This is a genomic window from Vibrio ostreicida (genome assembly GCF_013074385.2).
Lineage (GTDB): Bacteria > Pseudomonadota > Gammaproteobacteria > Enterobacterales > Vibrionaceae > Vibrio > Vibrio ostreicida.
This window is the reverse complement of sequence record NZ_JABEYA020000009.1, coordinates 57,672-115,342: the sequence shown is the minus strand read 5'-3', so window position 1 is coordinate 115,342 and position 57,671 is coordinate 57,672. Positions and strand designations below refer to the sequence as shown.

At 45.3% G+C, this 57,671-nt stretch carries 42 protein-coding genes and 1 pseudogene (2 of these 43 cut by a window edge); 16 read left to right on the top strand and 27 right to left on the bottom strand.

Translation table 11 applies throughout. The features are described 5' to 3' along the window. The 7 genes from recA to HLM86_RS13590 all read right to left on the bottom strand — a co-directional run. Positions 1-465 carry the beginning of a recombinase RecA gene (gene recA / locus HLM86_RS13620; protein WP_076589537.1) on the bottom strand. 576 nt of this gene lie to the left of the window's left edge, so the window shows 465 of its 1,041 coding nt (coding positions 1-465); its start codon is at positions 463-465; the stop codon falls past the left edge of the window. Between the two features lie 182 nt (positions 466-647). Then, positions 648-1,133, bottom strand: a complete 486-nt coding sequence (locus tag HLM86_RS13615; protein ID WP_170883167.1) for a CinA family protein — start codon at positions 1,131-1,133, stop codon at positions 648-650. A 72-nt stretch (positions 1,134-1,205) separates the two neighbouring features. Then, positions 1,206-2,270, bottom strand: a complete 1,065-nt coding sequence (locus HLM86_RS13610) for a toxic anion resistance protein (protein ID WP_170883165.1) — start codon at positions 2,268-2,270, stop codon at positions 1,206-1,208. Between the two features lie 10 nt (positions 2,271-2,280). Beyond that, entirely contained in the window at positions 2,281-2,991 is a 711-nt protein-coding gene (locus tag HLM86_RS13605) for a phospholipase D-like domain-containing protein (RefSeq protein ID WP_076589508.1), read from the bottom strand. Then, positions 2,988-7,859 (bottom strand): DNA repair ATPase, encoded by a 4,872-nt coding sequence (locus HLM86_RS13600; RefSeq protein WP_170883163.1) that lies wholly within the window; start codon positions 7,857-7,859, stop codon positions 2,988-2,990. Before HLM86_RS13600 ends, HLM86_RS13605 begins: the two co-directional genes overlap by 4 nt. A 63-nt stretch (positions 7,860-7,922) precedes the next feature. Continuing rightward, complete coding sequence (locus HLM86_RS13595) at positions 7,923-10,010, bottom strand: peptidase (RefSeq protein WP_076589506.1); 2,088 nt, start codon at positions 10,008-10,010, stop codon at positions 7,923-7,925. 39 nt (positions 10,011-10,049) lie between these two features. Further along, positions 10,050-10,676 carry a DUF1449 domain-containing protein gene (locus HLM86_RS13590; RefSeq protein ID WP_170883161.1) on the bottom strand — a complete coding sequence of 209 codons (627 nt, stop codon included), beginning with the start codon at positions 10,674-10,676 and terminating at the stop codon, positions 10,050-10,052. A gap of 309 nt (positions 10,677-10,985) precedes the next feature. On the opposite strand from HLM86_RS13590, the gene mutS reads away from it, so the two are divergent. Next, entirely contained in the window at positions 10,986-13,544 is a 2,559-nt protein-coding gene (gene mutS / locus HLM86_RS13585; RefSeq protein ID WP_170883159.1) for a DNA mismatch repair protein MutS, read from the top strand. A 39-nt stretch (positions 13,545-13,583) separates the two neighbouring features. On the opposite strand, the gene lptG is transcribed toward mutS, so the two are convergent. Together lptG and lptF are read right to left on the bottom strand one after the other, a co-directional pair. Next, complete coding sequence (gene lptG, locus HLM86_RS13580; protein ID WP_170883157.1) at positions 13,584-14,654, bottom strand: LPS export ABC transporter permease LptG; 1,071 nt, start codon at positions 14,652-14,654, stop codon at positions 13,584-13,586. A gap of 3 nt (positions 14,655-14,657) precedes the next feature. After that, positions 14,658-15,761, bottom strand: a complete 1,104-nt coding sequence (lptF, locus tag HLM86_RS13575) for an LPS export ABC transporter permease LptF (RefSeq protein WP_170883156.1) — start codon at positions 15,759-15,761, stop codon at positions 14,658-14,660. 192 nt (positions 15,762-15,953) lie between these two features. Between lptF and pepA the strand changes: the two genes are divergently transcribed. The 3 genes from pepA (at position 15,954) to HLM86_RS13560 (ending at position 21,059) form a co-directional block, all read left to right on the top strand. Continuing rightward, positions 15,954-17,462, top strand: a complete 1,509-nt coding sequence (gene pepA, locus HLM86_RS13570) for a leucyl aminopeptidase (protein ID WP_076589501.1) — start codon at positions 15,954-15,956, stop codon at positions 17,460-17,462. Between the two features lie 65 nt (positions 17,463-17,527). Further along, positions 17,528-17,977 (top strand): DNA polymerase III subunit chi, encoded by a 450-nt coding sequence (locus HLM86_RS13565; protein ID WP_076589500.1) that lies wholly within the window; start codon positions 17,528-17,530, stop codon positions 17,975-17,977. Between the two features lie 208 nt (positions 17,978-18,185). Beyond that, positions 18,186-21,059 (top strand): valine--tRNA ligase, encoded by a 2,874-nt coding sequence (locus HLM86_RS13560; RefSeq protein WP_076589499.1) that lies wholly within the window; start codon positions 18,186-18,188, stop codon positions 21,057-21,059. Between the two features lie 49 nt (positions 21,060-21,108). Here HLM86_RS13560 and HLM86_RS13555 read toward each other — a convergent pair whose 3' ends face one another. Continuing rightward, positions 21,109-22,101 carry a M48 family metallopeptidase gene (locus HLM86_RS13555; protein WP_076589498.1) on the bottom strand — a complete coding sequence of 331 codons (993 nt, stop codon included), beginning with the start codon at positions 22,099-22,101 and terminating at the stop codon, positions 21,109-21,111. Beyond that, positions 22,101-23,276 carry a YjgN family protein gene (locus HLM86_RS13550; protein ID WP_170883154.1) on the bottom strand — a complete coding sequence of 392 codons (1,176 nt, stop codon included), beginning with the start codon at positions 23,274-23,276 and terminating at the stop codon, positions 22,101-22,103. The genes HLM86_RS13555 and HLM86_RS13550 overlap by 1 nt, the downstream gene beginning before the upstream one ends. Positions 23,277-23,610: 334 nt before the next feature. On the opposite strand from HLM86_RS13550, the gene HLM86_RS13545 reads away from it, so the two are divergent. Next, positions 23,611-24,291, top strand: coding sequence for a substrate-binding periplasmic protein (locus HLM86_RS13545; RefSeq protein WP_143678257.1), 681 nt, complete (start codon positions 23,611-23,613; stop codon positions 24,289-24,291). Between the two features lie 17 nt (positions 24,292-24,308). Here the strand turns inward: HLM86_RS13545 and HLM86_RS13540 are convergent, their stop codons facing one another. The 3 genes from HLM86_RS13540 to rapA are packed head-to-tail and all read right to left on the bottom strand — an operon-like array spanning position 24,309 to position 29,002. After that, positions 24,309-25,271, bottom strand: a complete 963-nt coding sequence (locus HLM86_RS13540) for a D-2-hydroxyacid dehydrogenase (protein ID WP_170883153.1) — start codon at positions 25,269-25,271, stop codon at positions 24,309-24,311. 27 nt (positions 25,272-25,298) lie between these two features. Further along, positions 25,299-26,036 carry a bifunctional tRNA pseudouridine(32) synthase/23S rRNA pseudouridine(746) synthase RluA gene (gene rluA / locus HLM86_RS13535; protein WP_170883151.1) on the bottom strand — a complete coding sequence of 246 codons (738 nt, stop codon included), beginning with the start codon at positions 26,034-26,036 and terminating at the stop codon, positions 25,299-25,301. Between the two features lie 56 nt (positions 26,037-26,092). Continuing rightward, a complete protein-coding gene (gene rapA, locus HLM86_RS13530; protein ID WP_170883148.1) occupies positions 26,093-29,002 on the bottom strand; it encodes an RNA polymerase-associated protein RapA in 2,910 nt (969 codons plus the stop codon). Between the two features lie 521 nt (positions 29,003-29,523). On the opposite strand from rapA, the gene HLM86_RS13525 reads away from it, so the two are divergent. The 5 genes from HLM86_RS13525 to HLM86_RS13505 all read left to right on the top strand — a co-directional run bounded on the left by HLM86_RS13525 (position 29,524) and on the right by HLM86_RS13505 (position 34,185). After that, positions 29,524-30,900, top strand: a complete 1,377-nt coding sequence (locus HLM86_RS13525) for a PhoH family protein (protein ID WP_076589492.1) — start codon at positions 29,524-29,526, stop codon at positions 30,898-30,900. Positions 30,901-31,015: 115 nt separating this feature from the next. Next, positions 31,016-32,020 carry an ornithine carbamoyltransferase gene (argF, locus tag HLM86_RS13520; RefSeq protein ID WP_076589536.1) on the top strand — a complete coding sequence of 335 codons (1,005 nt, stop codon included), beginning with the start codon at positions 31,016-31,018 and terminating at the stop codon, positions 32,018-32,020. A 247-nt stretch (positions 32,021-32,267) separates the two neighbouring features. Further along, positions 32,268-33,197 carry an aspartate carbamoyltransferase gene (gene pyrB, locus HLM86_RS13515; protein WP_170883147.1) on the top strand — a complete coding sequence of 310 codons (930 nt, stop codon included), beginning with the start codon at positions 32,268-32,270 and terminating at the stop codon, positions 33,195-33,197. Positions 33,198-33,212: 15 nt separating this feature from the next. Next, positions 33,213-33,674: an aspartate carbamoyltransferase regulatory subunit gene (gene pyrI / locus HLM86_RS13510; protein WP_170883145.1), complete on the top strand. Its 462-nt coding sequence runs from the start codon at positions 33,213-33,215 to the stop codon at positions 33,672-33,674. 121 nt (positions 33,675-33,795) lie between these two features. Then, positions 33,796-34,185, top strand: a complete 390-nt coding sequence (locus tag HLM86_RS13505) for a RidA family protein (RefSeq protein ID WP_170883143.1) — start codon at positions 33,796-33,798, stop codon at positions 34,183-34,185. Between the two features lie 42 nt (positions 34,186-34,227). On the opposite strand, the gene HLM86_RS13500 is transcribed toward HLM86_RS13505, so the two are convergent. Further along, the gene (locus HLM86_RS13500) at positions 34,228-34,419 is read right to left on the bottom strand and encodes a hypothetical protein (protein ID WP_076589488.1); all 192 of its coding nucleotides are present in this window, start codon (positions 34,417-34,419) and stop codon (positions 34,228-34,230) included. Between the two features lie 95 nt (positions 34,420-34,514). After that, positions 34,515-35,447 (bottom strand): malate dehydrogenase, encoded by a 933-nt coding sequence (gene mdh, locus HLM86_RS13495; RefSeq protein ID WP_076589487.1) that lies wholly within the window; start codon positions 35,445-35,447, stop codon positions 34,515-34,517. A 334-nt stretch (positions 35,448-35,781) separates the two neighbouring features. Here mdh and argR point away from each other — a divergent pair, with 334 nt between their 5' ends. The 5 genes from argR to HLM86_RS13470 all read left to right on the top strand — a co-directional run bounded on the left by argR (position 35,782) and on the right by HLM86_RS13470 (position 41,452). Continuing rightward, positions 35,782-36,252, top strand: a complete 471-nt coding sequence (argR, locus tag HLM86_RS13490; RefSeq protein ID WP_076589486.1) for a transcriptional regulator ArgR — start codon at positions 35,782-35,784, stop codon at positions 36,250-36,252. 334 nt (positions 36,253-36,586) lie between these two features. Next, a complete protein-coding gene (locus HLM86_RS13485) occupies positions 36,587-37,555 on the top strand; it encodes a TAXI family TRAP transporter solute-binding subunit (protein WP_076589485.1) in 969 nt (322 codons plus the stop codon). Between the two features lie 221 nt (positions 37,556-37,776). After that, positions 37,777-40,356 (top strand): TRAP transporter permease, encoded by a 2,580-nt coding sequence (locus HLM86_RS13480; RefSeq protein ID WP_170883142.1) that lies wholly within the window; start codon positions 37,777-37,779, stop codon positions 40,354-40,356. 129 nt (positions 40,357-40,485) lie between these two features. Continuing rightward, entirely contained in the window at positions 40,486-40,923 is a 438-nt protein-coding gene (locus HLM86_RS13475; protein ID WP_076589482.1) for a universal stress protein, read from the top strand. Positions 40,924-41,065: 142 nt separating this feature from the next. Beyond that, on the top strand, positions 41,066-41,452 hold the full coding sequence (locus tag HLM86_RS13470) for a DUF2061 domain-containing protein (protein WP_170883140.1): 387 nt from the start codon (positions 41,066-41,068) through the stop codon (positions 41,450-41,452). Positions 41,453-41,469: 17 nt separating this feature from the next. Here HLM86_RS13470 and HLM86_RS13465 read toward each other — a convergent pair. Both HLM86_RS13465 and rraB read right to left on the bottom strand, forming a co-directional pair. After that, positions 41,470-42,248, bottom strand: a pseudogene (locus tag HLM86_RS13465) (glycosyl hydrolase 2 galactose-binding domain-containing protein). A 104-nt stretch (positions 42,249-42,352) separates the two neighbouring features. Then, complete coding sequence (gene rraB / locus HLM86_RS13460) at positions 42,353-42,766, bottom strand: ribonuclease E inhibitor RraB (RefSeq protein ID WP_076589480.1); 414 nt, start codon at positions 42,764-42,766, stop codon at positions 42,353-42,355. 563 nt (positions 42,767-43,329) lie between these two features. On the opposite strand from rraB, the gene arcA reads away from it, so the two are divergent. Further along, positions 43,330-44,550: an arginine deiminase gene (gene arcA, locus HLM86_RS13455; protein WP_170883138.1), complete on the top strand. Its 1,221-nt coding sequence runs from the start codon at positions 43,330-43,332 to the stop codon at positions 44,548-44,550. A 71-nt stretch (positions 44,551-44,621) separates the two neighbouring features. On the opposite strand, the gene tldD is transcribed toward arcA, so the two are convergent. From tldD to HLM86_RS13410, 9 genes are all read right to left on the bottom strand, one after another. Further along, positions 44,622-46,067, bottom strand: a complete 1,446-nt coding sequence (gene tldD / locus HLM86_RS13450; RefSeq protein ID WP_170883136.1) for a metalloprotease TldD — start codon at positions 46,065-46,067, stop codon at positions 44,622-44,624. A gap of 10 nt (positions 46,068-46,077) precedes the next feature. Next, positions 46,078-46,896, bottom strand: a complete 819-nt coding sequence (locus HLM86_RS13445) for a carbon-nitrogen hydrolase family protein (RefSeq protein WP_076589477.1) — start codon at positions 46,894-46,896, stop codon at positions 46,078-46,080. 13 nt (positions 46,897-46,909) lie between these two features. After that, positions 46,910-50,782, bottom strand: a complete 3,873-nt coding sequence (locus tag HLM86_RS13440) for a YhdP family protein (protein WP_170883135.1) — start codon at positions 50,780-50,782, stop codon at positions 46,910-46,912. A gap of 8 nt (positions 50,783-50,790) precedes the next feature. Then, the gene (rng, locus tag HLM86_RS13435) at positions 50,791-52,260 is read right to left on the bottom strand and encodes a ribonuclease G (protein WP_170883133.1); all 1,470 of its coding nucleotides are present in this window, start codon (positions 52,258-52,260) and stop codon (positions 50,791-50,793) included. Positions 52,261-52,282: 22 nt separating this feature from the next. Continuing rightward, positions 52,283-52,843 (bottom strand): Maf family protein, encoded by a 561-nt coding sequence (locus tag HLM86_RS13430; protein WP_290312409.1) that lies wholly within the window; start codon positions 52,841-52,843, stop codon positions 52,283-52,285. 2 nt (positions 52,844-52,845) lie between these two features. Further along, positions 52,846-53,334: a rod shape-determining protein MreD gene (gene mreD, locus HLM86_RS13425; protein ID WP_076589473.1), complete on the bottom strand. Its 489-nt coding sequence runs from the start codon at positions 53,332-53,334 to the stop codon at positions 52,846-52,848. Further along, the gene (mreC, locus tag HLM86_RS13420) at positions 53,324-54,211 is read right to left on the bottom strand and encodes a rod shape-determining protein MreC (RefSeq protein WP_076589472.1); all 888 of its coding nucleotides are present in this window, start codon (positions 54,209-54,211) and stop codon (positions 53,324-53,326) included. Before mreC ends, mreD begins: the two co-directional genes overlap by 11 nt. A 58-nt stretch (positions 54,212-54,269) precedes the next feature. After that, on the bottom strand, positions 54,270-55,313 hold the full coding sequence (locus HLM86_RS13415; protein WP_004747218.1) for a rod shape-determining protein: 1,044 nt from the start codon (positions 55,311-55,313) through the stop codon (positions 54,270-54,272). 150 nt (positions 55,314-55,463) lie between these two features. Then, positions 55,464-57,671: the 3' portion of a DUF6701 domain-containing protein gene (locus HLM86_RS13410; RefSeq protein ID WP_290310308.1), read on the bottom strand. Its footprint extends 1,242 nt past the window's final position; 2,208 of the gene's 3,450 nt are visible here — the last part of the coding sequence; its start codon lies beyond the right edge, outside the window; it ends in the stop codon at positions 55,464-55,466.

The following is a 57,671-nucleotide window of genomic DNA, read 5'->3' as shown; positions in this document are numbered from 1 at the left end:
TTCAATTTCAGCTTTAGGAGTTAAAGCAGCAACAGAATCGACCACCATAACGTCTATGGCACCTGAACGAGCAAGCGCATCACAGATTTCAAGGGCTTGTTCGCCCGTATCCGGTTGCGAAACCAAAAGAGCATCAATATCAACACCCAGTTTCTTAGCGTAAACAGGGTCCAAAGCATGTTCTGCATCAATGAAGGCACACGTTTTTCCTACACGTTGCGCCGCTGCAATCAGCTCTAACGTTAGGGTCGTTTTACCCGATGATTCTGGGCCATAAACTTCAACAATACGCCCCATTGGCAAGCCGCCAGCGCCCAGTGCAATATCCAAAGAAAGTGAACCGGTAGAAATCGTTTCTACATCCATTGCGCGGTTATCGCCAAGGCGCATAATGGAACCTTTACCGAATTGCTTTTCAATCTGACCTAGCGCAGCGGCGAGCGCTTTTTGTTTGTTCTCGTCCATCACTTTCTCCGAATAATTCATCTGCTCATCGATGAAATTTGAATGCGTATCTTTGACCCAGAATGTTTTCGGGGCAATCAATGACAATCATTATACTGTTTATTCATACAGTTTCCATAGCTGTGTGAACTTTTTTTAAAATTAGACTTTATCTCTTTCATTGTTCAAAATTTTTAGTTTGCTTAGCAACGGGAGAGCAGTTCTGCATATAAGCCCTGCAGAGCGGCTTCGACCGCTTGCTGACGTATTTGAGCTCGATTACCTTTAAAGCGGTAACAACAGGTCTTCAACCACCCTTTTTCATCTGCCCAGGCTAAAAAAACCGTTCCGATCGGTTTTTCTTCGGTTCCTCCTCCCGGCCCAGCAATACCACTCACTGAAATACCGATGTTAGCCTTAGAGTTGTCCAAGGCCCCCTTCACCATTTCCTCAACAGTCTGCTCACTGACCGCACCATGACGAGTCAACGTTTCTGGGTTGACGCCCAACATGTCCATTTTCGCTTCATTACTGTAGGTGATAAATGCACGATCAAACCATGCAGAGCTTCCAGCGACCTCCGTGATTGCAGTAGAAACCCCGCCGCCAGTGCAAGATTCTGCTGTTGTTAACATTAATGCTTGGGATTGCATTAAGTTCCCCAACTGCTCATTCAATATCATGTGCATTTTTCCTACGTTACTTTACACGCTCTATCGCAGTGCAAAAACAGTGGCCATTTGGCCACTGCTCAATAAGTATTAACTTTGAAGCGACTGCTGCAAAGCAGATTTGAGCTCCAATTCTGCCTGCTCAAGCACCTGCTGGGTTTTCTCTCTTTGCTCCCTACCCTCCTTTACACGGGACAAGGTATTACTCAGGGTCTCGATTGTCAGTTGATTGACCGTTTGCAACGAATCAATATCAAGAATACCCCTTTGGTAATTTTCAGCGATTTGTTCTTCCAAGATCTTTAGCTTTTCAGCATTTTTTACGTATTGTTGGTTAGTGTAATCTTTTACCGCTCGGGTCACCTGCAAAGCCTGCTCTTTCTCATAATTCGAAATCGCAATTAAGAATTGGCGTTTCCACAGTGGGAAGGTGTTGTGTACGATGTCCTGAATATCTTCCATTAGCATCTTATTCCCTTCCTGAGACAGCCGAATTTGTGGCGCAGTCTGAATCGCGGCGAGTCGAGTTAACTCCAAATTATGAACTCGCTTTTCAAGTCTAGCGACCGCCTGTGTTGCATCTCGATACTCTTGCGCATCAAGTGCATCATTGCTCTGCTCAGATTTGGTCAATAAACTTGGTAAAACCTCTTCATTCATTTGCGCCAATTTATAGTGACCCGCTGCGATATATTGCTCAAGCCCTTTGAGTAATTCCAAGTTGTGTCGGTACAACGCATCGAGTTGATTGATATCGTGAGCCAATTTCACTTCCTGACCCTGTAACCGCTCCGCTAACGAATCCAGCTGAGTTTTCACTGAATGAAAGCTCTCTGCGAACGTTTTAAACGAATCAAATAACTCTCCAATCAAGGGTAAACGTGACAACACATTACGTTTACCCATCTGCTCAAATGGACGGCTGTCCATTGATGCCACCATTGCCTGAAGAATTGCGCCCGCTTCACCGCTGTCTCTCACTCGCACCTTTTCAAGCACTGAGTCAGAAAAAGCGGTAATGTCTTCCAAGGCTTCACGGCCGAAGGTGATCGTTGCAACGCTATCAAACGGGTTAAAGCCATCTGCTATCGCTACGATCTCGGGTGTTGTTACCATACTTGAGCTTTCTTTCTGTTTCGTCATGAGGTCCGTCATTATCGGTTCCTTATTTCAATACCGGATTGTGACAGGGAAATTGCTGCCATAATTTCTCAAACTGCATTGAGAACGATTGAAGAAATCGGACATCATCGGTCAAAGTAATGTCTTCTTGATTATATTTAGAAGCACTGCGCGTCCAATTAAAGCTACCGTTTATCATCCTCGTTTGATCAAAAATCGCAAACTTATGATGCATGTGATAAGGCGTGGTATCAATTTTAACGGGCACACCAGACTCTGCCAGATAATTAATATCACTCCCTCTATCATTTATTTTATTATTATCCGTAATAACCCGTACCTGAATACCTCTCTGATGGGCCATTAGAATCTGCTTGGTCAATTGATCATCTGAAATGGTAAAGACGCATATCTCTATCGAGGCTCTTGCTAGCTTTAGCTGTTCGATTATGCCCGTCGCACAACTCCTTCCCGGCGAAAACCAGCTTGTTGCTACCTCGCTAGTTTGAGCAATTCTGACATTATCCAGCACTTTGATAATGCGTTCGACCCAACGTAAAATGGCGATTGGGTCAGCGTGATGTGTCATTGCGTTCTTCGCTAATTTTAAACTTTGATTGCGCAGGAATGAACGGTCCTCATCTGACATCACGGCTTCCGCTAATTCAGATTGTAAGTATCGCCTTTCATCGTCGTCTAAGCGATGATCCCTGATTGACTCCTCAAGCCAACTCGCCCAATGTTGACGGTTCATATACTGCCTTCCTTAGTCTCAACTTGACCGAATCGAGCGACGTACTGATTCAGTCTCGCCAGTTGTTGTACCACCTGACCGGCTCTGTCTTCCGAGTCTCCCATTAATTGCTGGCGTTGATACCCTTCTTTAATCTCTTTCCACCGTTGAGCCTGAGTTTCTGTCATGTTTCCTCTCAACTCTGCCAGTTTCAGCAAGTTTTCTTCCGTTCCATTCGCTAAAGTTTGGGCTTCACCCTGATAGTGATCTTGAAGCAAGGTATCAAGTTCTTGATCAGTCATCACCGAAGATATTTTTTCCACCAGTTTATTCATATTTCGATAGGAGCCTTGCAGCTTAAATGCAGGTTCAACACGATATTGATCTGCTGTCGCAGCCGATTGGATGTATTGCTGATTAACCTTTAGGACAGTGTGTTGTACTTTTGACAATTTTTGGATAGTGGTGACGATTTCATTTGCTTCGGTCGCAGAGTACGCATCACTCATTTCACTTAAGGCAATGCTCTCACCCTCCGCCAGACGAACAAATCGATAAAGATCGTTAAGATCTCGCGTTGCCAAAGGCGCTAATACGGGATTAGAGGTCAATGAGTTTTCAATGAAACTCAGCTCAAATGCATGCTGTTGGTCGGATAGCATATCACCCAAGTTATAGATATCAGCCCGGTTAGCCAGCATATCTGGGATACGAAATGCTTCGCCGGTTTCTGTATAGGGATTACCCGCCATAACCACGGCAAACTTTTTACCGCGCATATCGTAAGTTTTGGTTTTCCCTTGCCAAGTACCCTCAATTCGTCTGGTCCCATCACACAAAGAAATAAATTTCTGTAACAGCTCAGGATGAGTGTGCTGAATATCATCCAAGTAGAGTAAGACGTTATTGCCCATTTCAAAGGCTAAATTGATTTTCTCAATCTCGCGAGCAGCATTTTGGTCAGGGGCATCTGCGGGATCAAGGGACGTAGTCTGATGACCGATAGAAGGACCATTGATTTTCATAAACACCAAACCTAACTTGTGCGCAACATATTCAATCAAGGTTGTTTTGCCGTAACCAGGCGGAGATATAAGCAGTAACATCCCCATCAAATCGGTCCGTTTGTTGTCCCCCAACGTCCCCATTTGCTTGGCGAAATTATCACCAATCAATGGCAGGTAACTTTCACTGATCAATTTATTACGCACAAATGACGTCAGTGGCCGTGGTTTGAATTCATTCAGTCTAAACGTGTCTTTTGCTTCAGTAAGCAAGGCGGTTCGCTGGCTCAAATACGCTTCATACATAGGAAGTAATTGACTTCGGTGCCATTCAGTACGTTGGATAAAATCATCCAAAACCAAAACCAATTCGCCTTTGTTCAACCGCCCATGCTCACCCAACAACTCCTTAACGGTGCACTGCAAAGAAAAATCGACGCTTCGCAGACTCAGCTCTGATCGTGTTTTACATACCGCAATCACCGCACTTTCAATCACAAACGCCTGTCCATAATTTTTCTTCAAGGCATAAGCCTTTAGCCACTGAACATGGTCGTTGTACTGTTCTTGTATATTCTGTGAGGCGGGAACCCAACCCAAGCTGCGTCGAAATTGAATATAGTCGTCACACACATTAAGTGCATCCTGACTGACGTCAATGTGCAACTCCTGTTGAGACAGGATATGGATAAGATAGCTCGCACTGTCTTGAGCCGTTTCGACGGGGAGTCGAGTTGAGAGTTCTTGCTGCAACTCTTGAAATGCATCAAAGGCATTAAGATGCTGACGAAGAAGGTCGGCGTTACTCGCTCTTTGTCGAAAGTCATCTATAGTGGCTTCATCCTGAGCCAACAACCAAAGTAAAGCATGGGCCCGAGCTAACTGACTAAAGCGCAGTAAGCCCGCTTTCTGGTGAATGGGTAAAAGCTGAGTCAGGATTTTCACCGCGTCAATATCGTGAATCCCTTTAACATAACCTTCTTTATAACGTGGGGCAGAGAAGCGTTGGACCAAGGCGGTCAATGTGTGATCGGCCACACTGGCATATAGTGTGTCCATATCAAAGTCGGCCGCCTCCTGTTCAGCAGAATGTAGCATTAAATACGCCAAATACTCCGCTCGGTATACGTCATCACTTTCCGAGGCTACATCCAAACGAGCGGCGCTCTGCGATTGCAAAAATACGGGGTCATCAATCGGCTGATAAAAATCTGTTCCCGAAATATGCGTGCATAAGGTTCCTTGCTGCTCGACCAAACTCAGATCTAACGCCTGTTGGTTGACGCTAAAACGGTGCCTGCCCAATCGAAGGACTTTGCCTCCTTGCTCGAAGATATCCTGATTATCACGCAATGCCCGTAATGACTGATCTTGAAGTGACTTTAGCTTCGCATCTAAACTGTCGGACTTCACACTATCACCTAACTGACGAATCGACTCTGATAGTTGCTGCAGTTTAAGTACCATAGCGTCAGTGGCAAAGTAACTATTTAACCCAGAGACATCATCAAATTTGGATAAGCGCTTTTCAATACTCGCCAACGTCACTTCTGCCGCTTGAAGCAGATTCTGAACACGTCGCTGCTGTGCGGAAACCAACTGTTGTTTGTGGTTGTCTAACGTTGACTGGATTTCGTCTCTCTTAGAATATATTTCTGCCAAAAACTGGTCAAAGTCAGCAAAACGAGATTCCAGCTTGTCTAATTGTGCAATCAATTTTGCTAACTGAGCATCACATTCATCAGGGGAATTTGCTTGCTCCATAGCACTACTGACCGATTGGCCCAAGAGTTTGAACTGAGCACTAAACTCGGCTTGAGACTCTTCACTTTGTAACCCTTTACTCTTGCTTCTTAGTTTTGCAGCAACACTATTTAATAAAGAAGATATTTCTGTCGTTAAATCTAAAATACGGGTAGATTGCGTTGGATCATCGGTCTCTATTTCCGTGACTTCTTCCGTCACCAGTTGAAGATCACTTCTGAGCGTCTCAACCTCTGACTGCAATTTTGCTAACTGCGACCTTTTATCGGTTTTCTCAAGCGTTGACTCGATCTTTTCAATCTGATGTTTAAAGGGCTGATAAGCCTTCTCATCCTGCAACAAAGTCAGCAACTGCTGGTTGAGCCCTTCGCGCTGCACTTGCAGAACCGTTAGAAGGTTATCAACGCTCTCAGCGTCAATGTAATGTTGTTGTCGCAACGCCATCGTTGCACCAACCTGAGCTTTCACTTCCGCCAATAACGCCAGTAAGGTGTTAGCCTGATCCTTAGGGGCAAGCTTGATCTTACCAACCAGATCATCAATCACTGTTTTTTGTTGGCTAAGGCTCTCAGAAGCAAAGCTTTGCAACTGCTGTACTTTAGCGAACTCATCAATAATCTTATCAGCGGTCGCCATCAAATCACCGATAGCCTCCCCCAGCCCCAATGCATAGCCATCGCTCAACCAATGGTAATGATCTAAGGTGCTTTGACATTGCTTTAAAAGCATTTCAAAAGCCGCTTGAGTCACTTCTTTTGTTTGAGCAAGCTGACTGACTGACAACACAGAAGAGAGTGCACGGACTAACTCGGCATTCCCGAGATTAAATAACGGGCTACTACCATCGGTTTGGGGGTTGAGATGTGCGTAATGTTCGGCAGTAGAAAAAGGCGTATCCCAAATCCGCAGTGGATGGATAGTTGAGGCTTCAGCATTCTCGGAAACTTGAAAGACCAGCATCCGTCCATCCGGATATAAACTAAACCCGTGACTGTCCATCGGTGCAGCAAACTGTTTCTCAATCATGTTGTAGGTGAACGAGACGTAATACCCTTCAAGTATGTTGAAGAAGAAATACAGAATATCTTCGCCATTAGGTGACACAACTTTCTGAAAAAACTGCAAATGGTGCCAAGGCATATCGAACTGTTTATGTTCCCCATTTGCCAGTACAAAACCATGAGAATAAAGTAAACCATGATCTTCGGGTAGTGCTTTAGCGCTCATACTAAGTGCATCAGCACGGACCACTTTTTGAGTCAAAGGGTTATAAACGAAATAGCGATCTTGACGCTCTCGATTTGGACGGACTTTGAGAACAATAAGCTCACCAACAAACGCATAATCTATCTGGGCATCAGACACACTTTGATGGGGGTCTTCAACGGCTTCACTATAAATGCCTTTGCCATCTTCTGTGTTGTCCTCGATCTTAATGGTAAGATCACCACCGATACATTCTACAAACAGTTTATCTTGGATCGAAACATGGGGATGGTTACCCAAAACATGATCATCTCTAGTCGTCGCTATCCAGTCAAAATCATGTTGGGCCGCACTGACCAAAGAGGTTTGGCCAACCGAGTCGATGTACTCGATTGAGTTAGCATTAATTTGGAAACGAAATACTTTGCGGTCTTCGGCACGCATTCCAATTTGGAAGGCAATATAAAGAATATTCTCCTTACGTGATATCTGCGACAACCGCGCATCCCGATAGTAAGTAAACAGCTCTGCAAATTCATGCATAAACCTTTGTTCTTTAAGAAAACTGTCTTCTAAACTAATAGGCTCAAGCCTAAATGTACCGTCATTTTCATGCAGTTGGTACAACCCGAACACATCCTGAAGAGCAGGAACCGCTTTCATCCCAACACTGACCTGATAGCCAAACAACAACTGTTGGTTTACCTGAGCCATATCTATCGGGATGCAACGTGCATCGGTCTGAACATTGGTTTTTCCGACAAGTTTAAGATCTTGTCCACCAAAAACTTGTTGGCGCTTCTGATTAAAAGATTGAGTGAGCGTTTTTAGTTGTAAGCCTTGTTGCGACAAACGAGCTTTGAGGACTTCGTAAGCACCACCTTCACTCACAGCTTTTTGAGTCGAATCGGACATAATAATACCTGCTAACCCCGCTTCTTAGGAAAGAAGCGGGATTCTGTGAGAAAGTTTTTGCGGTTAAGATTGGTTTTCAGAGGCTGCGCTGAGCGAGTTTTGAATTTTCTTCATCAGTTCTCCCGCACCACCTTGAGAACTTAACAAACTGGCTAAAGCAACATTGCTCAAGTCACTGCTTTTTAAGTCCGTATTTTCGAGAATATCTTTAATATCTTGCGGTAAACTGCGGTTACCTTCCATATAGTCAGACACCAAAGGATTAAGTACTTTCGATTCCTCAAACTTACTATCCAATGCAGATGCATCCAAAATGGTTTTACGAATCTGCTCGATACCTTCTCCACCGAACAGTTTGATATCTGCATCTGATAGAGCCTGTGCTATAGCTTGAGCATTGGCACTCACCACAGATTTCTGCGCATCAATGCGGGCCATCTCAAGATCTTTTTCCTGTTGCAGCTGCATAACCCATTTATCGTGCTCACGAGTATGTTCATCATACTGCTGAGCGGCTTCAAAGCGAGCAGACTGAGCTTCGGCTTCCGCTAACCCTTTCGCTCGCATGGCTTCTGCTTCCGCTTCACCAGCACTTTGCAAAGCAAACGCTTCGGCTGCACCAGTATCACGAATTGCCTGAGCACGCTCTCTCTCGACTTCTACCTCGGCCAAGCCTGTCGCGCTAATATGCTCTTTCTCGGCATGAGCCATACGCTCTTTCGCCGCAGCTTCTTTGTCTTTAGCAATAAACTCTGCTTCAGCACGTTTCACCGAAACAGCGTGATCGGCTTCGGCTTCACGTGATTTCACTGCAAATTCATTTTCAGCTTCACGGGTTTTGACTTTAAGTTCAGCTTCATTTTCAATCAGTAAACGTTCTGCCCTTTCTTTTGCGGCATCTTTTTCAGCACGAGCGCCAACCAAAAGTTCCAACTGAGCCGATTCCGCTAACGCTTCTGCTTCAACCATGGTAACGCGCTTTTTACGGTTGACTTTCTCGGTCACTCGCAGGTTTTCTGTTTCTTCTTCTTCTCGGGCAATTTTACGCTCGATTTCGACACGTTGTGAACGGGTTTCAGCCACAGACTTCATCGATTCTTCGATGGTGGTCTCTTTTTGCATTTCTTTTTCGACCACTTCCGTCGCAGTCCTCACTTTTTCCGTTTCAACAGAACGATTTAGCTCTTCTTGCTGAATAGCAACCTGACGCTGGTTGGCGATGCGGGTCATCTCCACTTCCATCTCAACACTCTCGCGCTTTTTAGACACTTCCTCTTCTGTTTCCAGTTTGGCTAACTGGGTGACTCGCTCATATTCTTCTCTCTTTTCAGCAGTCAACGCTTGTTCCTGAGCTTTAATGATCTCTACTTCACGCTGTATACGTGCAACACTTTCATGCTCTTGCTTGTCGAGTTGAAGACGATTTGCTTCTGCTTCAACATTTTTCTTTTTCATTGTGGTGCGTTCATCCTGACGGATGGCATTGGTCTCAGTATTCTTATTCGCCGTAATCGCCGAAATTTTTCGAATACCTTCAACATCTAGAATGTTGTTCGGGTTGTGAGCATCCAAGGCCGTCTGATCAATTTTATCAATCACCACATCGTAAATTTTGAAACCATCCATTTCACTGCCAATAACCTGAACCACCGCATCACGAAAAGCACGACGATTGGTCAAGAGTTCTTCAAATTCAAATTGTTTAACCGCGGTTTTCAACGCTTCTGAGAACTTGGGCTGAAAATGATCCTTTAATCGCTCAAGGTTAGACGCATCATGTGCAGTAAAAAGCTTAGCAACCCGAACGATATCCTCTTCTTCATGATTCACACCAATGTAAAAATCGACTTTCAAGTCAGCTCGGATATTATCGCGACAATGAAGCCCTTCATATTCTTCGCCTTCCTGATCCTTACGACCACTTCGCGTAACAGAGATCTTCTTACGTGTAATATCCATATACTCATGACGATTGAGCACAGGCCAAACAAAAGTACCAGTAAGTGACGCTCTTGTGCGATCAAGTCCATTAACAATCAATGCATCTCCTTCACCTCTCACTTTTTTATATCTAGAGGTAATAAAAATAAGGATAAGCAACCCAACACCAACTCCCGAACCGATAAAAATCATACTTGGGGAAATTATCATCAACCAACTCCTAATTTAAAATTTATATTATTTTTTCGTTTAAAGATTTGTATTATTTTTCATAACGACATATCGATTTAGCTCTTTTTCTCTTGAAACGATGACAACCTCATCGCCATAAGCAAGATCTTGCTCTTTTTCAATCACGGCATCGAGTAAATATTCGTTCCCATTTTGCATCACCATAACTTCTCCCATGAGCGCCGTCACTTTGCTGCTATGCACTCTTGCCGTCATACCCACAAATTCAACGGATGCAAAGGCTTTGGCCTTATCAAATAGCGGACTAAGAGGCTTTAACATCCATGCTGCAATAATTAACGCTAGGTAAGCGATAACAGGAATCGACAAAACGTTGGCAATATCCAGAGAATACCCAGTCAGCCATTCTTGAGTGTGATGAGACATGTAAAATGACAACACGGTCGCCACAAAAAAGCTTGTGCAAAGTGCAACCATTAACGGCACCTTAGATAAAACAGGTGGCAGTAACAAACCCGAACCGGGAATATTATCTAGATCGAAGAGTTCCATGTCAGCGGTTACGCTGTCCACAACGTTAAAAACCAAATCAATCAGCATGATCAACAAAAACAGACCAAATGGAAAAAAGAAAACACTGGTTGGCCAATTGGCTAATGCGTAGAAAAAATCATGTAAAGTCATATATCTGCTTAAGTTCCTAAGTGCCCATTTTACGACACGCAATTGATAGGATTGTTATTATTAATCGATAAAATCGACATAGAGTATATAATCAAAAAAGTGAATAGAAACTCTGTTTGTTAATATTCGATCAAGTTCAAAAAAAACTTTTTAGATCATGCATTTCACACCTTTTATCCGTTAGCGAAGGCGAAATAATGGCGGAATCCTTATTTCTCAAAGTTACAGGATAAAATGACGCCACCACTTTTCGCTGGGAAAAGATTCACGTATCCTAAACCACAGTAAAATCAAACAAAGAAGTAAACCGTGAAAGCTGAACAAAAACACACTCCCATGATGCAGCAGTACCTCAAGTTAAAATCTGAAAACCCAGATATTTTGTTGCTGTATAGAATGGGCGATTTCTACGAGCTGTTTTACGACGATGCTAAACGTGCTTCACAGTTGCTTGAGATATCTCTGACTAAACGCGGAGCCTCTGCTGGCGAGCCTATTCCGATGGCTGGCGTACCATTCCACTCAATAGAGGGTTACTTGGCCAAGCTTGTCCAGTTAGGTGAATCTGTCGCTATTTGTGAACAAATTGGCGACCCCGCGACCAGTAAAGGTCCAGTCGAACGAAAAGTCGTACGAATTGTCACACCAGGAACAGTGACCGATGAGGCCCTTCTTTCAGAGCGAGTGGATAACCTTATCGCCGCTATCTACCATAGTGGTGGCCGTTTTGGTTACGCCACTTTGGATATCACCTCTGGCCGTTTTCAACTCATGGAGCCCGAGACGGAAGAAGCGATGGCCGCGGAACTTCAGCGTACCGCACCACGTGAACTTCTATTTCCAGAAGATTTCGATCCTGTACATCTGATGTCAAACCGCAACGGTAATCGCCGCCGACCTATTTGGGAGTTTGAAATTGATACCGCAAAACAGCAATTGAATCAGCAATTCGGCACTCGAGATTTGGTGGGGTTTGGCGTTGATAATGCCACTCATGGACTCTGTGCTGCTGGATGCTTAATTCAATACGTCAAAGATACCCAAAGAACCGCTTTACCTCACATTCGGTCGCTGACGTTTGATCGTCAAGATCACTCTGTTATTCTGGATGCGGCAACCCGCCGTAATCTGGAAATTACATCCAACCTAACGGGCGGTACTGATAATACACTCGCAGAAGTGCTGGATCACACGGCGACCGCCATGGGAAGCCGGATGTTGAAACGTTGGTTACACCAACCAACACGAGATATCGACACCTTGAATCACCGACTTGACGCCATCACAGAGTTAAAAGCGCAATCGCTATTTACAGAGCTTCAACCTATTTTAAAACAAGTCGGTGATATTGAGCGCATCTTGGCAAGATTGGCCCTGCGCAGCGCACGACCAAGAGATATGGCTCGTCTGCGTTTCGCGCTTCAAGAACTGCCTGAATTGGCGCAAGTGATGGCCGCTCTCAAACATCCATACCTCACCAAGTTGGCAAAGATATCAGCCCCAATGGATGACATCTGCCAACTGCTCGAACGAGCCATTAAAGAAAACCCTCCTGTCGTTATTCGCGATGGCGGTGTAATTGCAGCAGGCTACGATGCAGAGCTAGACGAGTGGCGTAAACTGGCTGACGGTGCCACCGAATATCTGGAAAAGCTAGAGCAAGAGGAACGCGAGCAGCATGGGATTGACAGCCTAAAAGTCGGCTACAACAATGTACACGGTTTCTTCATTCAAGTCAGTCGAGGGCAAAGCCAGTTGGTACCGGCTCATTATATTCGTCGCCAGACCCTTAAGAACGCAGAAAGATACATCATTCCCGAATTGAAAGAACACGAAGATAAAGTACTAAACTCTAAATCCAAAGCGCTTGCTCTGGAAAAACAGTTGTGGGAAGCGTTATTTGATTTACTCTTGCCTTCTTTGGAGCCACTGCAAAATCTGGCTTCAGCGCTTTCTCAAATTGATGTGTTGCAAAACTTGGCTGAACGAGCTGAACACCTCGATTACTGTCGACCTAATTTGAGTCAAGAGCCCGGTATCGATATCCAAGCAGGGCGCCACCCTGTGGTAGAAAAGGTAATGGATGAACCTTTTATTGCCAATCCAATCAAACTGAATTCCCAACGCAAAATGCTGATCATTACCGGCCCAAACATGGGGGGAAAATCAACCTATATGCGACAAACAGCTTTGATTGCCCTAATGGCTCATATCGGAGCTTATGTCCCAGCTGAATCGGCTAACATAGGCTCGATCGATCGCATCTTTACTCGCATTGGTGCATCTGATGACCTAGCGTCTGGTCGCTCCACCTTTATGGTTGAAATGACAGAAACGGCCAACATTCTTCATAATGCCACCGAAAATAGTCTGGTTTTAATGGATGAAATAGGTCGGGGCACCAGTACTTATGATGGCCTCTCATTAGCATGGGCAAGTGCCGAATGGCTGGCAAAAGAACTAGGGTCAATGACACTCTTTGCAACCCACTACTTTGAGCTCACTGAATTACCGAACCTGATCCCTCGGCTGGCTAATGTTCACCTTGACGCCGTCGAGCACGGCGATACTGTCGCCTTTATGCATGCCGTGCAAGAAGGCGCCGCAAGTAAATCCTATGGTTTAGCGGTAGCAGGGCTCGCTGGTGTCCCTAAGAAGGTGATAAAAAATGCACGCGCTAAACTGACTCAGCTTGAGCAATTGGGTCAAGGGAACGAGCATGGCAGCCAATCACAAAACATCGTCAACCAACTCAGTCTCATTCCTGAACAGACCGAGTTAGAAGAAGCAATGTCAGCCGTTAACCCTGATGACTTAACACCACGTCAGGCACTCGACACCCTCTACCGACTGAAAAAATTGGTTTAATGGCAACAAAAACGGCAGCTCAACGCTGCCGTTTGGACCTCATAGCTTTCTTCTTAGTAAAACCAAAGCGACTGAAAGAAAGACCAAACTTGGCATGATGGCACCAAAAACCGGCGGAATACTGTAGACCAAACTCAGTGGGCCAAAAAACTCACTGGAAATATAGAAACTAAACCCTGCTACAACGCCGGACAAGATCCGCGCTCCCATGGTCACACTGCGTAAAGGACCAAAAATAAACGACAAGGCCATCAGCATCATCACAGCAATCGAGAATGGCTGGGTCACTTTACGCCATAAAGCCAACTCATAGCGCGATGCGTCCTGCTCAGAAGCTTTGAGGTAGGAGACATAATTATATAACCCTCCCAGTGACAGCTCTTCTGGTTTGACGGTGACAACCGCCAACTTATCCGGAGCCAAAGAGGTGGTCCATTCATATTCAGGTAAGCTGGTTTTGGAGATTTCTATGTCATCGGCCATATCCGTCAATTGAACATTTTTCATTCGCCAAGTATTGTCTGACAAATAGTCAACCTCAGAGGAGTACAGCACACTTTTCAACTTCTTATCGTCATTAAAGCGCCACATGTTTAAGCCGTAAAGCTTGTCATCTTCCACTTTTCCTATGAAGATAAAGTCATTAGCATCACGAGCCCAAACGCCAGTTCGCACCGATAAAAGCGCACCACCTGAAGTACTAAACGCACGCAGATCTCGCGCCATCTTCTGGGCCTGAGGTGCTCCCCATTGACCAAGCAAGGTGACGATAATCATCAAGGGGACGGCCGTTTTAAGCACCGACAAACCGATATCTAACTTAGAATAACCAGCCGCCTGCATCACCACTAACTCTGAACTGGATGCGAGCATCCCCAATCCAATCAATGCGCCCAATAAAGCAGCCATTGGGAAAAACATTTCGATATCCCGCGGAATGCTCAATGCAACGTACAATAACGCTTGCAGTAAATCATAGCTACCCTGCCCTACTTTGCGTAATTGCTCCACATATTTAATGATGGCGGATAAGCCTACAAACGTCGCCAGCACAAGTGATGTCGTTGCAATAATGGTTCTGCCAATATAAAGATCAAGAATTTTAAACACGACTTATACTGCCTTTTTTCTTTGTCTTAGTTTGTCTTTAAAACGTCGTACCGGAATGCTGTCCATCGAATTTATCCCTATCGCAGTCAGCAACAAAGCCGCATTGATTGGCCACATGCCAATAAAGGAAGCAATCGAACCGTCCTCTAAAGCCGATTTAGTGGCACTGATTGACAAGAAGTAGGCAAGGTAAATCAAGATAGCGGGGCCCATTTTAGCAAAACGTCCTTGGCGTGGATTCACGGCCGAAAGTGGCACAACCAGCATCGTCAACAACGGAATACAGACCACTAAAGAAATTCGCCATTGCAGTTCAGCCTGAGCACTCGAATCCGGATTTGACAGCAGGTCTAGAGTAGGGATTGCCTCCCAATCACGGCCTTTTCGTTTAACATCCCTCTGACCAATCAAACCTTCATATTGATCGAAATCGGTGATCATGTAATTCACCTGCGTCGGAACCCCTTCATAACGGGTACCGTCATACATTCGAATAACCTGACGACCATCACTGAGTTGTTTCACTTCACCGGATTGCGAAAAAGAGACGCTCGGCAAAATGGAATCACGTGGGCGCATTTGTGCGACGAAAACATGCTTCAGTTGTTTCCCTTCAATATCATCAATGAACACCACAGATGACCCATCTGGGGTTCCCTGAAATTGCCCCTTTTGCAACAGATCCACGCTGTTTTCTGATTCTACCTCTTCTTGTAATTGAATCAGCTTTTCCTGACTCATAGGAGCAAATACAAAAGCATTGGCTGCCGCGATGACACCTGTGATAACCGCCAGATACAAGGCGGCACGAATGAGAAACTTATTTCCAATTCCAGTTGCATTCATCACGGTTATTTCACTTTCCGCGTACAAACGACCAAAGGTGAGCAAAATACCGAGGAACAGGCTCAATGGCAGCATCAAAAGTCCCATTGACGGCATGCTTAACCCAACATAATGCATCACCAAACTCGCTGGGATATCACCATCTGATGCATCCGCTAACACTTTGATCAATTTTTGGCTCAAAAACACTAGAAATAGGATAAAAAATATCGCTAACTGGCTCTTGAGTGTCTCGCGGATCAAATATCTAACAATAATCACGCTGAAATTACCTATACAAAACTTGTTTTTTTAATTGAATCACTATAATTTCCCGTTGAACCTTTTATTTTTTTAAATTTCCAGCTAACTGTTAACGTGCTTATTTAAAAGTAGTTCCCATCAAGGAATCAACAAGTAAGACGCCATTATCTAACATTTAGTTCGATTTGTCTTCAGGATGTAGGAGTACGCATGGAGTTCAGTGTAAAGAGTGGTAGCCCAGAAAAGCAACGCAGTGCATGTATTGTTGTCGGTGTCTTTGAGCCACGTCGCCTTTCTCCGGTTGCTGAACAGCTCGATAAGATCAGCGACGGCTATATCAGTTCACTACTTCGCCGGGGTGATCTGGAAGGTAAACCAGGCCAGATGCTCCTGCTGCATCAAGTGCCCGGTGTGCTATCAGAACGCGTTTTACTTGTCGGTTGTGGCAAGGAAAGAGAGTTGGGTGAGCGTCAGTACAAGGAAATCATTCAAAAAACCATTAACACTCTCAACGAAACAGGCTCTATGGAAGCCGTTTGCTTCCTAACAGAACTGCACGTGAAGGGGCGTGATACCTACTGGAAGGTACGTCAAGCCGTCGAAGCAACCAAAGACGGGCTTTATATCTTCGATCAGTTCAAGAGTGTAAAGCCAGAAACACGCCGTCCACTGCGTAAATTGGTGTTTAACGTCCCAACTCGACGCGAGTTGAGCTTGGGTGAAAAAGCCATTTCTCATGGTTTGGCGATTTCTTCCGGCGTCAAGGCCTCGAAAAACCTTGGTAACATGCCACCCAATATCGCTAATCCTGCCTATCTTGCCTCACAAGCTCGTCGTCTTGCCGATGACTACGAGACCATTACCACTAAGATAATCGGTGAGCAGGAGATGGAAAAGCTAGGGATGACGTCTTATCTTGCCGTAGGCAGAGGTTCTAAAAATGAATCACTGATGTCCATTATGGAATATAAAGGTAGCCCAGATCCCGATGCAAAACCAATTGTACTCGTAGGTAAAGGACTGACGTTTGATTCCGGCGGTATCTCCCTCAAACCGGGAGAAGCCATGGACGAAATGAAGTATGACATGTGTGGCGCTGCTTCCGTTTTTGGAACCATGAAGTCTCTGGCAAAGCTCAACCTGCCGATTAATGTCATTGGTATTCTGGCTGGTTGTGAAAATATGCCTGGTAGCAATGCTTACCGCCCTGGTGACATTCTCACGACTATGTCTGGTCAAACGGTGGAAGTATTGAACACGGATGCCGAAGGCCGCTTGGTGTTGTGTGACGCCTTAACTTATGTGGAGCGCTTTGACCCTGAATGCGTCATTGATGTTGCAACCTTAACTGGTGCTTGTGTCATTGCCTTAGGCCACCATATCAGTGGCATACTCTCAAACCATAACCCCTTGTCCCATGAACTGGTAAACGCGTCAGAACAAGCCAGTGATCGTGCATGGCGTTTACCGATGGCAGACGAGTATCATGAACAATTGAAGAGCCCGTTTGCTGATATGGCAAACATAGGTGGTCGACCAGGTGGCACTATTACTGCTGGCTGCTTTTTGTCCAAGTTTGCTAAAAAGTACCACTGGGCACACCTTGATATTGCAGGGACTGCATGGAAATCTGGCGCAGCGAAAGGCTCAACAGGGCGTCCGGTCTCGATGCTTGTCCAGTTCTTGCTTAATCGAAGTGGCCTAGAGGCAGAGGAATAATCCTCGAAATCTAAAAAAGGGCCGAAAGGCCCTTTTTTGTCTCTCTTGATTTATTGAGTAAATTTATGCCAAAGGCAACGTTTTACATCGTCAACCCAGATTCTCCTCAAGACAACATAGAGGGGTTTGACCAATACATACTCTTTCTCGCACAACATTTTTCTCAGCAAGGTGCAAAGGTTTACATTAACTGCCACGATCAATCACATGCTGAGCGAATTGCCGAAGTTTTTTGGCAAGTCGCATCTCAACAATTTGTTGCCCATAACCTTGTTGGAGAGGGCCCGCGGTATGGCACCAATATCGAAATTGGACACCAAGGTGTGAAACCTTCTTGGAATCGACAATTGGTTATAAACTTGGCGAAAAATGAGACAACCTTTGCGAACAAGTTTACTGAGGTGGTAGACTTCGTATCTTGCGAAGAAAAAGCGAAGCAACTCGCAAGAGAAAGGTATAAAATCTATCGTCAAGCTGGTTACCAATTACAAACGTTAGAAATCAACCATCAATAACCGTCAATCCTTATAGTTAAACTCTCTTTCGAGAGAGTTCACTTATAACGATTGACAGACATTAACCTGAACACAATTCCCCCAAATAATTGGAGTTGTAGCAAGTTAGTAAGAGCAACATTTCTGAACAAAAACCAAAGTGTGATGAAATCGGCAATTGCAAACAACGACGCTACCGCCGCAATGATAATGGGAAAAAATGAGCACTATGGAAAAGACATACAACCCAACATCAATCGAACAAGCTTTGTACCAAGCTTGGGAAGAGAAAGGCTACTTTAAGCCACACGGTGACACATCAAAAGAAGCGTACAGCATCATGATTCCGCCACCAAATGTCACTGGTAGCCTGCACATGGGTCACGCCTTCCAAGACACCATCATGGATACGCTTATCCGTGCTGAGCGTATGAAAGGTAAAAACACGCTGTGGCAAGTCGGTACAGACCATGCGGGTATCGCCACTCAAATGGTTGTTGAGCGTAAGATTGCTGCAGAAGAAGGCAAAACAAAACACGACTACGGCCGTGAAGCTTTCATCGACAAGATCTGGGAATGGAAAGGCGAATCAGGTGGCACGATCACTCAGCAACTTCGTCGTCTTGGAGCCTCTGTCGATTGGGATCGTGAGCGATTCACTATGGATGACGGCCTATCGGCTGCGACTCAAGAAGTGTTTGTTCGTCTCTACGAAGAAGACCTAATCTACCGTGGTAAGCGTCTCGTCAACTGGGACCCTAAACTGCACACCGCAATCTCGGATCTTGAAGTTGAAAACAAAGACAAAAAAGGTTTCATGTGGCACTTCCGCTACCCGCTAGCGAACGGCGTTAAAACGGCTGATGGTAAAGACTACATCGTTGTTGCGACGACTCGTCCTGAAACCATGCTTGGTGATACTGGTGTTGCTGTTAACCCAGAAGATCCTCGTTACAAAGATCTTATCGGCAAAGAAATCCTACTTCCTGTTGTAAACCGTCTTATCCCTATCGTAGGCGATGAGCACGCAGACATGGAAAAAGGCACGGGTTGTGTGAAGATCACTCCAGCTCATGACTTTAACGATTACGAAGTGGGTAAGCGCAACAACCTACCGATGATCAACATCCTAACGTTCAACGCTGATATCCGTGATGCTGCTGAAGTCTTCACAACGAACGGCGAAGAAAGCGATGTTTACTCAACAGATATCCCTGCTAAGTACCAAGGCATGGAGCGTTTTGCTGCACGTAAAGCTATCGTTGCTGAATTCGATGAGCTTGGTCTTCTTGAAGAGATCAAAGATCACGACCTAACAGTCCCTTACGGCGACCGTGGTGGCGTGGTTATCGAACCAATGCTGACTGACCAATGGTACGTGCGCACAGCACCTCTTGCAGAGCCAGCAGTTAAAGCGGTTGAAGATGGTCAAATCCAATTCGTACCTAAGCAGTACGAAAACATGTACTTCGCGTGGATGCGTGACGTGCAAGACTGGTGTATCTCTCGTCAACTTTGGTGGGGCCACCGTATCCCAGCATGGTACGACAACGATGGTAAAGTTTACGTAGGTCGCACTGAAGAAGAAGTTCGTGAAAAGAACAACCTAGCGCCTGTTGTTGTGCTTAAGCAAGACGACGACGTACTGGATACTTGGTTCTCTTCTGCACTTTGGACGTTCGGCACACAAGGCTGGCCTGAAGATACTGACGCACTGAAAACATTCCACCCATCTGAAGTACTCGTATCTGGTTTTGATATTATCTTCTTCTGGGTTGCTCGTATGATCATGATGACCATGCACTTCGTGAAAGACGAAGATGGCAAGGCTCAAGTCCCTTTCAAAACCGTTTACATGACGGGTCTTATCCGTGATGAAAACGGCGACAAGATGTCTAAGTCGAAAGGTAACGTACTTGACCCAATCGACATGATTGACGGCATCGGCCTTGAGGAGCTAGTAGAGAAGCGTTGTGGCAACATGATGCAACCAAAATTGGCGGCCAAAATCGAGAAGAACACACGTAAAACGTTCGAAAACGGTATCGAACCCTACGGTACTGACGCACTGCGTTTCACTCTTGCTGCTATGGCTTCAACTGGCCGTGACATCAACTGGGACATGAAGCGTCTTGAGGGTTACCGTAACTTCTGTAACAAGCTATGGAACGCAAGTCGTTACGTACTGATGAACACAGAAGAGCACGACTGCGGCATGTCACTGTCTGTAGAAGACCGTGCAAACATGGAATTCTCTCTCGCAGACAAGTGGATTGAATCTCAGTTTGAAGTTGCAGCGAAAGAGTTTAACGCTCACCTAGACAACTACCGTCTAGACATGGCAGCCAACACGCTTTACGAATTCATCTGGAACCAATTCTGTGACTGGTACTTAGAGCTAACTAAACCTGTTCTTTGGAAGGGGTCTGAAGCTCAACAACAAGCGACTCGTTACACGCTTATCACGGTTCTTGAGAAGACTCTGCGTCTTGCTCACCCTGTTCTTCCTTACATCACGGAATCTATCTGGCAGAGCGTTAAGCCGCTAGTAGAGGGCGTTGAAGGTGAAACGATCATGACTCAAGCGCTTCCTCAGTTTAATGAAGCTAACTTCAATGCTGAGATCGTTGACGACATCGAATGGGTTAAGACTTTCATCACTGCTATCCGTAACCTACGTGCGGAATACGACATTGCACCAAGCCAAGGCTTAGAAGTAATGATCAAGGTTGCTGATGAGAAAGATGCCGCTCGTATCGAAGCAAACAAGATCGTTCTGACTTCTCTAGCTAAGCTAGACGATATTAAAGTTCTAGCTGATGGTGAAGAGACTCCTGCTTGTGCAACTAAACTGGTTGGCAAATCTGAGCTGATGATCCCAATGGCGGGCCTTATCGACAAAGATGCCGAGCTTGCTCGCCTAGACAAAGAAGTGAAGAAAACGCACGGCGAAATCAAGCGTATCGAAGGCAAGCTAAGTAACGAAGGTTTCGTTGCTAAAGCGCCAGAAGCGGTTATCGCGAAAGAGCGTGAAAAGCTTGAAGGCTATCAAGAAACCCTGATTAAACTGGAAGAACAGAAATCAACTATTTCAGCACTTTAACTATTTCACAATGAAAATAAAAGGCAGCGATTTCGCTGCCTTCTTCATTTTATGGTTCCCGTATGGTTCGAATACGCTGATCCAAATCTGGGTGCGTACTCAGCCACTCTGGCATGTTGATTGCGTCCATGTGCATTTTTTCAAACATTTCTACCATTGGCTCACTATGGCCATAAATAAGTACCATTGCCTTTTTTGCATAGTGATCGGCTTGTGTTTCTGCGTCTCTCGAGTGGCTGTTCGACGACAAGAAAACACCGACACTGGCAAGCGTGTCGACAATACCAGAACTTTCTCCAGTGAGTACCGCAACGCCAACCGACAACAAACTCGAATACACCAAGTTTTTCATCACGTGATTATGATGAATGTGCCCCAACTCGTGCAAAATAACACTGTCGAGTTGCTGCTCATTGCCCGCCAGTGCAACCAACTTGTCCAGCAACACAATTTTGCCTCCCGGCAACGCAAACGCATTAGCCCCCATCTTAGATGAGCGAAAAACAACAGTGATCGGATATGGGAATTCACCCAAGCTTTCCACATGCCCTTTTATCCGTTGACGAATTAGGTCTTGCCGCTCATGGCTTATTTTGCTTGGCTCCCAGCTATTGTCGAGATGTTCTAGGACCTTATCGCCAAGAATGACTGACACGCGGTGAGGAATCGCTTCAGCCAATCTATCACTCATCCAAGGGATGACATACAAATAGGTACCTATTATCAAAGCAACACACGCAACAGCAGAAAGTAACCATGCAAGACTGTTCGACTCGACCTTGTCCAGCACGCTTGCTTTACGTATTTTTTCCAAAAATTGGTCAACATGAGTATCCTTGTCGACGACAAATACCCAACCATTGGAGAATGTAAATCGTATTGGCAAGTTACCGACAGGGGCACTAATATTGGTCTGCTGCAAATCATAGTCCATGATTTGTCCATCGACGCAAAGACTTAATCTATTAGTCTGAGAGACATCGAGCACCGCATCATGTTTGACCGAACTGCGTGGCGGAAAAGCAATCCCATCCATTCTCATTAACCGATACCAATACCTAAGTCGAATGCTTGTGCCAATTCATCCGTCACCGCGGATTTAACGTTTGAGCCCTGATCAATCGCTTTCAGTTCACTCATGTCACCAATAACCGTCGTATTGTCAGCAATATAACGCATCGTACGAACCATTACCCATGCCCTTGCAAGACCAAGAGTCACTACCTGAAGAAGGAAATTAGAAATAATGAGCCATGCGTAGCCACTGACTGTCAACGTTGAAGCAAAGGTATAAGTTGGCAGATCTTTTTCGTTGAGCTTTGACTGAACCTGAGAGATCACGTAGTTATGGACACACGTTGCTGTATAGGCGGTTAAAACAATCATCACGACAAGGATAGCAATATAGGCAAGCACATAAGCAACGGTATTAGTCATATCCATCAATGACGAGAAATTACCATTTGTCATTTGGCTAACATCATTCTTGCCAAAGATCGTCAACAGCGTTGTCACACCAATAAGCGCAAAAACTAAGATCCCGAGCCCCATTGCTTTTAGATATGTTTTGACAAAAAAGCCCAACTCAATCTTTGCGCTGAATTGCCACTCACCGAATTTATAACCGTTCACGAAATATCGTAACATACCCGACATGATCCAAGCGTGAAGTGCTGCCATAAAAAATAACGATCCTACCCCCATGACAATCGCAGCCAAAAACGAAACTTGAAATAGGGACACGACGACAAAGGCATAGATTGAGAACAAGATGACAGCACCCAAACCACGTCCCATAAGCGCGATATAAGCGTCTTTCAGAGACGCATTAAATGAAAACCGCACATTGCGATAACTTGTCATCGCTGCATCAAAACGAGCATTACTCCAGAGCAGCCATGGGAGCGCACAATAAAAGACAAAGAGTAATAAGGAACTAAACACTGGCGAAAACGAACTCGAAACCACCCAGACAAAGAGCACTGCGACCGCAACGAGACGGCCCTTCAAAATTTGCATCGGCATCGCATGATAATCGAAGTTGTCACCAGCGATATAAGTATTACCATAAAAATAACGTTTGGTTCTTACTTTTGCCCAAGCAGAGTAAATACCAAGCGTTATAGCAGAAAGAAAAAAGTTGACAATCCAAATTCCAAAGAATTCACTGCCTTTCCCCTTAAATTCAATAGGGTTTATGTTTGTTTTCTGTTCCATTTCTTTTCAATGTCCTAAAAGTGTGTGTATAGAAGGTTAAGGCGGCTAATATCTTGCAATTTATTAAGTTAGTCCATGGTTGTTTTTTAAAAAATTCAACCAATTGAAGCTCATCACAATTAGAAATAATCTTTATAACAATATTTTTACACATTCAGGCATCACACGAAAATACAACGACGTGTCCGCCAAAATAAGACCCCTTTTCTAAGCCCGATATCTCGTTATAGGTTGGCTCCCGAGCAATTATACCCTAGCATTAATAAATATATTAACAGCAGTCGCTGGAGTGAACATGCCATCACACAAGTTTTGGGTGGGTATATTGACAACTATGCTTACCACGGCGGCTCTTTCCAATGAACAGCCCAAAGTCATTGAAATTGTCGCGGGCGAGTGGCCCCCTTTTATTGGCGAAGAATTAGAAGGTTTTGGGCAGGTCGGACAAACCATTAAAAACGTATTTTCTGTTCAGGGTTATCAAGTCGAGTTCCATTTTTTACCCTGGAAGCGCGCCTATAAAAAGGCGAGTGCTGGTGAATATGCCGCAACCGCAGTTTGGATGTTCACTCAAGAGCGAACCGAGCACTTTATGTATAGTGATCCCGTTGCACAAGAGCAATTTGTTTTTTTTCACCTCAAAGAGGAACCGTTCGAATGGCAGTCACTGGCTGACATTCAAGGAAAACATCTTGGTGGCGGTCTCGGCTATAGCTATGGAAATGAGCTCGACAATATGTTGTCCGGCAATCAAATCAGCATGAACAGAGTTGAAGGCCCAGAAAAAGCCTTTCAACTCCTCAAATACCGGAGAGTAGAACTTGTCCCCGAAGAGAAAAATATTGGCTTATTCACTCTAAATAGATTGCCCTTAGAAACTCAAGCGCTCATTACCTATCATCCTAAACCTTTTTTAATTAATAACAGTTACCTGATGTTTTCTAAAGCGCACCCAGATGGAAAGAAACTGTTGGAAATTTTTAATAAAGGACTTAAACGAATCAACAAACAGTAATGGCGGCTGAATGTTATTTAAACAATACGATTCTGTGCCCTCCCTTCGATAAAGGCGACGATATTGGCAATTAAAATATCCGCCAATTTTTTAATCGAAGAATCACTCCCCCAGGCCACATGAGGGGTCAGCAACAAATTGGGCAAATGCATATTGGCAATCAGGGCGTTAGATTGTTCAGCGGGTTCATCGGTAAACACATCAAAACCTGCACCACTAATGATGCCAAGATTGAGCGCGTTGACGAGCGCCTCTTCATTGACCAGCCCCCCTCGACCGGTATTGATAACAATGCTGCTGGTCTTCATTTGTGCCAATTCATGCGCACCAATTAACCCCTGAGTCTGTTCGTTTAAAGCACAATGAAGGGTCAGGACATCCGACATAGATAAGACTCTTTCGAACGGAAGAAATCCGTCTCGACACGTTGACGCACCTTTACGCTCCGCAAATAAGACATTCATTCCCAACGCCTTTGCTAGCGTCGCGGTAGCGCGCCCGAGCGTGCCACTTCCAATCACACCGAGTGTTGAACCCGCGACATCCGTGATAGCGTGAGTAAAAAAACAAAACTGCTGGTGACGTTGCCATTCTCCGTTAGCAATATCATTGTGATAACCTTTAAGATTACGTTTCAAGGCAAATATCATCGCAATAACATGTTCAGGTACTGACTGAGTGGCATAACCCTGAACGTTGGTCACGGCGATTCCTCGCTTAAGGCAAGAGTCAATATCAATATTGTTATAACCCGTTGCAGAAATGGCGATCATCTTAAGTAAAGGCAATTGACTCAGGCTGCTGTCATTAAGAACCACTTTGTTGGTAATCACAATTTGAGCCTCTTTCAAGCGTTCCACGACTTGAGCTGGTGAGGTATCGTCATATTCTATCCACTGATGATCAAAAGGCAGATGCGGTACTTCAATCTGCGGAGGGATGGTGGCTCGATCAAGAAAAACAACAATGGGCAGTGTCATGGTATCTCCTAGTCCTGCCCTTGCGAATTAAGGGGAAGGCAGTGTTTTATAATCCGGCAATTCTCGCACAGGATTAAAATAGTGAAAGAGCATCGATTCGGCTTCAGGATAGAAGTCACATGAAACGAAAAGATTCATAAGCCTTTGAGAGTTCGGGTGATAAAAACTGAGCTCGGCCGCATGAAGTGCTAAGCGATCAGAAAACTCAAACGCTTCCACATGAGCGTAAAACTCATCACCAACAATCGCATGCCCTAGCGCTTGCATATGGACTCTGAGTTGATGTGAGCGCCCAGTAATAGGCAGTAACCGGACTAAAGTCGTTTTGTCTTCTCGCTTTACCACGTTGAAAAGCGTCTTTGCCGCTTTACCATGTTCAAAACAAACCTTTTGCCTTGGCCGGTTCGGCCAATCACCCACCAACGGAAAATCCACTTCCCCTGCACTGACCTCAACCTCACCCCAAACACGTGCGTAGTAAACCTTATGGGTCAGTCTGTATTGAAACTGTTTCTTCAACGAACGCTCTGCGGTCTTCGTCTTTGCGAGCAACATTAACCCTGACGTATCCATATCAAGTCGGTGCACGACTTGAATATCAGGGTACGTTTCTGCGAGTCGAGACCACATGCTGTCGTGATGCTCTTTGAGACGCCCAGGTACCGACAATAAACCCGATGGTTTATTCACCGCTAATATATGGTCGTCTTCAAAGACGATATCAACCCAAGGCGCCTTCGGTGGGTTGTATTCTACCATTGCCATATTACTGTCCAATGTAAACCCAGTGGATCACTGGGTTTATTTTCGTTAATTATCGGCTAATTGTGGGAAACAACAATCATTCTAAGCGAATCCAACTGATACTGAGCTTGACGAATGTAACCTGTCAGCTCTTTTATTTGATCCTCAATGGCCGCAATTTCTTCATCACGAATGTTTGGGTTGACCGCTTTTAACGCCAACAATCGTTCCAACTCTGAATTCAAGCTCACCTGCATATCTTGCTGTGCTTGATCACGAACAGCCTCTACTTTATTCAGAATCAAAGCTTCGCCGGTTGCCACTAACTGATGCACTTGCGATTGCACTGATGCCACAAGCTTAGTTGCAATATGGCGGCCCACTGGACTCAATTGACGATTGAAACTTTCAAATTCAACCTGATCAGATAAATCATTCCCTTTGCCATCTAACATCATCCGAATAGGAGTGGTCGGCAAGAAACGACTAATACCACTGCGTTTGGGTGCCTGCGCATCGACCTTGAAGATGAGTTCAAGAAGCAAAGTCCCAACAGGTAGCGCTTTATTTTTGAGTAGGGATACTGCACTGGTGCCCACGCCCTCGCTCATCAATAAATCGATCCCTCCTTGTATCATCGGGTGCTCCCAACTCATGAAATTCATGTCTTCACGAGATAACGCCGTTTCGCGGTCAAATGTAATAGTGGCGCCTTCATAGGGAAGCCCCGGATAGCTGGGGACTAACATGTGTTCCGATGGCGTAACCACCAATGCATTCTCACCCTTATCGTCTTGATCCAATCCAATCGTATCAAACAAGCTTAGGGCAAACGTGACTAAGTTTGTATCGCCGTCCGTTGCAGCAATCGTTTCAACGATAGATTGTGCTTTTTCCCCGCCATTAGAATGTATTTCAAGTAACCGATCACGTCCTTGCTCAAGCTGTGCTTTCAGTTCTTTATTGAGCAATGCAGATTCAGAAATTACCTCATCCAGTTCCGTCATGTCTCCCGATGCCAACATTTCAACTAACTGGTCAGCGTATTTATCATAGACAGTGCGACCTGTCGGGCACGTCTCTGCAAATGCATCAAGGCCTTCATCAAACCAACGAGCCAGAATGGCTTGTGATGTCCCCATTAGATAAGGCACATGAATATCAATGTCACGGTTTTGGCCAATCCGGTCAAGGCGGCCAATACGCTGCTCTAGGAGGTCTGGATTAAACGGCAAGTCAAACATGACCAATTGGTTAGAGAATTGGAAATTACGCCCTTCTGACCCAATTTCACTACAGATAAGAACCTGGGCCCCTCCTTCTTCTTGAGCAAAGTAGGCGGCGGCCTTATCTCGTTCGAGGATTGACATACCCTCGTGAAAAACAGTGGCACGAATACCCTCTCGCTCCCGAAGTGCTTGCTCGAGCTGCAAAGCCGTGCTGGAACGTGATGCAATAACCAATATTTTTTCGCTACGCTTATCTTTTATTTTATCAATGAGCCAATTCACACGACTATCGAACTGCCACCAACTGGCATCATCCCCTTCAAATTCTTGAAAAATTTCTTCGGGGTAAAGGTTCTTCATCGCCCGAGCTTCGACATTAAGCTTGCCGCCAATCATGCCTGAGACACGCATCGATGTGGTGTACTGTTGAGGTATTGGCATGGGTAAAAGGTTCACATTTCTCTTAGGAAAACCTTTAATGGCAGCACGAGTGTTGCGGAATAAGACGCGCCCAGTACCGTGACGATCCATCAAATTCTCGATCAATTCTTGCCGCGTGACGGCTTTTAAATCATCACTACTATCACTTTCAATAATTCGAAATAATGGCTCAACGTCCTGTTCTGATAACAGCTCAGCGATCTGGTTTTTCGCGTGATTCTCTAACATTTCGCCAGACAGCAAGGCGCTGACCGCATCCGCCACTGGCGCGTATTGTTCTTCTTCTTTAACAAATTCTTGATAATCGAAGAAACGGTCTGGATCGAGCAAACGCAGTCGCGCAAAATGACTTTCGCGGCCAAGCTGCTCGGGTGTTGCGGTGAGCAATAATACACCCGGCGTACGCTCTGCCAACCCTTCTACTACTTGATATTCACGACTTGGCTGTGTTTGACTCCATTCAAGATGATGCGCTTCATCAACCACCAGCAGATCCCAATCAGCTTCAAGCGCTTGCTCAAAACGTTTACGGCTTTTGCGTAAAAAATCTAAAGAGCACAAGACGTATTGCTGAGTATCGAATGGATTGTCAGAATCAGCAAAAGCTTCGATGCACCGCTCTTCATCAAAAATAGAGAAATGAAGGTTAAAGCGACGCATCATTTCAACAAGCCACTGATGTTGAAGAGTCTCTGGAACGACAATGAGAATTCGCTCTGCACGACCAGCCAACACTTGCTGATGAATGATCATCCCAGCCTCAATGGTTTTACCCAACCCAACTTCATCGGCGAGTAAAACGCGTGGCGCATGGCGGCGCCCAACTTCATGCGCAATAAATAACTGATGGGGAATCAAACCTGCACGCATACCACATAGGCCTCTCATCGGGCTCTTGTGCTGTTCATATTGGTTAATCAACGCTCGATAACGCAACACAAAGTTATCCATACGATCAATTTGACCCGCATAGAGTTTATCTTGCGGTTTGTTAAAACGGATCTGGTTACTCAACATGATCTCGCGGAGCATTATCCCTTGCTCACCAGTATCTTCTCGCATACCGATATAGCTTAATAGGTCTTGGTCTTCGACCACTTGTTCTATGCTCAGTGACCATCCTTCCTGACTGTCGACCCTATCGCCAACATTAAAGGTGACTCGGGTGACGGGCGCATCATTACGGGCGTAGACTCGGTTTTCTTCACAAGCAGCAAACATTAATGTGACCGTACGAGCATCTAATGCTACCACCGTCCCTAAACCAAGATCGCTTTCCGTATCGCTAATCCAGCGCTGGCCTAAAGCAAATGTCATGAATCGACTACCTCACCTGTTAAATTCAAAAAATAGATCTAGTTATTCTAGAGGTTGTTGGCCTGCGGCGACAAAATTTTGTTCATTCGCCCCGCGCCCACGTATTTGATAATCACGTAACTAAAAAGCAACTGACACATCATCTAACACGTCAGTCATCACGGACAAAAAGGTCGCCCATATTACTCGAACCTGTGATGTTGGTCACGTACAAACCCTCAAAAAATCAACAATTTTTTCTTCATCTTTTGCATGACATCAAAGTGTAAGAAAAGAGTGGCAATTCTAAAAAGGACAAGTTCGAATCTGACTTATACTCACAGAGGATAACGTAACTCTTTGTGTCAATTTTACGACTGGCACAAGAGATGCATTGTTTCAGATGACGATCAACACGGGCTTGCAACATTGTAGCTAACCGACAGCGATCTCTGAGCGACATGCTGCAAGCAACCGCAAGTAGGCCACATCACAAACTCTTGTGAATGGCAAACAAGCCGCATCGCGGCAAGGAGACGCTTATGGGTGACACGGATCGGAAATTTTTTGTCCTAGACACCAACATCCTTCTTCATGAACCTTCAGCCATCTATTCATTTCAAGAACACGACGTGGTCATCCCAATGACTGTCCTCGAAGAACTTGATCGAATCAAAGACAGTAAACGCGATGTTGCGCGCGATGCACGCGTTGCGATCAGAGCCATGGAAGCCATGTTCAAAGACGCGACACCTGATGAAATTTCTGAAGGCATCGCGATTAACCGAGATAAAGAGAATACGGGCCATATCTCCATTCTTGCCGATTTTGAACTTCAGGAGACGATCAAAGCATTTGCGGACAAAGCAGGTGACAATCGAATCCTTAATGCCGTTCTTTACCTACAAAACAAGCGCGCGCCTCGTGAAGTGGTTCTGATCACGAAAGACATCAATATGCGTTTGCGAGCGAAAGGAGCTGGTGTCCGCTTTGTTGAAGACTACCGCACTGACCAGTTGATTGACGACGTTCAGTACTTAACTAAAGGCTTCCAACAAGTTGAGGGCAACTTTTGGACCAATGTGGACGAGGTAGAAAGTAAAAATCGTTGCGGTCACACTTATCACACCCTGAACCGCGAACCTTTCGAACCCACTTACCTAAATCAGTATGTCATTGACGAAGAAAGTGACTTCGCTGGCCGAGTAGAAAACATTGGTTCTGAAAAGATCATACTCAGAGATCTGAGCAGAGAGCGTATGCTGCATCGCCGAGCTTGGGATATCACGCCTAAAAACATTTATCAGGGCATGGCCCTTGATGCCCTTCTCGACCCGGATATCGATTTGGTCATCTTAACCGGTGCAGCTGGTAGCGGTAAGACACTGCTTGCCCTCGCTTCTGCATTAGAACAAACCATAGAGCACGGTATGTTCGATAAGATCATAGTGACTCGCAATACACCAGATATTGGAGAATCCATTGGTTTCCTACCCGGTAGTGAAGAAGAAAAGATGCTACCTTGGCTCGCTGCTGTCACCGATACACTTGAAGCCTTGCATAAACATGATCACTGCACAGAAGGCTCGATGAAATACATTTGTGATAAAGCCAATATTCAGTTCAAATCCATCAACTTTATGCGCGGGCGTTCCATTCAGAACGCATTTGTCTTGCTGGATGAATGCCAAAACCTCACCGCTTCGCAAATCAAAACCATCATTACCCGCTGCGGCGAAGGAACAAAAATCGTTTGCTCTGGTAATCTGGCCCAAATTGATTCGCACTTCTTAACCCCGGTCAATTCCGGATTAACGTATATGGTTGAGCGTTTCAAAAACTTCGAGGGCAGTGCGAACATTCACCTCAACGGTGTCGTTCGAAGCCGTCTGGCGGAGTTTGCCGAAGAGAATTTATAATCAAAAATGCCGAAATATAATTCATATTTCGGCATTTTAAACAAATAATAATTCACAAACACACCTAGATTATGTTTGAATGGTCAACAAGCTGAACGATTTGTTGGACAGAAATATGGCCTTTAACTTACGGAATCGAAATTTTCTTAAACTTCTCGACTTTACTGCAAACGAGATTGATTTCTTGCTTGATTTATCCGTTACTCTCAAAAAAGCGAAATATGCTGGCGGTGAGCAAAAAAAATTGCAGGGTAAAAACATCGCTCTCATCTTTGAAAAAGCCTCCACACGCACTCGTTGTGCCTTTGAAGTTGCAGCCTTTGATCAGGGGGCTCAGGTCTCTTACATTGGGCCATCAGGTTCACAAATTGGCGACAAAGAGTCGATGAAAGACACGGCTAGGGTCTTGGGGCGGATGTATGACGGAATTGAATATCGTGGCTTTGGTCAGGACATTGTTGAACAACTGGGCAAATATGCCGGTGTGCCCGTTTGGAATGGTCTAACCGATGAATTTCATCCCACTCAGGTTCTGGCCGATTTCATGACCATGCAAGAGCATGGACGCGGTAAACCATTAAACGAAACCACCTTTGCTTACCTTGGCGATGCTCGCAATAATATGGGTAACTCGCTATTGGTTGGTGCCGCAAAAATGGGAATGAACCTTCGTCTTGTTGCACCAAAAATCTTCTGGCCTGAAGAAGCATTGATTGCAACTTGCCAAACAATCGCCCAGCACACTGGTGCCAACATAATACTCACCGAAAATGTAGAACAAGGCGTCAAAGGCTGTGATTACCTTTACACTGATGTGTGGGTCTCTATGGGCGAAGATCCTAACACTTGGGATGAACGTGTCGCTTTATTAGCGCCTTATCAGATCAATGCCGATGTCATCGCCATGACATCAAACCCGCACGTCAAATTTATGCATTGTTTACCTGCTTTTCATAATGATCAAACCGAGATAGGCAAAAGAGTGTCGGATAAATATGGCATGAGCGGGCTTGAAGTCACAGAAGACGTATTTGAATCTAAATACTCAATTGTCTTTGATCAGGCGGAGAACCGAATGCACACGATCAAAGCTGTGATGGTAGCCACACTTGGGGCATAAAATCTACACTGCTTACACGGAAAATACGAATTAGCATCGCTTGTGTTCACTCATGTTCAGCGTATAATGCTCGGCAATTTATCCGAAGGTAGTGAGTGATATGCCGCGTAAATGGGACTTTCAGAAACGATTTACACTAAGTAAGTTAAAAAGCTTACTGGCCGCTTTTTTTACTATTTTCAACGATTTTTGAAGCCTCCCTTATGGGGGGTTTTTTATTACCTAAATTTCAGGTGGGAAGATAATTATGACTAACACGCTTTATAACAAGCACATTATCTCAATTGCTGAGCTTTCTCGTGAGGAGCTTGAACTGATTGTCAACACCGCAGGTCAACTGAAAGCCCATCCAAAACCAGAATTGATCAATAACAAAGTCATTGCCAGTTGCTTCTTTGAACCTTCAACTCGTACCCGACTCTCTTTTGAAACGGCCATTCAACGCATTGGTGGCAACGCTATCGGTTTTGACAACGGCAGTAACACGTCATTGGTAAAAAAAGGCGAGACGCTTGCTGATTCAGTGCAAGTGATCTCGTCCTATGTTGATGCGTTTATAATGCGACACCCACAAGAAGGGGCTGCGCGCTTGGCAAGTGAGTTTTCAAACGGCGTACCGGTTATCAATGCTGGCGATGGCGCGAACCAGCACCCCACACAAACTTTGCTTGATCTATTCTCCATTGCTGAAACCCAAGGTCGTTTGGACAATCTCAACATTGCCTTTGTTGGAGACTTAAAATATGGCCGAACCGTTCACTCTCTGACACAAGCTTTAGCGAAATTTAAACAAGTTAATTTCTACTTTATTGCTCCAGATGCACTGGCAATGCCTGACTACATCTGTGAGGAACTGGACGATCTCGACATTAAATACAGCCTGCATACCGATATGGAGGCCGTGATACCCGACCTCGATATACTATATATGACTCGGGTACAAAAAGAGCGGTTCGATGAATCCGAATATGCTCATATCAAATCAGCCTACGTACTCACCGCAGAACTTCTCAAGGAGGCACGTGATAACCTAAAAGTCCTCCATCCACTCCCACGCGTTGACGAAATTACTGTCGATGTGGATAAAACACGCCATGCCTACTACTTCCAGCAGGCTGAAAATGGCGTTTATGCGCGCGAAGCACTTCTTGCACTTGTCCTCAATCAAGCACTGTAATCGGAAAAACTTATTATGACTAAAGACTCTCAATTACAGGTTGAAGCGATCAAAAATGGTACTGTTATTGATCACATACCTGCGCAAATTGGTATTAAAGTACTTAAACTGTTCTCAATGGACAAATCAGCCCAACGTGTAACCGTTGGACTCAACCTTCCTTCTTCTGCATTGGGTCATAAAGACTTACTCAAAATAGAAAATGTGTTCATCAGCAAAGAACAAGCCAGTAAGTTGGCGCTCTACGCACCCCATGCCACCGTTAATCAGATTGAAAACTATGAAGTTGTTAAGAAGCTAGCCCTCGATCTGCCAGAACAAATTACCAGCGTCTTTGAATGCCCAAACAGCAACTGTATTACCCATGATGAACCGGTAGAGAGCAGTTTCCAGATATCTGAAAAAAACAATGACATTCGGCTCCGGTGTAAATACTGTGAGAAGGTCTTCTCTCGTGAAATCGTTACCGAACGTTAACCAAGAAATTATGATAAATTATCTATCCATACCTCACGTCTCAAGGGATTTTTCTTTACGATTTATCGCTTTCACGGCAAACTGAATCCCCTTAGTAACATTAAACAGATGGAATAAAAAAATGACTAAAGTGCTTCATACAACATCAGCTCCAGCGGCTATCGGCCCTTACGTTCAAGGCGTTGATCTAGGGAATATGGTACTAACGTCTGGTCAGATCCCGGTCAATCCAGCCAATGGCGAAGTCTCATCAGACATCGCAGAACAGGCTCGTCAATCTTTGGAAAATGTGAAAGCCGTTGTGGCCGCGTCTGGCTTGACCGTAGCCGACATCGTGAAGCTCACTGTCTTTGTTAAAGATTTAAATGATTTTGGCACCGTTAATGAGGTTTACGGCAAGTTTTTCGACGAGCATGACGTCGAGAACTACCCTGCTCGTTCATGCGTAGAAGTTGCTCGTCTACCAAAGGATGTAGGCATCGAAATCGAAGCCATCGCCGTTAGACAGTAAAATCAAAAAAGCGAGCCTGAGCTCGCTTTTTCTTTCTAAAACTTAGTAATATTTATCGCAGCCTATATGCAGTTGTGGATCGTCGACTAATTCACTAACCTCAGCCGCAAATTGTCGTTGCGACTCTCGTTCTTCGATTAGGACAGAGTTCGTCTTTGCATCAACCACCAACACGTGCCCTACACCGGACTGACACTCGACCAACATACCTTTTTCAATTTCGTTAATATCCATGACGATCTCCTATTTTAAACTTACTTACGTAGTTCTCAATGGAAGGATCAAAAAAGCCGACTCGAAAGCCGGCAGCATTTTTGGATATCTTTTACTTACTTAACGAAATCAACGCCGATCTGGATGTCTCCATTTAGCGTGTCCAACATACCATTCAATGCATTATTTTCGAAGTCACTCAATTCACCGTAACTTAACACAGCTTCAACACCCTCTTTGCATAGCTTAACTGGCTGTGCGAAAAATGGGGCATGCTCTCCGTTGCCTTCTACATAAGCGTAATCAATCACTTCTTCACCTTGAAGTGCCTTGACCAGTGACAAACCAAAACGACATGCGGCTTGACCCATTGATAACGTGGCGCTACCTCCACCAGCTTTTGCTTCAACGACTTCAGTACCCGCATTTTGAATGCGCTTCGTCAATGCTTCCACTTCTTCAGGACTGAAGTCAACACCTTCAACCTGCGATAATAGTGGTAGAATCGTTACGCCAGAATGTCCACCAATCACAGGGACTTTGATGTTGCTCGGATCTTTCCCTTTCAGGTCTGCAACAAAAGTCTCAGAGCGGATTACGTCTAGTGTTGTCACACCAAACAAACGACGTTTATCATACACACCCGCTTTCTTTAATACTTCCGCCGCGATAGGAACCGTGGTATTGACTGGGTTTGTAATAATACCCACTAGCGCTTTGGGACAAACCGTTGCGATTTTTTCAGCCAACGATTTGACAATACCTGCATTGACATTAAACAGGTCAGCACGATCCATGCCTGGCTTACGGGCAACACCCGCAGAAATAAGAACGACATCGGCTCCTTCCATCGCCGGCGTTGGGTCTTCACCAGCATAGCCTTTTATCGAAACAGGCGTAGGGATATGACTCAGGTCCGCAGCCACGCCGGGCGTTACTGGTGCAATATCATACAGGGCTAAATCTGACCCAGCAGGAAGGTGGTTTTTCAGTAGAAGGGCAAGAGCTTGACCGATGCCTCCAGCGGCACCAATAACGGCTACTTTCATCGTAGTTCTCCTTGAGATGGATCTCTTTATAAATATTTGGGTGATGTTATGTCATCAACGCTGTCCAAAACTATAGTAATCACATCTTGATTACAATCAATTAACCTCAGCTTTGCGACCTTGCGCAACTCAGTAAAAACGAGGCCTAAGGCAACATTTGTTCTATTGGATATTAGCGATATTCACTGCGCATTTAACCGCAAAAATGATGACAATAATCGGTGAGTTTACAGTGACACATAAGACAGATTTTAGGTATAACGTTGGCACTGCTTGCATAGCTATGCGAGAATATTCACTTGTATTTTATCTAAACTTGAGTTGAAAGAGAACCATGCGTCATTCAGAAAAGCAAGATCACCTCATCCGCGCTTTTAAAGCCCTACTCAAAGAGGAACGATTTGGCTCTCAGGGCGATATTGTTGATGCTCTGAAAAATGAAGGCTTTGAAAACATCAACCAATCAAAAGTTTCCAGAATGCTTACCAAATTTGGGGCGGTGCGGACTCGCAACGCAAAAATGGAAATGGTCTATTGCCTCCCTGCAGAGCTGGGAGTCCCAACGGTCTCAAGTTCACTGCGTGAACTGGTTCTAGATGTCGATCACAACAATGCGTTGGTCGTCATCCATACAGGCCCAGGAGCGGCTCAGCTTATCGCTCGCCTTCTCGATTCATTAGGCAAATCTGAAGGTATTCTGGGCGTTGTTGCTGGAGACGATACCATTTTTATCACTCCGACAATGAGTATCACCACAGAACAACTCTTTGATTCGGTATGTGAGTTGTTTGAGTATACTGGCTAGATTTGAAATATATTCTTTATTTATAGTGGTCACACCGACCTATAGTCTGTGTGACTCAAATCACATCTTAAAAAATATCCCCCACTGCATAATAGTTAGCATAAGACATTGATTTTAATGAATTTAAACCAAAAACCATCCATTAACAAAATAAACAAAAACCCTCAATAATAGCTACATCCATTAACAATCGTATAATCCTGTGCCCATTTTTTGGTATGATTCAGCCACTTTTCCAACACACGGATTGAAAAAGTGCCGTTTCCAGCATGGGGAAACGCCTGTGGCCAGCCAATGGCTGCAGGACAAATAATGATTAAAGGAAGGGAAATTCATGGCATTGAACAAACTGATCAAAGTGGGTGCAATTGCAGCCGCTGTCATGGGCGCTGGTGCTGTCAACGCTCAAGAATTCATTACTATTGGTACCGGTTCTGTTACTGGTGTTTACTACCCAACAGGTGGTGCCATCTGTAAGCTAGTCAACAAAGGCCGTAAAGACCACAATATTCGTTGTTCTGTCGAGTCAACGGGGGGGTCAATCTATAACGTCAACACTATCCGCGCTGGCGAATTGGATTTCGGTATCGTTCAGTCTGACTGGCAATACCACGGTTACAACGGCACCAGTAAATTCGCAGAACAAGGCCCGTATAAAAAACTGCGCGCCGTCTTCTCTCTGCATACCGAACCATTTAACATTATTGCGCGCTCTGACTCTGGTATCGAAGGCGTAGCTGACCTTAAAGGCAAACGTGTCAATATCGGCAACCCTGGTTCAGGTGACAGAGCAACCATGGGTGTGGTCATGGAGTCAATGGGGTGGACGAATGACAGCTTTAAGCTAACGTCCGAACTCAAAGGTTCAGAACGCTCTCAAGCTCTGTGTGATAACAAAATTGATGCCTTTGTCTACGTAGTTGGTCATCCAAATGGTTCAATAAAAGAAGCAACAACCTCTTGTGATGCCAAACTTATCCCCGCAACCGGTCCGCAAATCGACAAAATTGTCGCTGACAACCCGTACTATGCTTTTAGCACAGTTCCAGCGGGTATGTACCGTGGTACAGACAAAGATATCAATAGCTTTGGTGTTGCAGCGACTATGGTCACAACCACAGACGTATCGAATGAGGTTGCGTACAATGTAGCCAAATCGGTGTTTGAAAATTTCGATACATTTAAACGTCTTCACCCAGCATTTGCTAACCTTAAAAAGGAAGACATGGTAAAAGCTGGCCTTTCTATTCCTCTACATCCAGGGGCAGAGAAATATTACAAAGAAGTGGGTTTAATTAAGTAACGCTTCTTCACTTGCCAAGGCACCTGTTTGCCTTGGCAAGGCGTAAGCCAAAAATAAAATAATAATATTCTTGAGTTTCAGCGCATTTGAAACTCTTCTTCGTTTTACCTCTTATAAATTTATAACTCTGAGCAATATTTAATCTTTTTAAAATAGAAAAGAGACAAAATAGGTGCTGATAACGATAAAAATACAGGCCGTTTATAATAAGGATTAAGAACATGTCGAAGACAAGCACTCCGTCTCAAGATGTGCAAGAAATGGTAGCTCAAGCCGACACTGGAGCTCGCTCCCCTTCTGGACTCGCAGGCAGATTGTTATGGTTTGTGCCACTTTGTTGGTCACTATTCCAACTTTGGTACGCATCACCCTTGCCGTTCATTTTCAACTTTGGCGTGCTCAACGATACTGAGGCTCGTTCTATACACTTAATGTTCGCCATTTTTCTCGCATTTACTGCTTACCCTGCTCTGAAAAGTTCGCCCCGTAACTCGATACCCGCATTGGATTGGTTATTGGCGCTCGCAGGTAGCTTTTCTGCCGCCTATATTTATTTGTTTTATACCGAGCTCGCTGATCGTTCAGGCGCTCCGACCACAGCAGATATTGTTGTTGCCGTAACGGGTATGATCCTACTGCTTGAAGCCACACGTCGTGCTTTAGGCCCTCCTCTTATGGTCGTCGCAGCTGTTTTTCTCCTGTACACCTTTGGCGGTCCATACATGCCCGATGTGATTGCCCACAAAGGCGCTAGCTTAAACAAAGCAATGTCGCATCTTTGGCTTACTACGGAAGGGGTATTTGGTGTCGCTCTGGGTGTTTCCACCTCATTCGTATTTTTGTTTGTTCTTTTTGGGGCAATGTTAGAAAGAGCGGGGGCAGGCGCGTACTTCATTAAAGTCGCTTTTTCGTTACTGGGCCACATGAAAGGCGGCCCTGCAAAAGCCGCTGTCGTAGCCTCAGGGCTGTCTGGTCTCGTTTCAGGCTCTTCTATTGCAAACGTTGTCACCACCGGAACCTTTACCATTCCTTTGATGAAGCGGGTTGGATTCCCTGGCACCAAGGCAGGCGCCGTCGAGGTCGCTGCCTCAACCAATGGACAATTAACACCACCTATCATGGGCGCGGCTGCCTTTTTGATGGTTGAGTACGTAGGCATCTCTTACGTCGAAGTAATCAAAGCGGCGATTTTACCTGCTCTAATTTCGTATATTGCTCTCATCTACATTGTTCACCTAGAAGCGTGTAAAGCCGGTATGACGGGCCTTCCTCGTCGCCACACACCAACGGTAGTTCAAAGTCTACTTTCCTTTACAGGTACAATCCTAGGCCTTTGTGTGATCAGTGCACTGGTCTATTACGGTGTAGGTTGGACTAAAGACGTGTTTGGTGACGCCGCAACACCGATCGTAACGATAGCACTGCTGGTTGCTTATGTCGCGTTGGTCAATATCTCCGCCAAATACGCAGGCGAAGGTGCGATTGAGATCGATGCAGAGTTGACAGAAGTGCCAGACCCAGGCCCAACCATCAAGTCTGGATTGCATTTTTTACTGCCCATCGTTGTTCTCGTCTGGTGTTTAACGGTTGAGCGGTTCTCCCCTGGCCTATCGGCATTTTGGGCCACCGTCTTTATGATCTTCATTTTAATTACTCAACGTCCATTAATGGTGCTTCTGTCCAGACAAGGTTCCATTTATGATCAGACCAAAGAAGGCTTTGTTGATCTTGCGGAAAGCCTCGTATCCGGCGCGCGAAATATGATTGGCATCGGTGTAGCAACCGCAGCCGCGGGAACCGTCGTTGGCGTGGTTACCCTGACGGGTATCGGTCTCGTGATGACTGATTTCGTTGAATTCATTTCGGGTGGCAACATCATTTTAATGTTGTTGTTTACCGCGGTCATTAGTTTGATTCTGGGAATGGGCCTGCCAACAACCGCCAACTATATTGTTGTTTCAACTCTAATGGCGCCAGTGATTGTCACGCTTGGTGCTCAGAGTGGATTGATTATCCCATTGATTGCCGTTCACCTGTTTGTGTTCTATTTCGGAATTCTGGCTGATGATACACCTCCCGTCGGCCTCGCCGCCTTTGCCGCTGCCGCCATTGCCAAATCCGATCCGATACGCACTGGTATCCAAGGCTTCACTTACGATATTCGAACAGCCATCTTACCCTTTATGTTCATTTTCAATACTCAGTTATTGCTCATGGGTATTGATACTTGGTGGCACTTGGCACTGACGATCCTATCTTCCGTTATTGCCATGTTGATATTCTCAGCAGCCACACAAGGGTGGTGGTTAACCAAAAACAAGTGGTGGGAAACAGTTCTTCTGCTAATTTTAACTTTTACCTTCTTTAGACCGGGTTTCTGGTGGGATCAAATTTACTCTGCAAAGGTTTTCTATCCGGGGACCGATATTTCCGAAATTGCAGCGGCGCTTCCCGTTGGACAAGATATTGAACTGAAGATTTCAGGTGAAAATTTTGAAGGTGATCTGATCTCCAAAACCGTTCGACTGCCTTTTGAGGAGCAAGCAGTCTCTGCCGATGCACGCATCGCTTCAATGGGTCTCATGCTTAAAAATATCGATGGGCGTATGGTCGTTGATATGGTCGAATTTGGCAGTCCTGCTGAAGCCGCTGGCGTTGACTTTGACTGGGAAATCAGTTCAGTGGTGGTCGATGCTGATAGGCCGATGAAAGAATGGGTATTTGTCCCTGCACTGCTGCTTCTTTTTGCTATTGGGCTGAACCAGAGAAGACGAGCTCGTAATGATGAGTTAAGTGCCTGATAAAATGAGGCCCCATGGAGTATCAAAGAATGGGGCTATCCTTATAGTATTCGGCATTGATCAGATTCTTCTCTGATCTCTGCCCTTTATTATAGCGATCACACCGATTCAATTTGAAGAGAGTCATTGATGTATAAACAAATTCTTGTTCCTGTCGATCTCAACGATCAGGGCTTTTCTGACAAAGCATTGGCGCTGGCAGTATGGCATGCAAAACACTCAGATGCACAGATACACCTACTTAACGTTTTGCCTGGTATCCACATGTCCATGGTTGCGAGCTACTTCCCGAAAGATGCAGCCGCACAAATGAAACGTGATGTCGAACAGCAGTTGAAGGATTTTGCCATAAAGCACATCCCAGAAGCGGTGTCTCATCAGGTTCACGTTGCGGAAGGGAAAGCCTATGCCACCATTCTCGACTATGCGAAGAAGGTACATGCCGATCTTATTGTCATGCCCAGCCACAAACGTTCGAAATTGGACAAAGTAATACTTGGCTCAGTCGCCAGTAAAGTGGTTCAGAATTCCCCTGTTAATGTTTTGGTCGTAAAACCAAACAACTGAGCCCCTATAAACACGGTTCGGCGCATGAAATGTGCGCCTTATTGATAGTTTTTATCAATCGAAAGTATAGATTCAATTGTCTTTAACTTACTCCATTCGTCGTCAATAATGGTCTTAGCACACAATAAACCGAGACGATGCTATGAAGAAAACTCTGACTTTTGCCGCGATTCATTTCTCAATCGCCTTCACCGTCGCATACTTACTGACTGGTGATATTCTTATTGGCGGCCTAATTGCAATGATTGAACCTATGGTGAATACCGTTGCCTTCTATTTTCATGAGCGTGTTTGGCTTCACCTCCCACAATTGCGCAAATTAGCACGTTCAGCGGCGGTCAAAACAACAAGCTTTGCTGTCGTTCACTATAGTGTTGCATTCGGGGTGGCATACGTTCTCACCGGGAGTTGGTGGGTAGGTGGAATCATGGCTGCTATCGAACCCAGTATTAACACCGTTGCTTACTACGTCCATGAACGTATTTGGCAGATGAAACAACAAGGAGCGTGCCTTTTCGCTAAAGTGTAATCCAGACAATATGTGGTTCAAAGATCAGTACACAAGCTGACGTCGTAGGTTCGAACCTGACCGTCCAGCCTCACTTCAAGTTGTTAAAAATCAGGCTGATGCGAGTTAATCGACTCAGGGTAAGTCAGCTCTTCGACTGGAAATAAAACGTTGACGTGGTCATTTCTTACATCAAGTGGTAAACAATAAGTCATGCCATTCAATGTGACCGATGCGGAAATTAATCCTGAAGCATAGGTTTGATAGAAAACCGTGACACGAAGCGCACAGCCACCAGCACAGTGGCTGATTTTTTTATCGACACCGATTGAAGACGGACATGGCGAATGATCTGAAGGCAAGGCACTTCCCAGATCCCCATTTTCAGAGCCGATTTTGCTTGAATTCGCCGATAAAGTTGACACTTCTCCGACGAGATTTCTTGCTAAAGTAGCGCTTCTGATTCGTGAATGAAGAGAATTTCAAATCGATTGCGGCCGAGTTGCAAAAAGGGTCGAATATCCTTCTGGTCGCCACTGTTTGTCCCATCACAATCAAATAAAGCAAAACCGTTGAGCCTTATTTCGGCGTAATGAGCCATACCCACCAAGATTAAACCTATCGCTGGAGCCGCCAACAGGCAATGATCCACATTGATTTCATGCAGTAGATGCCATTCTTGAGCGGCAATCTATTGTTCGGAAAGCGCCTCGGGTAACCCCGCACTTAATGATCCAGGGAAAGTAACATCATTCTGAGGAACAGAAAGATCCGTTAGTGGAGAGATTTGCCAGAGTCCTGCCAGTGATAACTTCATATTTCCTTACATAAAGTCGCACGAATGAGAAGTGTTGTCCCAACGGCCACACCGCGACAATAAAAAACAGCCTTTCGGCTGTTGTTTATATCAAGCGATGTATTTTACTCATCATCGTTTTCTTCTTCTGTATAGAGTGCGTCTTCGCCTTCATAATACGTCCCCCATCCATCATAGATGACATCATACTTCTCAGCGAGATGAATCAGCTTCTCCACCTGTGCATCAATGGCTGATGCATCTAAAGCAGACTCCATTGTCGCATCACAACAAAGCAACTTTTTGCCGTCTTCATCTTCGGTTTCTTCGGCTTCTAGCACTTCGAAACCCATTTTAAACGCTTCCACAACCGCTTTCTCCAGCGTCGCAAAATCTTCAGCAAACAAATGGTGCTCAATCTCATACAGTGAATCTGGATCACTACCATCCTCAAGCAAAGCCTGAATAATATCGCGAGTCTCTTCTTTTTGAATTTCGATTAACTCTTCAACTGATAAATATTCTTCTTGATGAGACATAAGTCGGCTCCAGGTAGTAACATAAATGAACGTGATTAACCGCGACGAAATATCGCATGGTTCCAGATAAATTGCTAGCCACAATCTGATCAGATTCCGACCTTTATTGCGCTGTTCAATCGACTTCCAGAAACTTCACACTCTAAAAGCGATAAAATTAACATTTTTTTATCATCCATATGATTCAGAATTATCTGCCGTTCCTTTAGTGATGTTATCCTACCTTAGACTGCGTTTTTATTTTTCTTCTCTGCATATATCTAGAAACTGACAAATGAATAGAAATATGTCTTGCCCACCAGATGTCGATTGGGGGTGCATAGCTATGCTGAATTCAATTTCTTTCTGTCATCTACCTTAAGCTGATTGGACGAATAGAGACGCATTAATACCAGCCTCAAGCACTCTATACAAATCAGTTTAAAATAATAAAAAACAAATTTTAAATAAAATAAAAGCCCAAAAAATAAAGAAAAACCAGTTTTTGACCCCATAATTACGACTTGCATATTACTCTGAACCTTGTCATAAATAGACGCTTACTATCATTGTAAGGATGCAAAATGAGTAAGTTGTATGTCGGCTCAGAAGTGGGGCAGTTAAGACGTGTCTTATTAGCCCGTCCAGAAAGAGCGTTAACCCATCTGACCCCTTCAAACTGCCATGAGCTACTGTTTGATGATGTTCTGGCTGTCGAAGCGGCCGGTGAAGAGCATGATCAGTTTGCCAAAACACTTAAAAACCAAGGTGTTGAAGTTCTGCTCTTACACGATCTCTTGGTTGAAACTCTTGCTATCAAAGATGCGAAAGAATGGCTATTAGACACGCAAATCTCTGACTTTCGCTACGGGCCGACCTTTGCTCGGGATCTTCGGCACTATCTGTCTGATATGGACAACGAACATTTAGCAACCATCCTTCTGGGTGGGCTCGCTTACTCCGAATTGCCCATTCAATCTTCGTCGATGCTTCCGAAAATGCACCGCCCGTTAGATTTTGTCATCGAGCCTCTCCCTAACCACTTATTTACTCGCGATACTTCATGTTGGGCGTATGGTGGCGTTTCTCTGAACCCGATGATGAAACCCGCTCGTCAACGAGAAACCAATCACTTGAGAGCCATTTATCGTTGGCACCCTGTCTTTGCAGGCCAAGATTTTATTAAATATTTTGGAGACGAGGATCTTCATTACGATAACGCGAATATCGAAGGCGGTGACGTCTTAATCATTGGTAAAGGCGCGGTTTTAGTTGGTATGTCAGAGCGCACCACAGCACAAGGTGTAGAAAATCTAGCGGCCAACTTATTTAAACACGGACAAGCAAAAGAAGTGATTGCCATTGATTTACCCAAGCATCGCTCCTGTATGCACCTTGATACCGTAATGACACATATGGATATTGACACTTTTTCAGTCTATCCAGAAATTATGCGCAAAGATCTGGATACTTGGAGCCTAACCCCAAAAGGGGATGGTGAAATGAAGGTTGAACAAGTACCAAGTTACACGCAAGCGATTGAACGCGCGTTACACGTTGATCAACTTAAAATCATTACCACGGGAGGCGATAATTATGAAGCTGAACGGGAACAATGGAACGATGCCAACAACGTTTTGACTGTAAAACCGGGAGTGGTTATTGGTTATGAACGGAACGTATACACAAACGAAAAATACGATAAAGCGGGTATCGAAGTCCTCACTATTCCAGGTAATGAACTCGGACGCGGACGCGGCGGGGCTCGCTGTATGAGCTGCCCAATTGAGAGAGATGATATTTAGTGATAATTGGGTTGGCATCAAATGCCAACCCGTATTTTAATCAACGCTGTGGCGCTCAAAGCCACTCGTTTTTACTCTGTTCCACCAACGGTCAATGAATCCAGTTTTAACGTTGGTTGGCCGACGCCAACGGGCACACTTTGACCCGCTTTACCACATACGCCAACCCCGCGGTCAAGGCTCAAATCGTTCCCCACCATAGACACTTGCTGCATTGCTTCAATACCAGAGCCAATCAGTGTTGCACCTTTGACAGGACGCGTGATTTTTCCATTTTCGATCAGATAGGCTTCAGAAGCAGAAAAAACAAATTTACCAGAAGTAATATCGACTTGACCCCCACCAAAATTGGGGGCGTATAGCCCTTTTTTAACTGATGAAATGATCGCTTCTGGTGAATGCTGTCCAGGAAGCATATAAGTATTGGTCATACGAGGCATAGGCAGATGCGCATAGGATTCTCGGCGACCGTTGCCCGTTGGCGCGACCCCCATCAAACCTGCATTGAGTTTATCTTGCATATAGCCTTTCAAGACACCGTTTTCAATCAAAGTGTTGTATTGCCCCGGAACGCCTTCATCATCGATGTTCAGTGAACCTCTTAGGTCTTTTAGAGTGCCATCATCGACAATAGTACACAATTCGGAGGTCACTTTTTCACCCACTTTACCGCTAAAAACCGATGACTCTTTGCGGTTAAAGTCGCCTTCAAGGCCGTGACCTACAGCTTCATGCAGTAGGACTCCTGGCCAACCTGAGCCAAGCACAACAGGCATAGCACCTGCGGGCGCCGCATCCGCTTCTAGGTTGACGAGAGCCATACGAATTGCCTCATCGGCAAACTGGTAAGCCGCTTTAATACCTTGCTGCTCTGATAGCAAGACATCATACCCAAATCGACCACCGCCACCAGCACTGCCTCTTTCTCTGCGCTCACCACGCTGGGCTAGGACGCTAATAGACAGCCGCACCAGAGGTCGAATGTCTCCCGCATAAGTCCCATCGGTTGCCGCAACCAAAATTTGTTCATGAACCCCGCTCAAACTCACCGACACCTCTTTAATGAGTGGTTCCTTCGTTCGGATATAGACATCCAATTCCTTAAGCAACTGGGTTTTTTGCTCTTTTTCCCAGCTTTCAAGCGGATTGACAGGGGCATAATTACTCTGATTACCACTTCGTCTAAAGGCCTGAACTTGAGCGCTTTTTCCTTGTTGAGCTATCCCTCTGGCCGCTAAAGCACTTTGCTTAAGACCTTCGAGCTGAATTTGATCTGAATAAGCAAAACCGGTTTTTTCTCCCGCCACCGCTCTTACACCCAAACCACAGTCAATATTGAATGACCCATCTTTGATGATGCTGTCTTCAAGAACGAGAGACTCATGCCAGCTCGACTGAAAATAAATATCTGCATAGTCTATCTGACGTGTGGCAATACTCGACAAAGTCTGTGCAATGTCCTGCTCTGTGAGACCTGATGAGTTTAGCAATGTCTCTTCTACTTGATTTATTGTCATAACTTCACTCTTAAACATGTAGTTGGTTGGTGAACCGGTTGTGGTTGAGAACAGGCATTGCCTTCCTCAATTGTTTTACTCTTTCAGGGTCGATATCGACCACCAAGTTCTGAGGTTGTGAGTTCAAACTCGCGATAATCTCACCCCATGGGGAAACGACCATAGAGTGTCCCCACGTCTCTCGGCCACATTGGTGTGTGCCAGTTTGATTAACCGCAATAACCCAGCTTTGTGTTTCAATAGCTCTCGCTCTCAATAATGGTTCCCAATGCGCTTGTCCCGTTACCTTGGTAAAGGCAGCAGGCACCAAAATGACATTCGCTCCAAGCTGGGCCAGTTCATTATAGAGTTGAGGGAATCGAACATCATAACAGATTGTCATACCAAGGTGAGCGACAGGGGTATCGACGGTTACAATTTTTTGACCCGGTTGAAAGACTTCTGACTCACGATAGCGCTGGTGATTATCAGCGACATCAACATCAAACATATGCAGTTTGTCATAACACGCCAGTAATTCGCCACAAGGGTCAATCAGGAGAGATGTCGTGCTCACTGCCTTGTCGCGCCGAATCGGCATACTGCCTACGGCCAAAAAAACACCTGAATCACTCGCTATCTGCGCTAGATGATGCTGAATTGGCCCCGTACCGAGCGGTTCTGCATACTGGTGGTAGTCCGCTTTTTGGCCAAAGACCACACAGTTTTCCGGAGTAACCACAAGCTTTACGCCCTCTTGAGCCAACAAGTTAACTTGTTGTTCGAGATAGGCCAGATTTCTGTGCGGTTCTGGCCCTGAGGTCATCTGGATTAAACCCACTCGTTTCATGAGCTTGCCCTCTTTAGTGAAGTTTACCGCGTAGGGTTTCAGGCAATTGAAATTCGCCCCGACTACGAGATAGTTCTTTAACGACAGGCGCATCAAGTGGCCCTTTTACTTCATAGTTAACCTGAGTAAACACTTCGACAACCGGAGAAATGACGGTAGTAATAGCTAACACATAAAGTGCGGTTTGAGGTGTCACAGCAAACGCTGTCAGTACTGGGATTCCAGACGTAATATCGGGAACAAAATTGACTTCAGCATCAACCAAACGGGAGTTAAGGTTGGCTAAACCTTTGATTGTCATGTCGCCTGCAATCGCATCCATTTTGATATCGTTGGTGAGAAAAATACCATTTTTAATTTCCCCACTGCCCGTAATCGAGTTAAAGGCCATCCCTTTGTCAAACACATCACTGAAATCGAGCTGCATTTTTCGTATAATCGAGTCGAGGCTGAATAGACCGAGTAAACGTGCCGCTCCGCTAACGTCAGAAATCTGCCCTTTTCCTAGCTTAGTCGATACCTGACCTTGCAAGGTATTCACTCTCATCGACCAAGGCCCACCGTCCCACTCAACGTTAGCATCCAACTCAAATGGTGCTTGTTGAATACCGGAAGTAATACCAAAACGCTCCATAACATCACTGTTGTTCTCACCGGACATCACTACCTTAAAGTTAGTGTGGCTTTGCTTATCATCCAACAACCAAGAGCCATTCATATCTACCTTATTTGAACCACTTTGAAAAGAAAGTTTAGTCCAGTCGAGTCTATTGCCTTTTCGTTGTAAGTCGAGGTGTGTCTTTCCTACTTTATAACCTTGAAGCCAAAAATCATCGATAGTCAATGTGATATTAGGCACGATCTTATGGAAGGTGCGTTCAAAATCACTAATGACTTCGGTGTGATCCTGATCAGCATCAAACAGTGTCTTGTCTTTGTATTCATTCTCTAGTGCGGGAACATAAACGTGCAGCCGCTCCAGTGCCACCGATAAATCATAAGGCTCCAAATAGCTCGCTTCGCCGACCACTTCCTGGCTTTCCAAGTTCATGAGCCAGCCTAAGTCTTTACGTTTAGCGGAGAAATCAACGTCGTTCCATGCAATGTCAGCCAACGTCAATTCTTCGACGACCAAATCAACACGTTCCGGCATTGGCCACTGTGGTGTATCCATGGTTTGTAGCACCGATTCGTCTTGTTGTGAGGGCTGAGTAAGCAGGGCTATCCATTCATCAAGATTCAGTTTGTCCGTGCGAATATGAGCTTGATGGCCGACGATAGGGCTGATCTTAAAGCTGCCATTCCCCAATACCATATTTGTGGCTTTAAGTTCAGGAATTTCCGGCCGAATATCAATCTCCGTTTGATATTTGAATCCCGGTAACTGGAGGCGTGCCGTAATACTTTCTTGGTTACCTGATGCCTGCATCCGTGCCTTACCCGATTGCTGCATTGTCTTATTAAGTGGGTATGGATAGGCACTGCTAACCATTTTAAGATCTACATTGCTGTCTATTTGGTAAGTAAACCCAACATCATTTAATTGCAGATCAATATCCATGTTCCAGCTCGCATGCCCGCCTAAGCGATCCATCCAACGTTTACCGACATATAACGATAGCGGCTGCACATCCCAGTCACCAATCACATCAACATTGACCGAATAACCCTGACCGACATTCTCACCAGAGAAATCAATCGCTACAGGTTGATCAAGCAACTTAGCCGATAAGCCAGCAGCGTTAACAACATCGTTATCAAATTTAACCCTGCCGGAGACGGTGTTGAGTGTCATGGAAGGGGTGTCAATTTGTACTGTATTCTCAACCAAGTCCGCATAGCCCCAAGCGCGAACGTCTTCGTCTGAGCTAAATGGGACATTAAGATTAAACTTGGAGGTCACTTGACCATCAATTTGCACAGCCGTCAAAGCGGCTCCAACAGAATCAACTAAAGGTGAAGCCGTCATATAATTTCTCACCGCATGACCTTGAGCAACAGCACTGGCTTCAATCTCGATATGACCACCTTCTGCCAGTCTGGGGATCCTCCCCGTAATTCTCTTTGCCTGAACATCCATTAATGTCGCACTTTTTGAGTCTAGGTACATAGCGTCATTTTGAAACAATAGATCGAGTTGTAAATTCGTGATCGCAGGCCATGCCGTTTCGAAGCTAAATTGAGCATCTTCTAACCCAACCCAAGCTTGAAATATACCGTTACTGTCTTTGTACGGAAACTCATCCAATCTGCCGTACCAGAGTAACTTAGCGGTCGAGACCTTACCGGCCTGAATCGCTGTAGAAAGATAATCGGTCAAATCTCGACCGAGCGCTAAGGTAGGCAAATAGCGCCAGACTTCACCAGCCTTGTATAAGTCCGCTTCAGCATAGAAGGAAAGTAATGGACTTTTCTTTTCTGGAACATCAAGACGAAAAGCGCCCAGAACCTGTAAATCTGGGGTGGCGACGGTGACTTTATCAGCCCACAAACTCCAACCATCGGGTTGGTTCTGCCAAATCACATCGACCTGACCCTGACGGATATTTAATGGTGCTTGGAACACGTCACCATAAGGCAATACATCATCAATCAGAGTGACGTGCGCTTTGATCTGGTTGGGGTTGCCCGATATACGGGCTTTAAGATGATGGACCTCTGGAAGTAACTCCCACTGCTTCATGGTGCCGCTAGATAAGGACGCTGAATATTGCAGTGAATTTACCTCTTCAGGGCTCATGGTGACACGAAGATCTTCGAGAAGGCCACCGGGAGACAGTTGATCCAGAAGGTCTGACACCTGTTTAGAGTCAGGCGCCAGTTTCGCAAGCGGCGTAATCGACTCAATGTCTAATTGGGAAACATTTAAAAGCCATTGTTGTGGCTGCCAATTGAATGCAGCATCCAGCTCTGGCCATAGCTCCCCATCGGTTTGAAGTGTGATGGCGTGTGCATTAATTTGCCAACCTTCGTTTTTCGGTTCAAGCTGGAGCACGCCCGACTCGATTTGCAGTTCATGTTGTTGGCCCTCTTTCCAAATGAGTTCCGAAGGCTCTAATTCAACGTAAGCGCTGATCGGTTTATTGCGTTCAAGAGTCACCCAGCTATTAAAGCTAACCTGACCTTTCTCTATTCCCGTTTCTAGCTTGAGATATTGCGTGAGCCATGGCGTAACGAGCACGTTGTCCACCGCTAAATAGAACTCACCACTGACTTGGGCAAGCGAACCATGATCAACAAAGTTTGCCTTTACTTTAGCGGAGTTCAAATTACTGTCTGCGATGCTCACTTCACCATCAGCAAAATGCCGATTGCCTTGGTTTTTCCAAAACAGCTTAGCAATGTCAAGTTCTCGTATGACACCATCGACGCCTTGGAGCCGTATTTTGGAGTCCTGCAATGAGAAGCGGTCTAGCTGACGCAGAAGTAGCTGATCAAGTTGTTCGACAACACTCTTCTGTGCGCCTTGCGGTTGCAGGGTCGTCGTTTGTCCTGACTGACTCCACGCAATGGTACTCATATCCAATTTAAGCTGGTGAATATTTAAATCCGCAACCACGGGTTCCCATTGTATCAGCGATTGAATTAAATCAAATTCCACTTCAACCGTTTGCGCTGAGAAATGGATACCACTGATTTCTGGCGTATTTGCTTTGACATTTTTCAATGAAATTGATGGGTGCGTATTGCGCCAAAATCCGCTGATTTGAGCTATTTCGAAATCCAGATCCGAGCCTTTGTTGACCCAACTCTGTATTTCACTCTGAAAATGATTAAGTTTTGGCAAGGCAATTCTTAGAGTCGTAACGGTACAGGCCAATATGACCAGCGCGACCACCACAACCCAAAGCAAACACCGAGAAGCCCGTAAAGCAAGTGAGTTCACATCCAGCCCTACATCATAACGACATCAAATTGTTCTTGAATATAAAGAGGTTCAGCATGAATTTTTACCTGCTTGCCAATGAAAATCTCTAGCTCAGCCAATGCATGGGATTCTTCCCCCTGTAAGGCACCAGCAACCGAAGGACAAGCATAAACCACGAATTTATCCGCATCATAAGCTCGGTTCACACGAGTAATTTCACGCAAAATCTCGTAACATACAGACTCCACCGTTTTCACGCTGCCTCGTCCCTCACAAGTTGGACAGGTCGAACAAAGAATATGTTCAATACTTTCTCGTGTCCGTTTCCGCGTCATTTCGACTAAGCCAAGTTGGGTAAAACCATTAATGTTCGTTTTGACTCTATCTTTATCGAGAGCAAGTTCTAAAGAGGTGAGAACGCGATGGCGATGTTCTTCCGAAATCATATCGATGAAATCAATAATAATGATGCCACCAAGATTACGTAGTCGAAGTTGACGGGCTATGGCCTGAGTCGCTTCAACGTTGGTATTAAAAATAGTTTCTTCTAGATTGCGGCGACCAACAAACGCGCCAGTATTGATATCCACCGTCGTCATCGCTTCAGTTTGGTCAATAATCAGGTACCCACCCGATTTGAGCTCAACTTTGCGATCGAGAGAACGCTGGATTTCATTCTCGGTGTCATACATATCAAAAATCGGTTTATCACCTTCATACAGCTCTAGCTTACTGGTCAGCTCCGGCACATACTCAGAGGTAAACTCTTTAAGGTTTTCATACTCCTGACGAGAATCGACCAAAATCTTATTGAGTTCTGTTCCAACAAAGTCGCGTAAAATACGTTGAGAAAGACCCAACTCGCCGTATAAGGTCGAACGTGTTTTGTATTTACTTCGCCGATCATTGACCTTAGACCAGAGGCGTTTGAGAAACGCAGCATCCTGAGAAAGCTCTTTATCCAATGCCCCTTCGGCCGCGGTTCTTATAATAAACCCACCGTCTTCATCACAATAATGGCCCACCACTTTTTTTAATCGGTGGCGTTCTTGTTCACTCTCAATACGTTGTGAAACACCCACATGACTCGATCCTGGCATAAAAACGAGGTAGCGTGAGGGCAATGTAATATCGGTCGTTAGTCGTGCACCTTTTGTTCCTAAAGGATCTTTAACTACCTGAACAACAATATCCTGCCCCTGACGAACCAATTCTGAGATGTCCCTAACCTGGAACTGTTGCTTCTCATTTTCCGCAACACATTCGGTATGCGGCACGATATCGGAGGCATGTAGAAAAGCCGCTTTGTCCAATCCAATGTCAACAAACGCGGCCTGCATGCCCGGCAAAACTCGGCTTACTTTACCTTTGTATATGTTACCGACGATTCCGCGCTTAGCTTCTCGTTCAACGTGGATTTCCTGTAGGGTCCCCCCTTCAATCATGGCCACACGAGTTTCACTCGGCGTCACATTGATTAGCAACTCAGCACTCATAGGCGCACCTCAACATTTTAAATTATAGAAATTTGCGCAAGAGCTGGTCTGTTTCAAATAATGGGAGCCCCACGACAGCATGATAACTACCTTCAATACGCGTGACGAACTTACCGCCAATACCTTGGATACCATAGCTACCCGCTTTATCACATGGCTCGCCCGTGTTCCAATATTGTTCTATTTCCGTTTCTGAGAGGGCTTTAAACCATACGGACGTACTCACCACTATCGTTTCTTGTCGTTGCTGCGTGGCAACGGTCACCGCCGTCAGTACTTTATGTTCCCGATCAGAGAGCGCAAGCAACATCGCTTTTGAATGCGCCAGATTGACTGGTTTTTCCATCACGGCTTCGTCACATACCACCACGGTATCTGAGCCTATTACCACGCTATCGGGCTCACGTTCTAACCCTGCTTGCGCTTTGTCTTGTGATAAGCGTGAGACATACTGCAAAGCACTTTCATGCTCAAACTGGATTTCCTCTACTTCTGTGCAAATCACACCAAAACCCAAGCCCAATTGTGATAACAACTGTTTACGCCTTGGAGAACCTGATGCTAAAACTAGCTGTTTTTCCACACTCACCTCACATGCCAGTGTCGTCTGACACGACGCATTAGCAGAAACAGCCATGGCCACAAAATACTGTTGATCAGGCCACTCCAGAGCGACAAGAGATTGAACGTCACATCCTGTATCAGATATTCACCCGCAAATATCAACACATCGAGAAACATCGACAACAAACCGATCAACAACGCCTGCTGCCAAAGGGCCATATTCCTTAATACTAGGAAATTAAGTCCAATAACATAAATGACAATCGACATCATCATGCCACGAATACCGAGAGTGGAACCCAATAGCAAGTCCCACAATAAACCCAAAATCAGCGCTGTCCCGACGTTCACGCGATGTGGTAAGGCTAACACCCAATAACAGGTCACCAATAATAACCATGATGGGCGTAAGACATCGAGAACCCCAGGCCATGGGATGGTTTGCAAGGTTAGGGCCACCAAGAATGAAAAGGCAATCACCATCTTGCCTCTAAGTACGCTATTCGCCATTACCCTTTTCCTCTTCTAGATCATCAGGTAATGCCTGCTGGATTTTGTCCTGACGAGAGTCATTTGGCCAGACGAGCAACAAATATCGCAATCGTTCAAAATCAACCACAGGCTTGGCTTCAATGACGGCAAACTCTCTCGCGGTATCACGGCTTACATCAACAACATGTGCAACGGGATAACCTTCAGGATAAACACCACCCAGTCCTGATGTCACCAATAAATCCCCTTCCTCAATATCGAGGCTAATAGGGATATGTTCTAGGTTGATGCGGTCAATTTTACTATTACCCGACGCAATAACACGGATATCATTGCGTATCACTTGTACAGGAATCGCACTCTGGCTATCGGTCAGAAGTAGTACCCGACTGTTATGGGCAGAAACAAAGGTGACTTGCCCAACAATCCCTTTTTCATTCGCCACTGGCTGACCCACGTAGACACCGTCAATTTTCCCTTTATCAATGACGACTTGCTGGCGATACGGGGAGGTGTCCACCGCCATGACTTCTGTGACAACTTTACGTTCATCACGCACAAATGACGAACCAAGCAGCTTGCGCAAACGCTGATTCTCTTCACGGTATTGGTCAAGCAACAACCTATCATTCTTCAGACGAAGAATTTCTCTCTTAAGCTGATGGTTGTTATCCATAAAGTCTTTGCGAATGTTAAAGCGTTCGTACGCCCCGTCAAACATTGTCCGAGGGACATCCGCTAGATACTGAATCGGGGCAACCATACTATTGAGTAGATAACGTACCTGAGCAAATGCACCTAAACGACTATCAGCCAGCATTAGGCTGGCTGATATGATCACCGCAAAAAATAGGCGCAACTGAAGTGAAGGTCCTCGGCCAAAAATCGGCTTCATTAAATATGAGTTCCTTAATCGCTCGAATCAGCCCCCAATGTCCCGGGGGCTCAATTGATTATTCTTCGCTAAATAGATCGCCACCATGCATATCGATCATTTCAAGCGCTTTACCACCGCCCCTCGCGACACAAGTCAGCGGATCTTCTGCGATAACAACGGGAATGCCAGTCTCTTCGGTCAGAAGTCGATCTAAATCTTTAAGAAGCGCTCCGCCCCCCGTCAGAACCATACCGTTTTCTGAAATATCAGAAGCGAGCTCTGGAGGACATTGCTCAAGTGCAACCATCACAGCCGACACTATCCCTGTTAGCGGCTCTTGTAAGGCCTCTAGAATCTCATTAGAGTTAAGACTAAAGCTTCTAGGCACACCTTCAGCGAGATTACGACCGCGCACTTCGATTTCTTCGACCTCATCGCCAGGATAGGCCGAACCGATTTCATGCTTGATTTTTTCCGCCGTAGCTTCACCAATCAAACTACCGTAGTTACGACGCACATAATTAATGATAGCTTCGTCAAAACGATCGCCACCAATGCGCACAGAAGATGAATAAACCACTCCGTTCAGGGAGATCACGGCGACTTCAGTGGTACCGCCACCGATGTCGACAACCATTGAACCTGTGGGCTCAGACACACGCAGCCCCGCGCCGATTGCCGCAGCCATAGGTTCATCAATCAGATACACCTCGCGCGCGCCTGCACCTAATGCAGATTCACGAATAGCTCGACGCTCAACCTGTGTAGAACCACAAGGCACACAGACGAGAACACGAGGGCTTGGTTTTAATACACTATTGTCGTGTACTTGTTTGATGAAATGCTGCAGCATTTTTTCAGTCACATAGAAATCGGCGATCACGCCATCTTTCATTGGACGAATTGCTGAAATATTACCTGGAGTTCGGCCCAGCATTTGTTTCGCTGCATGTCCCACAGCAGCAACGCTTTTGCCTGCTCTGTTACGATCCTGACGGATAGCAACGACTGAAGGTTCGTCTAGAACAATACCTTGCCCTTTGACATATATAAGAGTATTGGCAGTACCTAAATCGATGGATAGGTCATTAGAAAATATGCCACGAAGTTTTTTGAACATATTCTTCGCTCGTCCTGAAAGAATTAGAAGATAGAAAACTGCACTAAATGTACCAATGCCTTGCGATCTCAGCAAGGCATTGAACTATAAACATGGGCTAAAACCCGCAATTTCTAACAGATTCCTAACGAAAGTCGAAAATTAATGCCATTACTGGTCCAACTCATTCCACCAAATGACACGATCACTACCACGATATAGACCAAACTGAACTAACCCTGATGTCGAATCTTCAAAAGTACCGTTGTTGTCTTCGTCTTGTTTTAACCATGGGAGACTGTGCGTTTCCATATTAAAAGACGTTGTGATCTTTCCTGTACTGCCCGAACCAGGTGCACTGAACTCAAGGTAGGTCTCGCCGTTGGATGCGGTGGTCGACGGCAATGACGCATTCACTTGCGGCGGTGTCGGTGAACCTGAGGTAACCACGGTGTAATCCGTAGAAGTCATTGTAAAGTTGTTCACATCAGCAAAATTCGTACAATTGTCTGCGGTGTTAGTGTCAAATGCCTGATTGGCCGAATAATACTGTAACTCCAAGGTTTGCCTGAGAGCGCTCAACTCCGATCCATATGAGTCATTAATGCTCAGACGCCCCCAACGCAGCTCCATCATACTATCAACATTGTCAAATGAGAGTCCTAAACAAGAACCGCTATTGGATGATTTAAAGCACACTCCGTCACTATCAGTTAAATCAGTGTCGTTCAAAGTAAGAGAGTACCCCGCTGTAAAAGGAACAACCGCAACAGAAGGCTTAACATAAGTCATTACGTCCCCATTGAGCTCAATGATGCTGGTTAACGTGTTGACCCGATCGACACTGGAAGACGTCCCATCATAGGTCATCGTTAGACTGTTACTCGAAGCGGTTGCATAAGCTCGGGTACTCCATGGATTGCTGTAGCGCCACCAGTTAACATCTAAATAGTTTTGCAACGCGACACCATCCTCTGCAACGGGGTTAAGCGTCACGGCAGGGTTGGTGCTGTATTCAAAAGACTCGCCGATATAAGTAAAAGTCACACATTTAGCACTCAATATGGGTGTGCCGACTGTGGCGTTAAAATACGAGGGGATAAACCGGCCACTATTTCCCGTTGAAGCGGCTGGTATAGTAAAAGTTGTACTGCCATTAAACGTACTCGGTGGCGTAACCGTAAAATCAAACACACCAACCTCTGAAATAGTTTGGGCAATGTTATTGGTTCCGCCAGTTTGAGGAATTTGATTGTAAGTGCTTACTCCGAGACTACCCACGCTTCCACCTGAAGGCTCTATCAGGCTGTGGCTAATGGCAAGGCTACTGTGTTTATAATTGGGTGTCACGCCATCACCTTCTCCATAAGCGGTCAGCTTCAGGTTAAAACTTTCACCAGCAGCGGCAAATACGTTACATGAAATATCCGCGGTGGCGCAGGCTCCATCCGTGCCAGAAGCGTTCTCAGCGGTCAAGCTCAGATACTTGGGGAAACTGACAAAGTTATCGCTGCCCACCATCTCTAGCCCCTGCTCATCCCCTGTCCCCGAATAACGTGCATTAAGCTGCATGAAACCTGCATCGGGATAATTGACACTGAACGATGATTCACCCGAGCTATTAAATGTAATACTCCGACTGGTGGCAGCCGCCTCACTGGCGCCTATCGCACTGCTCTCAATCAACACCTGTGGGGTACCAATAATTTCATTACTGAGCGGGTCTAGATAACTACTCCAGAAATCGAGGTTTTTCGAAACACTGGCAAAGCTAGGAACACATTGCTGCGAGTTGTCACTTTGTTTGACCGCTTTAATGGTTGCGGTTACGGCCTGATTCGCAATCTGATCGGGTACCTCTAACACAAAACCACTGTCGGAGAAGGTAAGGTCGCAGTTGTTTTCGCTCCAACCACTCCCTGTATTGCATAGGTTGGTTGAAAACGGCTTTGCCGGAGGTGTCGAGCCTGAGACACCTAGCGTCAAAGTACCCGCTTGGTTTTTACGCACGTCAAAAGTCCCAGAACCTCCCGAGAAACTGACGCCACTTCCACCAACCCAACCCCCTCCGCCGGAAACACTTGAGGGCAGTAAATTGGCCGTCACCGCTCCGGTATACAACTGACTGCATGATGCATCTAAACAAGCTTGAACCGTCACTGATTCTGCATTACAGGTCAGCTCTTGACCTGAATGTGTGAGCCTAAAATGATCAATTTGATCCGTGACTGGCCGCGACTTCAGCGCACACACCTCAAAATTATCAATCTCATGAATATTAGTGACGCTTCCAGTGGAGCCTGTAACAGAGAGTAAAAAGTCAGCCGGAACGGCTTCCTGATTATATTGAGCATCCAGCACATTGATTGGCCCAACAAT

What these genes read in the sequence shown, in the direction of transcription:
- rng (WP_170883133.1), bottom strand. Translation starts at nt 52,260, where the DNA reads ATGAGTGCTGAGTTGCTAATCAATGTGACGCCGAGTGAAACTCGTGTG.
- pyrB (WP_170883147.1), top strand. Translation starts at nt 32,268, where the DNA reads ATGACTAACACGCTTTATAACAAGCACATTATCTCAATTGCTGAGCTT.
- HLM86_RS13590 (WP_170883161.1), bottom strand. Translation starts at nt 10,676, where the DNA reads ATGACTTTACATGATTTTTTCTACGCATTAGCCAATTGGCCAACCAGT.
- HLM86_RS13445 (WP_076589477.1), bottom strand. Translation starts at nt 46,896, where the DNA reads ATGAAACGAGTGGGTTTAATCCAGATGACCTCAGGGCCAGAACCGCAC.
- rapA (WP_170883148.1), bottom strand. Translation starts at nt 29,002, where the DNA reads ATGACATTTGCTTTAGGCCAGCGCTGGATTAGCGATACGGAAAGCGAT.
- HLM86_RS13555 (WP_076589498.1), bottom strand. Translation starts at nt 22,101, where the DNA reads ATGAGAATGGATGGGATTGCTTTTCCGCCACGCAGTTCGGTCAAACAT.
- HLM86_RS13615 (WP_170883167.1), bottom strand. Translation starts at nt 1,133, where the DNA reads ATGCACATGATATTGAATGAGCAGTTGGGGAACTTAATGCAATCCCAA.
- HLM86_RS13545 (WP_143678257.1), top strand. Translation starts at nt 23,611, where the DNA reads ATGCTTACCACGGCGGCTCTTTCCAATGAACAGCCCAAAGTCATTGAA.
- HLM86_RS13565 (WP_076589500.1), top strand. Translation starts at nt 17,528, where the DNA reads ATGCCAAAGGCAACGTTTTACATCGTCAACCCAGATTCTCCTCAAGAC.
- argR (WP_076589486.1), top strand. Translation starts at nt 35,782, where the DNA reads ATGCGTCATTCAGAAAAGCAAGATCACCTCATCCGCGCTTTTAAAGCC.
- HLM86_RS13485 (WP_076589485.1), top strand. Translation starts at nt 36,587, where the DNA reads ATGGCATTGAACAAACTGATCAAAGTGGGTGCAATTGCAGCCGCTGTC.
- arcA (WP_170883138.1), top strand. Translation starts at nt 43,330, where the DNA reads ATGAGTAAGTTGTATGTCGGCTCAGAAGTGGGGCAGTTAAGACGTGTC.
- HLM86_RS13525 (WP_076589492.1), top strand. Translation starts at nt 29,524, where the DNA reads ATGGGTGACACGGATCGGAAATTTTTTGTCCTAGACACCAACATCCTT.
- HLM86_RS13550 (WP_170883154.1), bottom strand. Translation starts at nt 23,276, where the DNA reads ATGGAACAGAAAACAAACATAAACCCTATTGAATTTAAGGGGAAAGGC.
- rraB (WP_076589480.1), bottom strand. Translation starts at nt 42,766, where the DNA reads ATGTCTCATCAAGAAGAATATTTATCAGTTGAAGAGTTAATCGAAATT.
- HLM86_RS13600 (WP_170883163.1), bottom strand. Translation starts at nt 7,859, where the DNA reads ATGTCCGATTCGACTCAAAAAGCTGTGAGTGAAGGTGGTGCTTACGAA.
- pyrI (WP_170883145.1), top strand. Translation starts at nt 33,213, where the DNA reads ATGACTAAAGACTCTCAATTACAGGTTGAAGCGATCAAAAATGGTACT.
- rluA (WP_170883151.1), bottom strand. Translation starts at nt 26,036, where the DNA reads ATGGCAATGGTAGAATACAACCCACCGAAGGCGCCTTGGGTTGATATC.
- HLM86_RS13595 (WP_076589506.1), bottom strand. Translation starts at nt 10,010, where the DNA reads ATGATAATTTCCCCAAGTATGATTTTTATCGGTTCGGGAGTTGGTGTT.
- pepA (WP_076589501.1), top strand. Translation starts at nt 15,954, where the DNA reads ATGGAGTTCAGTGTAAAGAGTGGTAGCCCAGAAAAGCAACGCAGTGCA.
- mreD (WP_076589473.1), bottom strand. Translation starts at nt 53,334, where the DNA reads ATGGCGAATAGCGTACTTAGAGGCAAGATGGTGATTGCCTTTTCATTC.
- tldD (WP_170883136.1), bottom strand. Translation starts at nt 46,067, where the DNA reads ATGACAATAAATCAAGTAGAAGAGACATTGCTAAACTCATCAGGTCTC.
- HLM86_RS13560 (WP_076589499.1), top strand. Translation starts at nt 18,186, where the DNA reads ATGGAAAAGACATACAACCCAACATCAATCGAACAAGCTTTGTACCAA.
- argF (WP_076589536.1), top strand. Translation starts at nt 31,016, where the DNA reads ATGGCCTTTAACTTACGGAATCGAAATTTTCTTAAACTTCTCGACTTT.
- mdh (WP_076589487.1), bottom strand. Translation starts at nt 35,447, where the DNA reads ATGAAAGTAGCCGTTATTGGTGCCGCTGGAGGCATCGGTCAAGCTCTT.
- HLM86_RS13610 (WP_170883165.1), bottom strand. Translation starts at nt 2,270, where the DNA reads ATGACGGACCTCATGACGAAACAGAAAGAAAGCTCAAGTATGGTAACA.
- HLM86_RS13480 (WP_170883142.1), top strand. Translation starts at nt 37,777, where the DNA reads ATGTCGAAGACAAGCACTCCGTCTCAAGATGTGCAAGAAATGGTAGCT.
- HLM86_RS13500 (WP_076589488.1), bottom strand. Translation starts at nt 34,419, where the DNA reads ATGGATATTAACGAAATTGAAAAAGGTATGTTGGTCGAGTGTCAGTCC.
- HLM86_RS13475 (WP_076589482.1), top strand. Translation starts at nt 40,486, where the DNA reads ATGTATAAACAAATTCTTGTTCCTGTCGATCTCAACGATCAGGGCTTT.
- HLM86_RS13415 (WP_004747218.1), bottom strand. Translation starts at nt 55,313, where the DNA reads ATGTTCAAAAAACTTCGTGGCATATTTTCTAATGACCTATCCATCGAT.
- mreC (WP_076589472.1), bottom strand. Translation starts at nt 54,211, where the DNA reads ATGAAGCCGATTTTTGGCCGAGGACCTTCACTTCAGTTGCGCCTATTT.
- HLM86_RS13470 (WP_170883140.1), top strand. Translation starts at nt 41,066, where the DNA reads ATGAAGAAAACTCTGACTTTTGCCGCGATTCATTTCTCAATCGCCTTC.
- HLM86_RS13540 (WP_170883153.1), bottom strand. Translation starts at nt 25,271, where the DNA reads ATGACACTGCCCATTGTTGTTTTTCTTGATCGAGCCACCATCCCTCCG.
- HLM86_RS13605 (WP_076589508.1), bottom strand. Translation starts at nt 2,991, where the DNA reads ATGAACCGTCAACATTGGGCGAGTTGGCTTGAGGAGTCAATCAGGGAT.
- HLM86_RS13505 (WP_170883143.1), top strand. Translation starts at nt 33,796, where the DNA reads ATGACTAAAGTGCTTCATACAACATCAGCTCCAGCGGCTATCGGCCCT.